This window comes from Arthrobacter sp. IK3, from assembly GCF_051337705.1.
Classification (GTDB): domain Bacteria; phylum Actinomycetota; class Actinomycetes; order Actinomycetales; family Micrococcaceae; genus Arthrobacter_B; species Arthrobacter_B koreensis.
In genome coordinates this window covers 1-55,888 of record NZ_JBPPSW010000004.1, presented here as the reverse complement: position 1 = coordinate 55,888, position 55,888 = coordinate 1, and the positions used below count along the sequence as shown (strand labels likewise).

General features: G+C 66.7%; 52 protein-coding genes, 1 tRNA gene and 1 rRNA gene (1 of these 54 cut by a window edge). 32 read left to right on the top strand and 22 right to left on the bottom strand.

Annotated elements, in window-relative coordinates:
- Positions 1–487, top strand: partial view of an APC family permease gene (locus tag ACSLGO_RS06695; protein ID WP_436400698.1) — the 3' end only. The gene continues 854 nt to the left of window position 1, outside the view; the window shows 487 of its 1,341 coding nt (coding positions 855–1,341); its start codon lies off the left edge, out of view; its stop codon occupies positions 485–487.
- A gap of 21 nt (positions 488–508) precedes the next feature.
- Here ACSLGO_RS06695 and poxB read toward each other — a convergent pair whose 3' ends face one another.
- Positions 509–2,227: a ubiquinone-dependent pyruvate dehydrogenase gene (poxB, locus tag ACSLGO_RS06690; RefSeq protein ID WP_436400834.1), complete on the bottom strand. Its 1,719-nt coding sequence runs from the start codon at positions 2,225–2,227 to the stop codon at positions 509–511.
- A 201-nt stretch (positions 2,228–2,428) separates the two neighbouring features.
- Here poxB and ACSLGO_RS06685 point away from each other — a divergent pair, with 201 nt between their 5' ends.
- The 5 genes from ACSLGO_RS06685 (at position 2,429) to ACSLGO_RS06665 (ending at position 5,217) form a co-directional block, all read left to right on the top strand.
- On the top strand, positions 2,429–2,632 hold the full coding sequence (locus ACSLGO_RS06685; RefSeq protein ID WP_325787364.1) for a hypothetical protein: 204 nt from the start codon (positions 2,429–2,431) through the stop codon (positions 2,630–2,632).
- Positions 2,633–2,671: 39 nt separating this feature from the next.
- Entirely contained in the window at positions 2,672–3,379 is a 708-nt protein-coding gene (locus ACSLGO_RS06680; RefSeq protein WP_400504951.1) for an MSMEG_4193 family putative phosphomutase, read from the top strand.
- Between the two features lie 9 nt (positions 3,380–3,388).
- Positions 3,389–3,943 (top strand): DUF3090 family protein, encoded by a 555-nt coding sequence (locus tag ACSLGO_RS06675; protein WP_152275106.1) that lies wholly within the window; start codon positions 3,389–3,391, stop codon positions 3,941–3,943.
- The gene (locus ACSLGO_RS06670; RefSeq protein WP_436400696.1) at positions 3,943–4,710 is read left to right on the top strand and encodes an SCO1664 family protein; all 768 of its coding nucleotides are present in this window, start codon (positions 3,943–3,945) and stop codon (positions 4,708–4,710) included. The genes ACSLGO_RS06675 and ACSLGO_RS06670 overlap by 1 nt, the downstream gene beginning before the upstream one ends.
- A gap of 192 nt (positions 4,711–4,902) precedes the next feature.
- Positions 4,903–5,217 carry a hypothetical protein gene (locus ACSLGO_RS06665; RefSeq protein WP_325787369.1) on the top strand — a complete coding sequence of 105 codons (315 nt, stop codon included), beginning with the start codon at positions 4,903–4,905 and terminating at the stop codon, positions 5,215–5,217.
- 57 nt (positions 5,218–5,274) lie between these two features.
- Here the strand turns inward: ACSLGO_RS06665 and ACSLGO_RS06660 are convergent, their stop codons facing one another.
- From ACSLGO_RS06660 to ACSLGO_RS06650, 3 genes are all read right to left on the bottom strand, one after another.
- Positions 5,275–5,736 carry an SRPBCC family protein gene (locus tag ACSLGO_RS06660; RefSeq protein ID WP_436400695.1) on the bottom strand — a complete coding sequence of 154 codons (462 nt, stop codon included), beginning with the start codon at positions 5,734–5,736 and terminating at the stop codon, positions 5,275–5,277.
- Between the two features lie 14 nt (positions 5,737–5,750).
- Complete coding sequence (locus ACSLGO_RS06655; RefSeq protein ID WP_091608522.1) at positions 5,751–5,960, bottom strand: DUF4177 domain-containing protein; 210 nt, start codon at positions 5,958–5,960, stop codon at positions 5,751–5,753.
- A gap of 130 nt (positions 5,961–6,090) precedes the next feature.
- Positions 6,091–7,620 (bottom strand): helix-turn-helix domain-containing protein, encoded by a 1,530-nt coding sequence (locus tag ACSLGO_RS06650; protein ID WP_433122699.1) that lies wholly within the window; start codon positions 7,618–7,620, stop codon positions 6,091–6,093.
- Positions 7,621–7,785: 165 nt separating this feature from the next.
- On the opposite strand from ACSLGO_RS06650, the gene ACSLGO_RS06645 reads away from it, so the two are divergent.
- Genes ACSLGO_RS06645 through ACSLGO_RS06630 form a run of 4 tightly spaced genes read left to right on the top strand, consistent with a single transcriptional unit; the run spans position 7,786 to position 11,499 of the window.
- Complete coding sequence (locus tag ACSLGO_RS06645) at positions 7,786–8,829, top strand: amidohydrolase family protein (protein ID WP_433122698.1); 1,044 nt, start codon at positions 7,786–7,788, stop codon at positions 8,827–8,829.
- Positions 8,829–9,641 carry an iron-sulfur cluster assembly protein gene (locus ACSLGO_RS06640; RefSeq protein WP_433122697.1) on the top strand — a complete coding sequence of 271 codons (813 nt, stop codon included), beginning with the start codon at positions 8,829–8,831 and terminating at the stop codon, positions 9,639–9,641. Before ACSLGO_RS06645 ends, ACSLGO_RS06640 begins: the two co-directional genes overlap by 1 nt.
- Before the next feature lie 5 nt (positions 9,642–9,646).
- A complete protein-coding gene (locus ACSLGO_RS06635; RefSeq protein ID WP_436400832.1) occupies positions 9,647–10,672 on the top strand; it encodes an NAD(P)-dependent alcohol dehydrogenase in 1,026 nt (341 codons plus the stop codon).
- 38 nt (positions 10,673–10,710) lie between these two features.
- The gene (locus tag ACSLGO_RS06630; RefSeq protein ID WP_436400693.1) at positions 10,711–11,499 is read left to right on the top strand and encodes an acetoin reductase; all 789 of its coding nucleotides are present in this window, start codon (positions 10,711–10,713) and stop codon (positions 11,497–11,499) included.
- An 88-nt stretch (positions 11,500–11,587) separates the two neighbouring features.
- Here the strand turns inward: ACSLGO_RS06630 and ACSLGO_RS06625 are convergent, their stop codons facing one another.
- Positions 11,588–12,694 (bottom strand): sensor histidine kinase, encoded by a 1,107-nt coding sequence (locus tag ACSLGO_RS06625; RefSeq protein WP_436400692.1) that lies wholly within the window; start codon positions 12,692–12,694, stop codon positions 11,588–11,590.
- Positions 12,687–13,379 (bottom strand): response regulator transcription factor, encoded by a 693-nt coding sequence (locus ACSLGO_RS06620; protein ID WP_386917980.1) that lies wholly within the window; start codon positions 13,377–13,379, stop codon positions 12,687–12,689. Before ACSLGO_RS06620 ends, ACSLGO_RS06625 begins: the two co-directional genes overlap by 8 nt.
- 88 nt (positions 13,380–13,467) lie before the next feature.
- On the opposite strand from ACSLGO_RS06620, the gene ACSLGO_RS06615 reads away from it, so the two are divergent.
- The 10 genes from ACSLGO_RS06615 to ACSLGO_RS06570 all read left to right on the top strand — a co-directional run bounded on the left by ACSLGO_RS06615 (position 13,468) and on the right by ACSLGO_RS06570 (position 24,187).
- Positions 13,468–14,112 (top strand): M15 family metallopeptidase, encoded by a 645-nt coding sequence (locus ACSLGO_RS06615; protein ID WP_419243292.1) that lies wholly within the window; start codon positions 13,468–13,470, stop codon positions 14,110–14,112.
- Between the two features lie 35 nt (positions 14,113–14,147).
- Positions 14,148–15,446 (top strand): glycosyltransferase 87 family protein, encoded by a 1,299-nt coding sequence (locus tag ACSLGO_RS06610; protein ID WP_436400691.1) that lies wholly within the window; start codon positions 14,148–14,150, stop codon positions 15,444–15,446.
- 67 nt (positions 15,447–15,513) lie between these two features.
- A complete protein-coding gene (locus tag ACSLGO_RS06605; RefSeq protein WP_436400690.1) occupies positions 15,514–16,452 on the top strand; it encodes a transporter substrate-binding domain-containing protein in 939 nt (312 codons plus the stop codon).
- Entirely contained in the window at positions 16,449–17,405 is a 957-nt protein-coding gene (locus ACSLGO_RS06600) for an amino acid ABC transporter permease (protein ID WP_325787382.1), read from the top strand. The genes ACSLGO_RS06605 and ACSLGO_RS06600 overlap by 4 nt, the downstream gene beginning before the upstream one ends.
- A complete protein-coding gene (locus ACSLGO_RS06595; RefSeq protein ID WP_436400688.1) occupies positions 17,405–18,232 on the top strand; it encodes an amino acid ABC transporter ATP-binding protein in 828 nt (275 codons plus the stop codon). Before ACSLGO_RS06600 ends, ACSLGO_RS06595 begins: the two co-directional genes overlap by 1 nt.
- A complete protein-coding gene (locus ACSLGO_RS06590; protein WP_436400687.1) occupies positions 18,229–19,374 on the top strand; it encodes a CapA family protein in 1,146 nt (381 codons plus the stop codon). The genes ACSLGO_RS06595 and ACSLGO_RS06590 overlap by 4 nt, the downstream gene beginning before the upstream one ends.
- The gene (locus ACSLGO_RS06585; RefSeq protein ID WP_436400686.1) at positions 19,364–20,605 is read left to right on the top strand and encodes a CaiB/BaiF CoA transferase family protein; all 1,242 of its coding nucleotides are present in this window, start codon (positions 19,364–19,366) and stop codon (positions 20,603–20,605) included. Before ACSLGO_RS06590 ends, ACSLGO_RS06585 begins: the two co-directional genes overlap by 11 nt.
- Positions 20,602–21,660: a 2-hydroxyacyl-CoA dehydratase gene (locus ACSLGO_RS06580; RefSeq protein ID WP_436400685.1), complete on the top strand. Its 1,059-nt coding sequence runs from the start codon at positions 20,602–20,604 to the stop codon at positions 21,658–21,660. Before ACSLGO_RS06585 ends, ACSLGO_RS06580 begins: the two co-directional genes overlap by 4 nt.
- Positions 21,657–22,895, top strand: a complete 1,239-nt coding sequence (locus tag ACSLGO_RS06575) for a 2-hydroxyacyl-CoA dehydratase (protein ID WP_436400684.1) — start codon at positions 21,657–21,659, stop codon at positions 22,893–22,895. Before ACSLGO_RS06580 ends, ACSLGO_RS06575 begins: the two co-directional genes overlap by 4 nt.
- Before the next feature lie 47 nt (positions 22,896–22,942).
- Complete coding sequence (locus ACSLGO_RS06570) at positions 22,943–24,187, top strand: MFS transporter (protein WP_436400683.1); 1,245 nt, start codon at positions 22,943–22,945, stop codon at positions 24,185–24,187.
- An 8-nt stretch (positions 24,188–24,195) separates the two neighbouring features.
- Here ACSLGO_RS06570 and ACSLGO_RS06565 read toward each other — a convergent pair whose 3' ends face one another.
- The 3 genes from ACSLGO_RS06565 to ACSLGO_RS06555 form a co-directional block, all read right to left on the bottom strand.
- Positions 24,196–24,789 (bottom strand): MarR family winged helix-turn-helix transcriptional regulator, encoded by a 594-nt coding sequence (locus ACSLGO_RS06565; protein ID WP_436400682.1) that lies wholly within the window; start codon positions 24,787–24,789, stop codon positions 24,196–24,198.
- Between the two features lie 82 nt (positions 24,790–24,871).
- Positions 24,872–25,723: a hypothetical protein gene (locus tag ACSLGO_RS06560; protein ID WP_436400681.1), complete on the bottom strand. Its 852-nt coding sequence runs from the start codon at positions 25,721–25,723 to the stop codon at positions 24,872–24,874.
- Positions 25,716–27,188 carry an AAA family ATPase gene (locus tag ACSLGO_RS06555; RefSeq protein WP_436400680.1) on the bottom strand — a complete coding sequence of 491 codons (1,473 nt, stop codon included), beginning with the start codon at positions 27,186–27,188 and terminating at the stop codon, positions 25,716–25,718. The genes ACSLGO_RS06560 and ACSLGO_RS06555 overlap by 8 nt, the downstream gene beginning before the upstream one ends.
- 299 nt (positions 27,189–27,487) lie before the next feature.
- On the opposite strand from ACSLGO_RS06555, the gene ACSLGO_RS06550 reads away from it, so the two are divergent.
- From ACSLGO_RS06550 to ACSLGO_RS06540, 3 genes are read left to right on the top strand one after another with little or no spacing between them, the layout of a single operon-like run.
- Complete coding sequence (locus ACSLGO_RS06550; RefSeq protein WP_436400679.1) at positions 27,488–28,957, top strand: DUF3375 domain-containing protein; 1,470 nt, start codon at positions 27,488–27,490, stop codon at positions 28,955–28,957.
- Positions 28,954–29,721: a DUF4194 domain-containing protein gene (locus tag ACSLGO_RS06545; protein ID WP_436400678.1), complete on the top strand. Its 768-nt coding sequence runs from the start codon at positions 28,954–28,956 to the stop codon at positions 29,719–29,721. Before ACSLGO_RS06550 ends, ACSLGO_RS06545 begins: the two co-directional genes overlap by 4 nt.
- Positions 29,718–33,044: an ATP-binding protein gene (locus ACSLGO_RS06540; RefSeq protein ID WP_436400677.1), complete on the top strand. Its 3,327-nt coding sequence runs from the start codon at positions 29,718–29,720 to the stop codon at positions 33,042–33,044. The genes ACSLGO_RS06545 and ACSLGO_RS06540 overlap by 4 nt, the downstream gene beginning before the upstream one ends.
- Before the next feature lie 18 nt (positions 33,045–33,062).
- Here ACSLGO_RS06540 and ACSLGO_RS06535 read toward each other — a convergent pair whose 3' ends face one another.
- From ACSLGO_RS06535 to arsB, 4 genes are all read right to left on the bottom strand, one after another.
- Positions 33,063–34,019 (bottom strand): DUF2332 domain-containing protein, encoded by a 957-nt coding sequence (locus ACSLGO_RS06535; protein ID WP_436400676.1) that lies wholly within the window; start codon positions 34,017–34,019, stop codon positions 33,063–33,065.
- Between the two features lie 147 nt (positions 34,020–34,166).
- Positions 34,167–35,639 carry an NAD(P)-binding domain-containing protein gene (locus ACSLGO_RS06530; RefSeq protein ID WP_436400675.1) on the bottom strand — a complete coding sequence of 491 codons (1,473 nt, stop codon included), beginning with the start codon at positions 35,637–35,639 and terminating at the stop codon, positions 34,167–34,169.
- A 24-nt stretch (positions 35,640–35,663) separates the two neighbouring features.
- Positions 35,664–36,071 (bottom strand): arsenate reductase ArsC, encoded by a 408-nt coding sequence (locus ACSLGO_RS06525; protein ID WP_436400674.1) that lies wholly within the window; start codon positions 36,069–36,071, stop codon positions 35,664–35,666.
- On the bottom strand, positions 36,068–37,171 hold the full coding sequence (gene arsB, locus ACSLGO_RS06520) for an ACR3 family arsenite efflux transporter (RefSeq protein ID WP_091608582.1): 1,104 nt from the start codon (positions 37,169–37,171) through the stop codon (positions 36,068–36,070). Before arsB ends, ACSLGO_RS06525 begins: the two co-directional genes overlap by 4 nt.
- A 110-nt stretch (positions 37,172–37,281) precedes the next feature.
- Here arsB and ACSLGO_RS06515 point away from each other — a divergent pair, with 110 nt between their 5' ends.
- The 4 genes from ACSLGO_RS06515 to ACSLGO_RS06500 all read left to right on the top strand — a co-directional run bounded on the left by ACSLGO_RS06515 (position 37,282) and on the right by ACSLGO_RS06500 (position 40,777).
- Positions 37,282–37,635, top strand: coding sequence for an ArsR/SmtB family transcription factor (locus ACSLGO_RS06515; RefSeq protein WP_325787401.1), 354 nt, complete (start codon positions 37,282–37,284; stop codon positions 37,633–37,635).
- 46 nt (positions 37,636–37,681) lie between these two features.
- Positions 37,682–38,608 carry an oxygenase MpaB family protein gene (locus ACSLGO_RS06510; protein ID WP_325787402.1) on the top strand — a complete coding sequence of 309 codons (927 nt, stop codon included), beginning with the start codon at positions 37,682–37,684 and terminating at the stop codon, positions 38,606–38,608.
- A 225-nt stretch (positions 38,609–38,833) separates the two neighbouring features.
- Complete coding sequence (locus ACSLGO_RS06505; RefSeq protein ID WP_436400672.1) at positions 38,834–39,505, top strand: thioredoxin domain-containing protein; 672 nt, start codon at positions 38,834–38,836, stop codon at positions 39,503–39,505.
- A 105-nt stretch (positions 39,506–39,610) separates the two neighbouring features.
- Entirely contained in the window at positions 39,611–40,777 is a 1,167-nt protein-coding gene (locus tag ACSLGO_RS06500; RefSeq protein ID WP_436400671.1) for an SLC13 family permease, read from the top strand.
- On the opposite strand, the gene ACSLGO_RS06495 is transcribed toward ACSLGO_RS06500, so the two are convergent.
- Genes ACSLGO_RS06495 through ACSLGO_RS06485 form a run of 3 tightly spaced genes read right to left on the bottom strand, consistent with a single transcriptional unit; the run spans position 40,778 to position 44,543 of the window.
- Positions 40,778–42,016, bottom strand: coding sequence for a beta-ketoacyl-[acyl-carrier-protein] synthase family protein (locus tag ACSLGO_RS06495; protein ID WP_436400670.1), 1,239 nt, complete (start codon positions 42,014–42,016; stop codon positions 40,778–40,780).
- 8 nt (positions 42,017–42,024) lie between these two features.
- Complete coding sequence (locus ACSLGO_RS06490; RefSeq protein WP_400504977.1) at positions 42,025–43,683, bottom strand: class I adenylate-forming enzyme family protein; 1,659 nt, start codon at positions 43,681–43,683, stop codon at positions 42,025–42,027.
- Between the two features lie 17 nt (positions 43,684–43,700).
- Positions 43,701–44,543 (bottom strand): SDR family oxidoreductase, encoded by an 843-nt coding sequence (locus ACSLGO_RS06485; RefSeq protein ID WP_277665358.1) that lies wholly within the window; start codon positions 44,541–44,543, stop codon positions 43,701–43,703.
- A gap of 268 nt (positions 44,544–44,811) precedes the next feature.
- On the opposite strand from ACSLGO_RS06485, the gene ACSLGO_RS06480 reads away from it, so the two are divergent.
- Both ACSLGO_RS06480 and ACSLGO_RS06475 read left to right on the top strand, forming a co-directional pair.
- Positions 44,812–45,171, top strand: coding sequence for a cupin domain-containing protein (locus ACSLGO_RS06480; RefSeq protein ID WP_091608604.1), 360 nt, complete (start codon positions 44,812–44,814; stop codon positions 45,169–45,171).
- 81 nt (positions 45,172–45,252) lie between these two features.
- Positions 45,253–45,846 carry a TetR/AcrR family transcriptional regulator gene (locus ACSLGO_RS06475; RefSeq protein ID WP_436400669.1) on the top strand — a complete coding sequence of 198 codons (594 nt, stop codon included), beginning with the start codon at positions 45,253–45,255 and terminating at the stop codon, positions 45,844–45,846.
- Positions 45,847–45,945: 99 nt separating this feature from the next.
- Here ACSLGO_RS06475 and ACSLGO_RS06470 read toward each other — a convergent pair whose 3' ends face one another.
- Entirely contained in the window at positions 45,946–47,097 is a 1,152-nt protein-coding gene (locus tag ACSLGO_RS06470) for a helix-turn-helix domain-containing protein (protein WP_325787409.1), read from the bottom strand.
- A 122-nt stretch (positions 47,098–47,219) separates the two neighbouring features.
- Between ACSLGO_RS06470 and ACSLGO_RS06465 the strand changes: the two genes are divergently transcribed.
- Positions 47,220–48,539 carry an ArgE/DapE family deacylase gene (locus ACSLGO_RS06465; RefSeq protein ID WP_436400831.1) on the top strand — a complete coding sequence of 440 codons (1,320 nt, stop codon included), beginning with the start codon at positions 47,220–47,222 and terminating at the stop codon, positions 48,537–48,539.
- 143 nt (positions 48,540–48,682) lie between these two features.
- Here the strand turns inward: ACSLGO_RS06465 and ACSLGO_RS06460 are convergent, their stop codons facing one another.
- Positions 48,683–49,327: a response regulator gene (locus ACSLGO_RS06460; RefSeq protein WP_386887653.1), complete on the bottom strand. Its 645-nt coding sequence runs from the start codon at positions 49,325–49,327 to the stop codon at positions 48,683–48,685.
- Entirely contained in the window at positions 49,315–50,742 is a 1,428-nt protein-coding gene (locus ACSLGO_RS06455) for a histidine kinase (protein ID WP_436400668.1), read from the bottom strand. Before ACSLGO_RS06455 ends, ACSLGO_RS06460 begins: the two co-directional genes overlap by 13 nt.
- A gap of 143 nt (positions 50,743–50,885) precedes the next feature.
- Here ACSLGO_RS06455 and ACSLGO_RS06450 point away from each other — a divergent pair, with 143 nt between their 5' ends.
- Positions 50,886–51,641, top strand: a complete 756-nt coding sequence (locus ACSLGO_RS06450) for an ABC transporter ATP-binding protein (protein WP_325787411.1) — start codon at positions 50,886–50,888, stop codon at positions 51,639–51,641.
- 1 nt (position 51,642) lies between these two features.
- Positions 51,643–54,102 carry an FtsX-like permease family protein gene (locus tag ACSLGO_RS06445; protein WP_436400667.1) on the top strand — a complete coding sequence of 820 codons (2,460 nt, stop codon included), beginning with the start codon at positions 51,643–51,645 and terminating at the stop codon, positions 54,100–54,102.
- Positions 54,103–54,174: 72 nt separating this feature from the next.
- Here the strand turns inward: ACSLGO_RS06445 and ACSLGO_RS06440 are convergent.
- The 3 genes from ACSLGO_RS06440 to rrf form a co-directional block, all read right to left on the bottom strand.
- Positions 54,175–54,262, bottom strand: a tRNA-Ser gene (locus tag ACSLGO_RS06440).
- Positions 54,263–54,328: 66 nt separating this feature from the next.
- Positions 54,329–54,976, bottom strand: coding sequence for a TMEM175 family protein (locus ACSLGO_RS06435; RefSeq protein WP_419243485.1), 648 nt, complete (start codon positions 54,974–54,976; stop codon positions 54,329–54,331).
- 114 nt (positions 54,977–55,090) lie between these two features.
- A 5S ribosomal RNA gene (gene rrf, locus ACSLGO_RS06430) occupies positions 55,091–55,207 on the bottom strand.
- Positions 55,208–55,888 lie beyond the last annotated feature (681 nt).

Below are 55,888 nucleotides of genomic sequence, written 5' to 3'. Positions count from 1 at the left end.
GCCCTGGCTGTTCAGCCTGATCGCCCTGATTGCCATCGCCAACGGGGCGCTGCTGTTCATGGTCATGGCCAGCCGCGTGGGCTACGGACTGGCTGAAGCTGAACTGCTCCCCCGCGCCTTTAGCCGCGTGCTGCCGGGCCGCCGCACCCCGTGGGTTTCGATTGTGGTCATCGCCGGCCTGACGATCATCCTCACCCTGACCGGGAACGTCGCCTCACTGGCGGAAACCACCGTGCTGCTCCTGCTGCTGGTGTTCCTGTCCGCCAATGTCAGCGTGCTCGTCCTGAAGAAGGACAAGGTGGACCACGATCATTTCTCGGCACCGAGGTTCGTGCCGGTGCTGGCGATCATCGCGAGCATCGTGCTGCTCACCCAGCAGACCGGACCTATCTGGCTTGGCTCGGCAGCCTACGTGGTGGTCGGTTCGCTGCTCTTCGTCGCGGCACGGGCCCGGCGCAGGCGCGAGGAACGGGTGGGCACGGGCTGAGGTACGACGCCGGAACCCGGGTCAGAGCAGCTGGCGTGCGTTCGCCTTGGCGAGGTCGATGAGCTCGCGCCCGTTTCCGGCAATCACGGTCCGCAGCGCGTAAAGCGCAAAGCCCGTGGCCTGCTTCGCGTCGATCTTCGGCGGCATGGACAGCTCTTGCCGGTCTACCGCAACCGAAACGAGCGCAGGCCCGTCGTGCGCGAAGGCGCGGCGCAGTGCTCCCTCCAGGTCCTCCGGGCGGCTCACGCTTTCCCCGTGCATCCCCACGGCCTGCGCCACCGCACCAAAGTCCGGGTTCTCGAGTCCGGTACCGAAGTTGACGATGCCCGCCGCTTTCATCTCCACCTCCACAAAACTGAGCGCAGCGTTGTTGAACACCACGATCTTGAGAGGCAGCTTGTGCTGGACTGCCGTCAGGAGCTCACCGAGCATCATGGCGAGGCCGCCGTCGCCGGCGAGGACCACCACCTGCCGCTTCCGGTCCACCGCCTGCGCGCCAAGGCCCAGCGGGGTGGCCGCGGCCATGGTGCCGTGCCAGAAGGAGCCGATCAGCCGCCGTCGGGGTCCAATCTGCAGGTGGCGGCTGGCCCAGATAACCGGAGTGCCGACGTCGGGCAGGAAGACCGCGTCCTCATCCGCCAGCTCGTCGATCAGGTGCGTGAGGTGCTGCGGGTGGATGGGGCCCGGCCCCTGCTTCTCCAGGTCATCGAGCTGGGCGCGGGTGCGCCGGTAGTGGTCCAGCGACTTCTCCAGGTGGGTGCGGTCCTGTTTCCGTTCGAGCAGCGGAAGCAGCGCCGCCGCCGTCTCCCGCACTCCGCCCACCATGCCCTGGGTCAGCGGTGCCCGGCGGCCAAGCTGCTCGCCGCGGATGTCGATCTGCAGGATCTTCGCTTTCTCCGGATAGAACTGCTGGTACGGGAAATCCGTGCCGAGCATGAGCAACGCGTCGCAGCTTTCCATCGCCCGGTATCCGGAGGCGAACCCGAGCAGGCCGGTCATGCCGACGTCGAACGGGTTGTCCCATTCGATAAATTCCTTGCCCCGCAGGGCGTGAACGATCGGCGCCCCGAGTGCGTCCGCGAGCGCGAGGACTTCCTCCCGGGCGCCCTCGACTCCGCCGCCGGCAAGGATCGTCACGTTTCCACAGGAGTTGAGCGTGTCCGCTGCTTCCTGGAGCTCGGCCGGCGAGGGAACGGTCACCGGGGTGGAGCGCCGGACCTCGGGCACCCGGTCGCTGACGGCGTCCTGCGACGCCGTGTCCCCGGTGAGCACGAGGACGGCGACGCCCTGTTTTTCGATGGCGGTACGCATGGCGATCTCCAGCAGCCGCGGCATCTGCTCCGGGCTCAGCACCATTTCGCAGAAGACGGCACAGTCGCGGAAGAGTTCCGTGGGCCGGGTCTCCTGGAAGTACTGGCTGCCAATCTCCTCGGTGGGAATGTGCGCAGCGATCGCGAGGACGGGGACGCGGCTCCGGTGCGCGTCGTAAAGGCCGTTGATCAGGTGCATGTTGCCGGGCCCGCAGCTGCCGGCGCAGACCGCAAGTTCCCCGGTCAGCGCGGCCTCCCCGGCGGCGGCGAACGCGGCTTCCTCCTCGTGCCGGGTGAGCATCCATTCGATGTCCTTCTGCCGGCGGACCGCATCGGTCACCGCGTTCAGGGAGTCCCCCGGGACACCCCAGATCCGCTGGATCCCGTTGGCTGCGAGGGTCTGGACGATGTTCTCGGCGATGGTGGCCATGATGCTCCTCCGGTCGGCTCGGTTCACGCGTGGCCAGTCTAGGACCCCGTGCTCCGTCAGTGCCATCGTGGTGCGGCCGGCAGTCGGCGTTCCCGGTATGGCACCCGGTGAGACGTGCCCGTGGGACCGTTTGGCCAGCGCTTGCCACTGTGGCTAATGTTGAAATGTAAGTCTACTTATAGTCGAATCAGAGGATGCATTGTGACCGACATGAATTCGAAGGGCTCCGAAGCCGAACCCAGGAATGCACTCGAGAACGCCGCCGCGAATCTCATGGAGAACCTCGGCGAGGACGTTCCGGACGGCAGCAGCAGCCAGGACCATTCCGATCCGCGCACCATGGGCTATTCGAACTTCGCGGAGGGCCTGAATGGGAGCAACGAGGGGTTCAAGGCCCAGCACTAGGGGGCGTAGCCGCCGAACAGGGCAACTAGGCTGGGGGGCATGGCGACAGTAATCCTCGTGCGGCACGGCCGCACCACAGCGAATGCCTCCGGTTTGCTGGCCGGCCGCACCCCCGGTGTCAGCCTCGACGAGGCCGGCCGGGCGCAGGCAGCAGCGGCGGGCGAGCGGCTCGCCGTCGTTCCCCTGGTGGGCGTGGTGTCCAGTCCGCTGGAGCGCTGCCGGGAAACCGCCCAGTTCATCCTGGACCGCCAAAAGGGCACGCCGCACGCGCCGGTCGACGCCGGCCTCACCGAATGCGACTACGGCCAGTGGCAGGGCCAAACCCTCGCCGACCTCGCCAAGGAGGACCTGTGGAAGGTGGTGCAGTCGCAGCCGTCAGCGGTCACATTTCCGGGCGGTGAGTCCATGGCCGCAATGCAGGCCCGCTCGGTTGCTGCCATCCGGCGCCACGACGCCGCGTTCGAAGCCGAGCACGGTCCGGGAGCAGTGTGGGCGGCGGTGAGCCACGGGGACATCATCAAGTCTGTCCTCGCGGACGCGCTTGGGATGCACCTGGACATGTTCCAGCGCATCGACGTCGGGCCGGCGTCCATTTCGATCGTGCGCTACGGCACCGGACGTCCCACCGTGCATGCGTCCAACACCGACGCAGGGGACCTTTCCTGGCTCGCCGCCGTCCAGGCCCACGGCGATGCTCCGGTGGGTGGTGGCGCGGGACACGCGGCACCACCGGCGCAAGAAGCCTAGAGTAGACCTATGCCTACAACCGTTCACGATTTCGACTGGCCTGACCGCGTAGTCGTCGGCACCGTCGGCGTCCCGGGGCAGCGCACGTTCTACCTCCAGGTGCGGACTGGAAAACAGATCCTCAGCATCGCCATGGAAAAACTGCAGGCGGCCCAGCTGGCGGAGAAGATCGACGAGATCCTCGACCAGCTCATGACCGTTGACGGCAACCCCTTCCACGTTCCCGCGAACACTCCGCTTGAACTGGTGGACAATGACGATCTCGACGCCGTGGAGGAACAGTTCCGCGCCGGCGTCATGAGCCTGGGCTGGGACCCGACCACCTCGCAGGTGGTCATCGAGGCGTACCCGATCGAGGAAGTTGATGAGGACGAGGACGGGCTGCTCGAAGACCCGGACGACGCCGATGCTTCCGAGGTGCTGCGCGTGCGGATGCCGGTGGGCACCGCCCGCGCCTTCGCCAAGCGCACCCGGGAAGTGGTGGGTGCCGGACGCCCCATCTGCGTGATCTGCGGCGAGCCGATCGACGCAGACGGACACACCTGCGCCCTGCCCGAAAACTAATGCCGGAGCCGGACCTGCTCACTGATGAGCTGACGCTCACCGGGCGGATTACGACGGCGTCCAACGCCACGTTCCTGGGCAGCATCGGCGACGCGGCGGTTGTGTATAAACCCATTGCGGGCGAGAAACCGCTGTGGGACTTCCCCGACGGGTGCCTGGCCTACCGCGAAGCCGCGGCCTACCTGGTCTCCGAAGCGCTGGGCTGGAACATCGTCCCCCGCACCTGGCTGCGGAACGGCCCCCTCGGCGAAGGCATGGTCCAGCTCTGGCGGGAAACCGACCCGGAGCAGGACGCGGTGGACCTGGTGCCCTTGGAAGCCGTCCCGGCGTCCGGGGTCAAGCTCGTGCTGGAGGGAGAGGACCAGGCCGGGCAGATCGTCGCCCTCATTCATGAAGACACCGCTGCGCTGCGGCGGATGGCGGTGTTCGACGTCGTCGTCAACAATGCCGATCGCAAAGGCAACCACGTCCTGGCCATGCCCGGCGGGCACCGGTACGGCGTGGACCACGGAGTCACCCTCCATGCCGAGCACAAGCTGCGGACCGTGCTTTGGGGCTGGACCGGCCAGAAGCTGACCGAGGAAGAGCTCGCCGGCATCGACCGGGTTCTCACTGCCCTGGATGGTGAGCTCGGCGGGAAGCTGGCGGAACTGCTGACTCCCGAGGAGATTGAGGCGCTTTCCGCGCGCTGTGCGCGGCTGCGAACGACCGCGGTGTTCCCCGGCCCGAGCGGCGGCATGCCCGCGGTTCCCTGGCCGCTGTTCTAGGCCCCGTCTCTCTGTTCCACCGCCGCATATTCGGGTTTAATCCACCCGCATGGATCCTAAAAATCATCCAACGGTGTGGCGTGGAACCAGCTGGTGGCGGCGCCAGTCCTGGACACTGGCGATTCTCCTCACTGGCTTTGGGATGCTGCTGTTGCGGGACCCCACCGGGTGGCACATCGCCGGCGCCGTCGCATGAAACTTCAGACCTCGACCGGCCACCCTTCACGGCGGGCCGTCAGCCGGTTCATCAGGGCCTCGCTCGTGGGCTGCGTCCTTCTCCTGGCTGCCGGGGTCATTGCCGTGGCCGCAGCCGGCATGCACCCTGCGCCCCTCGCAGCCTTGGCCGGTGGCGTGGCGTGCCTATGCGGTGTTTTGGTCATCGTCTTCCACGGAGTGGGAAGGTGGGGGAACAACCCTGAGTACTCGCTTGCAGGCCGAGGGCTTGCGGCTGTCATAGCGCTGACAGCTGCTGCCGGCGTCCTGGTTTTCTGGTCGACCTCCCTGTGACCAAACCCCTGCCATCCGCGGCGGGAAGATTACTGGTTCCCTGTCCGCGCCGGGGCCCTACGGATCCGGAGTTCGGTCGGAAGCGGCCAGGAACCTGTTCCGGGTTTCGATAAGGTTCCGGAGGTAGCGGGCCAGCACCAGCTTCTCAGCCAGCCGGCCAAGCGGGCCGAACGGTGCCTCGAATTCGATGCGGTCCACCATGACGGTTCCCGCTGCATCTTCGGTGAACTCGTGACGGTGCCGGAAGCGCCGGAACGGTCCTCTAACCTGCTCGTCGACGAAGAAGTCAGGGACTTCCATTGCGGTGATGCGGCTCGTCATCCTGAGCGGGACGCCAAAGTGCCAGGCCCGCCAGGTGACGTCCTCGCCCAGGGATATGAGGCCCGTCCTCACACCTGCAACCGCCTGTTCGCGGGAGCGCGCCATCGAGTCTTTGTGGGCGTCGATGCTCCGCGCACGGTCGAACAACTCACCCTTGGGCAGAGTGGTCCGGGTGATGCACTCGAAGGAAACGGCCATTCCCGGAGCCTGGATTAGCCCAGGCTCTCGAAAATCATGGTCGCCTGGATCCGGTCCCCGCCACCGAATCCCTTGCTGCCGCTGCTTGCGGTGGTCACGGTGTGCAGCCGGTACCCTTTCGCGGCCTGGTCGTTAATGGCCTGCTCCAGGGACGTCAGGTTCCCGGACCCGGTTCCCATGAACTTTTCCTTCAGAATGACCTGCAGAACTACGTAGTGCGGCATGACAGAGGTCCCCTTTATTCGTCTCTTAGGGCGCAATGGTACGGGACGGACATTTACCTGCACGCTGTTCCATTGACGCGTCGCGGCATCTCACCCTGCTCAGCCACGCCCGGCGCTCACTGCAGCGGATTCACGGCGTCGCTGCCTGATTCCGCGGATCAATCCCAAGCTTTGCGAGACGCCGGTAGATGGTGGCACGGCTGATGCCCAGCTCTGAGGCGGCATCGGCAACAGAGGTGCCCGGCCGTGCCAGGACCCTGCAGATCTCGTCACGTTCGAACGTTTCCATCCTGCTCAGTTTCCTGCCGGACCCTCCTAGCAGTTCCGGCGGCAGATGCCGGATGTCGATGGTTTCCGTCACCAGAGCGGCAGCGTGGACTACCTGGATCAGTTCATCCACGTTGCCCGGCCAGTCATGGCCGGTGAGCGCGCGTTCAGCCGCCGGGGTGAAGTCCAGCTCCCGCAGCCTCGTCTGGCGGGCCGCGAACCGCGCCAGCGGCATCACGTCCACGCTCCGGTCCCGGAGTGCCGGAACGGGTACAACGTGGGCGGCAAGGTGCGTGAGGTCCGACGGGATGTTCCCTAGGTCCACGGCGGTGAATGCCCAAAGCAGTGAAGGCGCTGCGCCGGAGGCAGACTGATGGTCCTGCTTCCGGGACCGCAGGATGTTGCGCACCTGTCCGGCGAGCTCACCCGCCGCCCACTCAGGGAGGAAGTCCGCGTTCTCCAGAATGATGGCGGTGTCCGGTTTCGAAAGCTCCGGTGTCCAGAGCGCCAGCCAGTCCTCGACCAGGTCTGGTGCAGGCACGGAAGCGCACAGGATACGGCTGGTCGGCCGGGCTTGGCGGAGCGCTTGTCCAAGCAGCGTGGCCCGGCCGCTTCCCGGCTCGCCCACGGCGGAGACAACGTTCCCTGCTGCGAGGGCGGACGTGGCCTCCTCGAGTGCGCTGAGCCAGGCGACGGACATCGCGCGCATTGTCCCTGAGGCGGGTTCCAGCCGGGGACGCTGCACACGGAACACCCCGCCCTGCTGCCGTAGCGGCTGCCCACCGTGGTGAGACCTGCTGGACATCAGATTGGAAGTGTTCACTGCCGCTGACTGGGCCAAGGCCACCAACAATCCGGGTGAGGCTTTGGACCATGTGGTGATGTTGACGCTGCCTTCGAGAGCGCCGGTGACAGGGTCCAGTACCGGCGCCGCCGCGCAGGTGTAGGTCCGCAGGCTGGCGCTGTAGTGCTCATCGGCACGGACCAAGGTGGGAACGCGGTCGGCCAGGGCCAGTCCCAGACCGTTTGTTCCGGCCTCCCGCTCGGAGAACGCAAAGCCGGGAGCCAGGTACACGCGGTCTAGGGCCCTCAGGAGGGAAGGATCGCCGCTGAACCGGTTGAGGACGAGTCCGTCCGCGTCCGTCAGCATGAGGCTCAGGGGCTCATCTGCCAGGGACTGGTGGAGCCCGGCCAGTACTTCCTGCCCACACTGATAGAACAGGGAGTCGTCCGGTATGTCACCGGCCCAGGCCGGATCCACGCTCTCGGCCGAGACACCGTATTCCTGGCTTCGTTTCCAGGACGCCAGCAACCGCCGCGCACCGGAGGAGTCCTGCCTGCCCCCGCTTCCGCCCGGGGGTGGAACAAGAGTGTTGCCGTGGTCCGGCCTCATTGCCGCCCTCCTTGAACATCGTCTCCCGAGACTAACCCGCAGGACTGACCCGTGGGAGGCAGCGCCGTCTCAAATTGAGACTCCCGTCACATCTAGGCAGGGCAAAAAGCCCGTACGGTCATCCGCATCGCGACTATGGCAGACGCGAGGAGACGGAGATCTGACATGTATTCAAAAGACGGCGAAAACTATTTCATCGTTGACGCTCATATCGCCCTCTGGGACGCGCGGCCGGAGAACCAGCTGAATATCCACGGAAAGCAGTTCATTGACTGCTTCTACGACTATCACCGCAACCTCTCCCCCGCCGAAGAACTGTGGCCGTATGAGGATTACCTGTACCAGGGCAGCGAGCGCCTGATGAAGGACCTCTTCCAGGACGGCTACGTAGACCACGCCATTTTCCAGCCGGCTTATCTGGGCGAGTTCTACCGGAACGGGTTCGGGCAGACCCGGGAGGCTTACAGCCTCGCTGCCGCCAATCCCGAACGCCTCACCTACAACCACTGCTTTGATCCGCGCAACGGCGAGGCCGGGCTGGACCAGCTGCGGGCGGACCATGAGCGCATGGGCTTTAAGGGCGTAAAGCTCTACACGGCCGAGTGGCACGGGGATTCCCGCGGCTACAAGCTGAACGATCCGTGGACCTACAGGTACTTCGAGGAGTGCCGGAAACTGGGCATCAAGAACGTCCATGTCCACAAGGGACCAACCATTCGCCCGCTGGACCGGGACGCCTTCGACGTCTCCGACGTGGACCACGCCGCTACGGACTTCACGGACCTGAACTTCGTCGTGGAGCACGTGGGACTGCCCCGGTTGGAAGACTTCTGCTGGATCGCCACACAGGAACCGAACGTCCACGGCGGACTCGCCGTTGCCATGCCGTTTATGCACACCCGCCCCAGGTACTTCGCGCAGATCATCGGCGAACTCATTTACTGGATTGGCGAGGACCGGATCCAGTTCTCCAGCGACTACGCGCTCTGGACACCGCGCTGGCTGATCGAGGCGTTCGTCGACTTCCAGATTCCAGAGGACATGACCGAATACGCGCCGCTGACCATCGAGCAGAAAAAGAAAATCCTGGGCCTTAATGCGGCGAAGATGTATGACATTCCGGTTCCCGAAGAGCTTCGGATTCCGGACGCACCGGAGACCGCAACCGGGCCCCGGCAGCCGGAACGCGCAGACCTGGGGGCCGTGTGATGACGCAGGTGCAAACCAGGCCCGCGCCGCAGGCCGGTCTCCCGGGGAGGGACGACATCCGCCGGGCACTCGGTGCCGTTCAGGACCCGGAGCTGGACGAACCCATCACGGACCTGGGCTTCGTCCGGTCCATTGATGTGGCCCCCGCGGCCCGCGGCGCGGCGGTCAGCGTGCACCTGCGCCTGCCGACGTCGTTCTGCTCTCCCAATTTCGCCTACCTGATGGCGTCGGACAGCAAAGACGCCATATCCGTCCTGCCCGGGGTGGACACGGTGACCGTGGAACTCGATGACCACCACGATTCGGACCTCATCAACGCCGGCCTGGCCGCCGACGCCGGCTACCGGGGCACCTTCGGCCATGAAGCGGAGGAGAGCCTGGAGGAGCTGCGCTGGACCTTCCGCCGCAAAGCCCACACAGCCGCGATGGAACGCTGCCTCACCGAACTGCTCCGGGCGGACCGCGGCCTGGCGGAATCCGACGTCGGGCAGGTCCGGCTCGCGGACCTGCCGGCCGGGCGCACCAAGGATGCACTCCTGCGGCGGCGCGAAGCCCTTGGGCTGCCACTGGATTCCGCGGCTGCGGTGCTGGTTGACCATCTGGGGAACTCATACCCGGCGGATGCCGTGCCCATGGCGCTGCGCCGCGCACGGTCCACCCGCATCTCCATTGACGGCAACGCCCATTTCTGCCGCGGCCTTCTGCGCACGCGCTACGAAGGGTCCGGCGCGGACCAGACCGCCCGCCCCGAAGGCGCCGAACCGGGCGAGAGCCACACCCTGCTTCCCATCACTGTTAAGGAGAACGCGTGAACACCATGCGAGCTGTCCAGGTTGTCGGCTACGGCCAGGGCCTGAAAATGGCCGAAGTCCCCCGGCCGGAAGTCACCGGCCCGTTCGACGTCCTCGTCCGGATTGGCGGAGCAGGCGTGTGCCGCACCGATTTGCACATCCTCGAGGGCCAATGGGCAGAGAAATCCCAGGTTCAGCTGCCGTACACGATCGGCCATGAGAACGCCGGCTGGGTGGAGGCCGTCGGCAGCGCCGTGACCAATGTGGGCGAAGGGGACAAGGTGATCCTTCATCCACTGGTGACCTGCGGCCTCTGCCGCGCCTGCCGGTCCGGGGATGACGTGCACTGTGAGAACAACAAGTTCCCGGGAATCGACACCAACGGCGGCTATGCCGAATATCTGCTGACCACCGCCCGTTCGGTGGTGAAGATCGACGATTCGCTGGAACCGGCCGACGTCGCTGCCCTCGCCGACGCCGGCCTCACCGCCTACCACGCGGCGGCGAAGGCAGCCCGGCTGCTCACCCCTCGGGACACCTGCGTGGCCATCGGCGCCGGTGGTCTCGGGCACATCGGCATCCAGGTGCTGAAGGCCCTGACGCCCGCACGGATCGTCGTCGTCGACCGCAACCCGGCCGCCCTGGACCTGGCCACCAACATCGGCGCTGATGAAACCGTCACCGCGGACGGCACCCAGGTTCAGCAGGTCCTTGACCTCACCGGAGGCAACGGCGCCGAAGTGGTGATCGACTTCGTCGGCGAGGGCGGGGCGACGTCGGAGGGCATCGCGATGACCCGGCAGGGCGGGGACTATCTGGTGGTGGGCTACGGCGAGAACGTCAACGTCCCCACCATTGACCTCGTGTCCGCGGAGATCAACATCATCGGCAACCTGGTGGGCAGCTATAACGACCTGCAGGATCTCATGGCGCTCACCGCCCGCGGCGCCGTCACGCTGCACACCCAGAAGTACCCGCTGGATGACTTCCAGCAGGCCATCAGCGACCTCGAAGCCGGAAAAGTCCGCGGCCGCGCCATCCTCATCCCCTGACCAGTTCCGTGAATCGCACGCCACCAAAGGAGAATCACATGTCAGAAAATGAAACCCGCGTTGCCCTGATCACCGGAGCCGGCCGCGGAATCGGCCGGGCAATCGCTGAACGGCTCGCAGACGACGGCCTGGACATCATTGTCGCGGACATACCGGAGGCGCAGGCGAACATCGACGACGTCGTTGGTGCCGTCGACTCCCGCGGACGCCGAGCCGTAGGGGTCACCGGAGACGTGTCCAATCCCGAAGACGTGACCCGGATGGTCGCGGAGGGCACCAACGCCCTGGGGAACCTCAGCGTCCTGATAGCCAATGCGGGGATCGCGCAGGTGGACGAGATCCTGGACGTGAAGCCTGAAGCCCTGGACCGCATGCTGGACGTGAACATCAAGGGTGTCTACTACTCCTACCAGGCAGCTGCCCGGCAGTTCATCTCTCAGGGCACGGGCGGGAAGATCATTGGAGCGGCGTCGATCGTGGCCTTCCGCCCCTTCCCGGTGCTTGCGTCCTACTCGGCTACCAAGTGGGCGGTGCGCGGCCTGACCCAAGCCGCGGCCATGGAGTTCGCCAAGTACAACATCACGGTCAATGCCTACGCCCCCGGCGTGGTGGGAACTGCCATGTGGGACCTCATCGATGAGCGGCTCACGGAGCGGGACGGCACCCCTCGCGGCAGCGCCCTGCAGGCACAGGTGGACAGCATCCTCGCCGGCCGGGTCTCGGAGCCGGAGGACGTAGCCAAGCTGGTGTCCTTCCTCTCCGGACCCGATTCTGACCACATGACCGGACAGACGGTGCTGATCGACGGCGGAATCAACTTCTCCTAACGGTTCCCTCTGCTGACGGACGGCGGCGGTGCGCTTCCCAAAGGGCGTGCCGCCGCCGTCCGTTGTTCTGCCAGCACCAAGCACATTCCTAACCCGCTGCCCCACTAGGCAAAACCGCAGAAACCCGGAGGCCGCCGTCGGGCCGTGCCGTGACAGTCAGGGTTCCGCTGTGGGCCTGCACGATGCTCTTGACGATCGCCAGTCCCAGGCCGGCGCCTGCGTGGTCCGAGCGCACGCGGTCCGTGCCGCGCTGGAACGGCTCGGTGAGCGTGGAGACCAGTTCCGGAGCCAGTGTCTCGCCGGTGTTCTCCACGATGAGTTCAACATTCCCCGAGGTAGATTCGGTCCTCGCCCAGACCAAGCCGTTCTCGGGCAGGTTATGGATAACCGCGTTGTGCAGCAGGTTGGTGGTCAACTGCAGCATCAGGGCACGGGAACCGACGGCGCTGGCCACCCCGCCGTAGGTGCGGACGCTAACGCCCCGCTTTTCCGCGAGCGGCAGCAGGGTTTCGGCGGCTTCATCCAGGAGCAGGGACAGGTCAACCGGCTCGCTGGTGAAGGACTTCTGCTCGGCACGGCTGAGCATAAGCAGGGCTTCGGTGAGGTCGATGGCGCGGACGTTGACGGTGTGGAGCCGGTCAAGGAGATCATCCACGTTCCGGTCCGGATCATTCCGGCCCACTTCCAGCAGGGTCTGCGAAATCGCCAGCGGGGTGCGCAGCTCGTGGGAGGCATTCGCGGCGAAGCGCCGCTGTTCGGCCACGTGGGCTTCCAGCCGTTCGAGCATCTCGTCGAAGCTGTCGGCCAGGTCGCGGAACTCGTCCCGCCGGCCCTTCAGCGCAACGCGGTGTGACAGGGTGCCGTCCATGGCTGTGTGGGTGGCGGCTTGGATCTGCCGGAGCGGGGCCAGCATCCGGCCGGCAAGCAGCCAGCCGCCCGCCAGGCCAAGGATCAGCAGGAAAACCAGGGCACCGCTCGCCCGGGGCGCGAATGCATCCCAGAGATCGTCCCGGCCGGGAATGAAGAGGTTGTTCACGGAAGGATCCCCGCTCGGGATGATCGCTGCCCGCATCGGCACGTAACGCAGCAGGAAGTACCAAACGACCGCCAAGAGCAGCGCCCCGGCCACCAGGACCAGGCCGGCATAGCTGAGTGCCAGCTTCGTCCGGACGCTCAGCCCCCACTTCCTACGCATGCCCGCCCGCCTCCGCGGCGTCCTGCGGTACGGCAATCCGGTAACCGACGCCGGGAACGGTCTCGATGAGTCCCGGCTCGCCGAGGCGTTTGCGCAGCGCGGAAATCGTGATGCGCACGGCGTTAGTGAAGGGGTCGGCGTTCTCGTCCCACGCCTTGGCCAGCAGTTCCTCGGCGCTGATCACTCCCCCGTTCGCCGCCACCAGGATTTCCAGCACGGCGAACTGCTTCCGGGTCAGCGCCACGTAGTGCCCGTCGCGGAAGACTTCCCGGCGGAACGGGTCCAGCCGGAGTCCGGCGATCTCACTGACCGGAGGGCGGACCTGGGCCCGGCGGCGGTACAGGGCCCGGATCCGGAGCACCAGTTCGCGGAATTCGAAGGGTTTGGTGAGGTAGTCGTCGGCACCGAGTTCGAAGCCGGCGGCTTTGTCGTCTATCCGGTCCGCAGCGGTGAGCATCAGGATCGGCAGGCCGCTGCCGGAGCTGACAATCCGGTGCGCGATCTCGTCCCCGTTGGGACCGGGAATATCCCGGTCCAGGATCGCCAGGTCATACGCGTTGAGGCTGAGCAGCTCCAGGGCGGTGTTCCCGTCGCCGGCAATGTCCGCGGCGATGGCCTCCAGGCGCAGCCCGTTCCGGACCGCTTCCGCCAGCAGGGGTTCGTCCTCGACAATCAGCACACGCATAGGCCCGATCCTACGAGACGCCATCTATCGTCCGCGTATCAAAAACCTCATACGCCCCGGCAGCATCCACTCATCTTGAGTGGACACCATGGCTCTCACACTCGAACTCGCCACCCGGAAACGCCGCAGCCAGCGCATTCGGAATGCTGCTGTCCTCGCGCTGTTCGCGGCGCTCATCAGCGCGTACCTGCTCACCTTCGGCGCTCCCCAGGGACTCACGGCACGGCTGGGTGCGCTGCCGCCCGGGCAGCACGTCACCCTCGGCCCGCTGGGCGCCCCGGCGGACGACGGCGACGTGGGAGACGGCGTCTCGGCGTTCGACGAGGGGCACGCCGCAGTCACCAACCTGGACCCCGCACTTCTCGGCGCGCTCCGCACGGCGGCTGCGGACGCCTCGGCTGCCGGCGTCGGCATCGTGGTGACCAGCGGATGGCGGTCACCGGAGTACCAGCAGCGGCTGCTGCAGGACGCCGTCACCCAGTACGGCTCGGAGGCGGAGGCGGCACGGTGGGTCGCCACCGCCGAAACGTCCGCCCATGTGCGGGGGGACGCCGTCGACGTCGGGCCCTATGCCGCCATTGACTGGCTGACCATCAACGGTGCCGGGTACGGGCTCTGCCAGGTGTACGCCAACGAACCCTGGCATTTTGAATACCTGCCCGACGCCGCGGCCTCCGGCTGTCCCGCGATGTACCCGGATCCCACCTGGGACCCGCGGCTGAACCCGGCCTGACCAGTTCTGTCCCTCGCGTGGAAGATACACCACCCGTGACGCACCCGGCCCCCTCGACCACGCCCGCCCGGGCCAGGTTCCACTCAGCGGCGATAACGCTCGGCGCAGCCGCCGCCGCGGCAGCAATGACCGCCGTCGCTTTGCTTGTTTCCCCGCTGGACGGACTGGATTTTCGCGTTTACCTCAGCGGCGGGCAGAGCGTCCTGGACGCCCGCGGGGAGCTATACACCAAGGAACTCGTTTACCGTGAAGGCAGCAGCCTGCTCTTCACCTATCCGCCGTTCGCCGCGCTGGTTTTTGCCGTACTTGCCCCGTTGGGGGTGACCTGGGGACTGTATGTCTTGACCTCCCTGTCTCTGGGAATTGCCGGGGTCACGTCGCTGCTGGCGGTGGCCCACATCTACCGGCAGCCCTCGGTTGCGGCGGTGCTGAAGCATCCGTGGCTGCGGGCACTGGCGGTGGCCGGCGTCGGCTTTGTGGTGCTGCTGGGCCCGTGGCGGGAAACGATAGGCTTCGGGCAGATCAACATCCTGCTGTTCGGCCTGATCATGGCCGACGTCCTGATCAAGCGGCACACCTGGCCCACCGGATTCCCGACCGGGATCGCGGCGGGAATCAAACTCACGCCGCTGGTCTTTGGCCTCTACTTCCTGGTCCGCGGCGACTGGCGCGGACTGCGGAACATGGCGGCGGGCTTCCTTGCCAGCTTCGGGCTTGGCTTCCTGATCCTTCCGGCCGAGTCGCGGACCTACTGGCTGGAGCTGCTGCCGGACACCTCACGGATCGGCGGCGGCGGGTACGTGGACAACCTGAGCTTCAAAGGCGCGGTCCTGCACTTCGCCGGACCGGACTTTGCCGTGGACCTGCCCTGGTTCGTGCTTTCTCTTGCGGCGGTTGGGGTGACGGCACTCCTGATCCGGCGGGCGGCCGGGCGCGGCGAGGAGCTGACCGCGGTCGCGGCGACGGCGCTGTTGATGCTGCTGATCTCGCCGGTGTCCTGGTCTCATCACTGGGTGTGGGTGCCGCTGTTCCTTGCTGTGCTGGTCCGCAATCTGAGGGACTTCACCCGACCGGGGACGGTGCGGCGGGGCTGGGGCGTAGGTTTGCTGGTTTCGGGTGTTGTTGTCTTCCTGCTGTCTCCCAAATCCATTGGGTTCCTGATGGGGTCACCCAATCTTGACTCGCAGATTCCTGCTCCCTGGCTGATGGCCTCGAGTGTGGGTGTGTTCTGGGCGGCGGGGCTGATGGGGTGGTGGCTTGCCGTGATGCGGACAGGAACCAGGGGCAACCTCCCGCCGGTGCCGCCGTCACGGAACAAATTACTTCGTGATTAATATCAAGCAGCATGATATTCTCCTCGAAAGTTTGATTCGTGATGCAGCTCACACTCAGGAGATCGCCATGAAGCTCAACCGTTTCAGCACCGTCGCCGTTGCCGGCGCTGTCCTCCTCGCACTGACGTCCTGTTCGGCGTCGGACAGCGAGGCGGAACCCGCGGGCAGCCAGGGAAGCCAGGCCGCGTCCGGCGGGGTCAACACCGAAGCGCCGGTGTATGACCAGCTGCCGGAGGCCATCAAGTCCGCCGGGGTCATCAACATTGCCGGGGACACCCATCCGCCGTACCGCACGCTGGAGCAGAATGGGGACATCACCGGCATTGACCCGGACATCCAGGCAGCTCTGTCCGAACAGCTGGGCGTCCCGTTCGCCATCCAGACGGCCTCCGGCCTGGACGCCATGCTCACCGGAATGCTCTCCGGCCGCTATGACGCGTTCAACGGCCCGGTACGCACCACGGCTGAACGGGAAGCGGACTTCGACGCCGTCGTCTGGATGACCACCCGCACTTCCTACCTTTACCTCGCGGAGCGGAAGGATGATCTCGGTGCCCCCGAGGATCTCTGCGGCGCCCGCGTAGCCGGCGTCACCGGATCAGTCACCGAGTCCCAGCTGGAGCGCTACACCGAATGGTGCGCTGAAAAGGGCCTTGAGGCGCCGGAGTTCGTCGGCCTCAAGGACACCAACTCCACTATCCTCGCCGTGCAGTCGGACCGCGCGGACTATGCCGGCACCACGCAGACCGCGGCACTCGACATCCAGGCGCAAGACGAGGGCACCTTCGAGTTCCTGGTGCAGAGCGACGAGCAGGGCGCCGGCGTGGACCAGCTGGCCATGTTCCTGCCGAAGAGCAACGAACTCGCTCCCGCCATGCTGGCCGCCTTCGAGGGCATCTTCGAGAACGGCGAATATGACCGGATCATGTCCGAGTGGAAGCTGGATGACGTCACGGTGGAGAGCCCCACACTGAACCCCATGACAGCTGGTGAATCAGGCAAATGAGCATAACGGACACCCCCATGTCCTCCGGACCCGCAGTACGCGCCAACGCCGTGGACGTGGCCCAGGCCCGTCCCCGGATTAGGCCGCTGCGGATTCTGGGCACCGCATTGCTGCTGCTGATAGCCGGCGGCATCCTCTACTTCCTCATCTCCAACAAGCGCTTCGAATGGCCCGTCGTCGCCGAGTACCTCTTCGCACCCAGCGTGCTCCTCGGCCTCATGACCAGCGTCCTGCTCATGGTGGTCACCATGGTGCTCGGCACCATCCTGGGAACCGTGCTCGCCGCCGGCCAGCTCAGCGACTACTGGCCCGTGCGCGTGGCATGCATGGCCTTTGTGGGCTTCTTCCGGGGAGTCCCGCCGCTGGTCCAGCTGATCTTCTGGTTCAACCTCGCCTACCTGGTCCCCCGCATCGCCGTCGGCGTGCCGTTCGGCCCGGAGTTCTTCAGCTGGTCCACCAATGACCTCATCACCCCGCTGACCGCCGCCATCATCGGTCTCTCACTGCACGAGGCCGCCTACATGGCGGAGATCATCCGGGCCGGCATCCTCTCCGTGGACCAGGGACAGCACGACGCCGCGTCCGCCATGGGGTTCAGCCGCTGGCACTCCTTCACCCGGATTGTGATGCCGCAGGCCATGCGCGTGATCATTCCGCCCACCGGCTCCCAGATCATTGCCACATTGAAGGGCACATCGCTGGTGAGCGTGATTGCCATGGGAGACCTGCTGCACGCCGTCCAGGTCATCTACAACCGCACCTATGACGTGGTGCCCATGTTGATCGTTGCGGTGATCTGGTACCTCGTGGCCGTCACCATCCTGACCTTCTTCCAGCGCCGCGTCGAGGAATACTACGGGCGCGGTGCCACCCGCTCCGCGCCCAAGGCAACCACCAGTTCCAAGCCCGACGCCGGTACCACCGCCGCGGTCCGGACCCAGGAGAACCAATAATGAACACCGCACAGATCCCGGCCGGGGCCGCGGGCACCGCCACGGCAACCCGTCCCGTCCTGGAGGTAGTGGGCCTGCGCAAGCGCTTCGGGGACCACACCGCCCTGGACGGCATTGACCTGACCGTTCACGAGGGCGAAGTTGTCGCCATCCTCGGCCCCTCTGGTTCTGGCAAGTCGACCCTGGTCCGGTGCCTGGACCAGCTTGAAAACATCGACGGCGGCGCAATGTACCTGGACGGGGAACTGCTCGGCTTCGAACAGGGCAAGGTGCTGCGCCCGCTGACCGACGCGGGTGTTCGGGCCCAGCGCCGCCGGATGAGCATGGTGTTCCAGCAGTTCAACCTGTTCCCGCACTGGACCGTGCTGCGCAACGTCACCGAGGCGCCCGTCGCCGTCCACGGCGTCGCTCCGGCCGAGGCCAAGGCGAAAGCCCTGAACCTGCTGGAGAAGGTGGGCCTCTCGGACAAGGCGTCGGCGTACCCGCGGCAGCTTTCCGGCGGCCAGCAGCAGCGCGTCGCCATTGCCCGGGCGGTCGCCGTCGAACCCCGTGTGCTGCTCTTCGATGAACCCACCAGCGCCCTGGACCCCGAACTGATCGACGAAGTACTGCAGACCATGCAGGCCCTCGCCGCCTCGGGACGCACCATGGTGGTGGTCACGCATGAAATGGAGTTCGCCCGCGAAGTCGCGGACCGCTGCGTGTTCATGGCGGACGGCAAGGTGGTCGAAGACCAGCCGGCCGAGGCGTTCTTCCGCAACCCGCAGACCGACCGGCTGCGCTCCTTCCTCGCCCGCTCGATGCGCCGGAACGACGAGCAGCAGTGACAGCTACTACCCTGATGGCCACCGGGGATCTGGTCCTGGAGCGCGACGACGCCACGTCCCTCTTCAGCGCCGCCGCCCCCGTGCTGGCCGAAGCGGACCTTGTCATCGGCCACCTCGAAGTCCCGCACACCACGTCCACTGCCACGGCCTCCTCGGACGTTCCCGCACTGCCGGCCCCGCCGTCGGCCCTCGACGCCGTAGCGGCTGCCGGGTTCGACGTCCTCACCCTGGCCGGGAACCACGTGTACGACTTCGGCGCGGAAGGAATCGAGGACACCCGGCGGCACTGCCGCGAGCGCGGCCTGGCCACCACCGGCGCGGGACGCAACCTCGCAGAGGCCTGGGAACCGGCGGTTGTTGAACACGGCGGCCGGCAGGTCATCGTGCTCAGCGTCAACTGCGTGGGACCCAAGGAGTCCTGGGCCGGCAGCGCGAAGGCTGGTTGCGCCTGGGTTGAGGTCGTCACGCACTACGAGCCGCGGGGCGCCAATCCCGGCGGTCCGCCGCGCATCTACACGTTCGCCGAACCGCGGTCCCTGGCCGCTTTCACCGACCGGGTGGCGAGCCATGCCCGCCAGGGTGCCGCCGTCGTCGTCGCCCTGCACCAGGGGCTGGTGCACCAGCCGGTAGAGATCGCGCAGTACCAGTACCAGATTGCCCATGCGGCCATCGACGCCGGAGCTGTGGCGGTGCTCGCCCACCACGCCCACATCCTCAAGGGTGTGGAGGCCTACCGCGGCCGCCCGATCTTCCACGGACTCGGCAACTTCGCCACCGTGACGCGGGCACTGGGCGGCGCACCGGATGATTCGCCCGAGCGCCGGGCCTGGGCCCGCGCAAGGACCCGGCTGTTCGGCTTCCAGCCGGACCCCGCCATGCCCGAGTACCCGTTCCATCCGGAGAGCCGGAACACCCTGATCGCCGTGCTCACCCTCGGCCCGGACGGCAGCGTTGCGGCGGAGATTCTTCCCTGCTGGATCGACGACGACGCCCGGCCGGTCCCGCTGACCCGCGCCAACGGCGGGGAACAGGTGGGCGACTACTTACAGCGCATTACCCGGGAAGCCGGCCTGGACACTGTCCTTGACTGGGCAGGAGACCGGCTGACCGTTCACTTGAAGGAGACACCCCATGAGCATTGAGACCAAGCCCCTGGCGGGCAAGACAGTCATCGACCTGACGACGGCGCTGGCCGGCCCGTACGCGACCCTGCTGCTGGCGGGACTGGGGGCTCGTGTCATCAAGGTGGAGAACCCCACCCGCGGCGGGGACTCCTCGCGCAACAACTCCCCCTACGTCACCTCGCAGGGCCTGAATGTGCGCCGGACGTCGGAGGATGACATGTCCGTCTCGATGATGCTCCGGGGCCGCGGCAAGGAATCCGTGACGCTGAACCTGAAGCACCCGGAGAGCAAGCAGGTGCTGTTCGATCTCATTGCCGAAGCGGACATTGTGGTGGAGAACTACAGCGCCGGCGTAACCAAGCGCCTCGGCATCGACTACGCAAGCGTGAAGCACCTCAACGACAAGCTCGTCTACACCTCCATCAGCGGTTTCGGCGCCGGCACGGAGAACGGGGACCGGAAGGCGATGGACACCATCGTCCAGGCGCTCAGCGGCGTCATGATGACCGCCGGGGAACCCGGCCAGCCGCCGGTGCGTTTCGGCCTGCCGATTGGCGACCTGTCCGCTCCGCTCTTCGCGGTCATCGGCACGCTGAGCGCCCTGCTGCAGGCCGAGCACACCGGCCACGGGCAGCACGTGGACGTGTCGATGCTCGGGGCACTGACCTCGATGGTGGCCTGCGAGCCCTTCGATGCCCTGGAATCCGTGGGTTTCCCGCTGCGCACCGGCGCCTACGTTCCCCGCCTGGCGCCGTTCGGCACGTTCCGCGCGGCCGACGGGTACTTTGCCATCTGCGCCCCGACGGACCAGTTCGCGGCGGGCGTCCTTCGCGCCATCGAGCGTCCCGACCTGTTGGACTCCGAGGACTTCGGTACCCGCGACGCCCGCGTCTTCAATGCCGACCGCCTCCACGGACTGATCGCCGGGTGGGCCGCCGAGAAGCCCTTGGATGAGGTGCTGGAAGCCCTCACTTCCCACGGTGCCCCCGCGGCACCGGTCCGGACCACGGCCGAAGCAGTGCGGGATCCGCTGGTGCTGTCCCGCGGCGAAGTGGTGCCGCTGTCCCACCCCAAGTTCGGGCACTTTGACGGTCTCTTCGGATCGGGGCTGCCCATGGTCCTCTCCGGCAGCCGCACCACGCTGGACGCGCCGGCCCCGTACCTGGGCGAGCACACGGACGTGGTCCTGAAGGCCCTGGGCTATGACTCCGACCGGATCGAGAACCTGCGCACCGCGGGTGTGTTGTGACTGATCCCGCACCTCAGATCGGGATCATCGGGGCGGATGCGCCCCGGCAGATTATCCTGGCCGCGGGCGCGACGCCGGTGCGGCTGTTCGGCGCCTGGTCCGGGGACGTCTCGCGGGAAGCGGCTGAACTGCTGGGCGCGGCCGACGCCGTTGCCGCCCGGGTGCTCGACGACGTTCTGTCCGGTATGCATGACGGCCTCGCCGGGCTAGTGGTCTGCAATGACTCCGCCGCGAACCTGCGGGTGTACTACGTGCTGCGGCTGCTGGCCGAACGCGGGCGCATCCCGTACCCGGTCCAGTTGCTCGATACGCCCCGCGGCGGAGGCCCGCATGTGAACCTCTTTGTTGCGCGGCAGTATGAGCGGCTGGCCGGGTTCGTGTCAGCGTGCACCGGGCAAGTGCTCGACGCCGATACCTTGGCTGCCGCCGCTGGCCGGGAGAACTCGCTGGGTGAGGCCCTCGAGCGGGTGCGGGAGCGACGGGTGGCAGGAACCCTTTCCGGGAGCGCCGCCCTGCGGTGTTACGCGGGTGCGGCGCAGCTGGCGCCGGAGCAGGCACTGGCTGCCATCGAGGCGATCCAGCAGAATGACGCGCCGGAACCCGTGCTGCGGGTGTTTATGACCGGCAGTTCACACCCGGACACCACCGTTTATGAGGCGCTCGAACAGTCCGGCATCGGAATGGTGGGCGAAGACCATGACGCCGGGGATGCCGCCTGGATCGGACAGACCGTGGATGCTGCTTCGCCCGGCGAGGCCTTCCGCGCCCTGGCCGAGCTGCACGCGCAGCGTCCGCCGTCGGCGTCGCGGTCCCTGGCCTCCGAACGGACCGAACACCTGCTCGCTGAAGTCCGTCGGACCGGTGCCGCCGGGGTGGTGGCCCTGGTCCGGGACCTTGACGACGGCCCGGTCTGGGACCTGCCGAGCCAGCGCGAGGCGCTGGCTGCCGGCGGAACCTGGCTCGCCGGCGTCGTCCGCGTTCCCGCCGACGGAGCCGCAGCGGCCGCCGCCGAACTGATTGCCAGCGTCCAGTTGTCCGGGGAGATTGCCTCATGACCGACCATCGACTCCGCTCAGCCGTCGCGGCTACCCGCTACCAGAAGGAATGGTTCCAGTCGGTGCGCCAGCGGGCCGCGGCGGGCGAACCCATCGCTTTGTTGAACGCCGATGCCCCGCACGAAGTGTTCCGTGCCCTGGACATCCCGTACGTGGTGACGCAGTGGTGGTCTTCCATCATTGCGGCCAAGCGCGCCGGGCCAGCGTCCATGGAACGGCTGGCCGCCCGCGGCCTGCCGGACTTCAGCCAGCAGTACGATGCGATGCCGCTGGGCGAGCAGCTGCTCGACGCCGAGGACCGCCCGTGGGGCGGTTTGCCGGCGCCGCGGTTCGCTGTGGCCGAGCGCAGCGGCGACGTTACCGCCAAGATCTTCGAGCAGTGGGGCAGGCTTCCCGGCACGGAAACGTTCCTCCTCTCCCGCACGGGCGCTGACCCGCTGCCGGACCGGTGGTGGGAGCTGGTGCCGCACGACTGGGAGAAGGCCTTCGGGTCGGACCGGCTGGACCTGCTGCAGGGTGAAATCGAGGAGCTGATCGGCTGGCTGGAGGACCGTACCGCCCGGACGCTGGACCGTGACCGGCTGGCGGAGATCATGGACCTGGGCAACCAGCAGGCCGAATGGAACCGCAAGACCCGGGACCTCATTGCCGCCGCGCCATTCGCGCCCGTGCTGGTGAATGACACGATGCCCGCCGTTATGGCACCGCAGTGGCAGCGCGGCACGACGTGGGCGGTCGACGCCGCTCGGTCCCTGTATGAGGAAACGGCACAGCGGGTGGCCGACGGCGTTGCGGTGTGCCCGGGCGAGAAGCGGCGGCTGATGTGGGTTGGACGCGGGCTGTGGTCCGATCTGGGCCTGTACACCCGTTTCCAGGAGGAATTCGGCGCCGTGTTCGTCTGGTCGATGTACCTGGCGATCGCCGCTGACGGGTACCTGCGTTACGGCGAGGATCCGGTCCGGGCGCTGGCTGCCCGCTTCGTCGGGATCACGGACCAGCTCTATGTGCCGCCGTGGTCTGCCCAGTGGTACGTGAAGGAGGCGCTGAGCCATCGGGTGGACGGGGTGGTGCATCTGATGGCGGACGATACCCCGGGCAGCGGCTTCATTACCGAGGCCCTGGAGGCTGAGGGGATTCCCGTGCTGGAGATCCGGGCCAACAATGCCGACCAGCGGTCCAGCGACGCCGCCCGCATCCCCGAGCGGATGGCCGAGTTTATCCGCGACCGTGTCTGATTCCAGCTGCCGGTTCCGCGGCCTTTGCTGGTCGCGCTGGGCCTGCCGTGGGTAGCGTTGCGGGGCCGGCGGGCCCGTTCCGGACTCCGAACTTCTCCTGGTATTTCACCGGGCAGGTGGTCTCCAATACGGGTGTCTGGTTCCAGAACCTCGCCCTGCAGCTGGTGGTCCTGGGGGCGACCGGCAGTGCCCAGGCCCTGAGCGGCATCACTATCGCCCAGTTCCTGCCGATCTTCCTGCTCGGTATACCCGCGGGGCGGCTGCTGGACCGGGTGGCACCCCGCACTGTGCTGCTGGTGACGTCGTTGGCGTCCGCGGTTGTCACCGCCAGCCTGGTCTTTGTGGTGACGCGGGATCCGGACCTGTGGCTGCTCTACGGAATGGTGGGGGTGCTGGGCTCGGTCCAAGCGTTTGAACGGGTGGCCGCGCAGACCATCATCTTCGAGCTGGTGGGGCCGGACGGACTGTCCCGGGCTGCGTCCATCAGCACCATTTCACTGGCCGCTGCGCGATCGGTGGGTCCGGCGCTGGCCGGGCTCGCTTTCCAGGGACTCGGGCCCAGCGCGTGCATCCTGATTAACGCTGCCGCCTACCTGCTGGTGTTCGCTTCACGGTTGCGGATCCGTCCGGACGAGCTGCACCGGCGGTCGTCCCTGGACCGGCAGCGGGAAAGGGATGACAGCAGGACCCCGGGCGGGCCCGGGGCTAAGGCCCTGGACGGCTCGGCGTCGGGCGCCTTCCGGCGAAGCCGGGATGTAAACACCCTGCTGATCGTGAACGTGGTGATCGCCCTTCTGGCCATGAACTTCGGGCTGGTGCTCACTTCTACCGTGAATCTTTCCTACGGCGGTGACGCCAGCGCAGTGGGCGCTGTCCACACCCTCAATGCAGTGGGCGCGGTACTCGGAGGCATCCTGGCTGCCCGGCGGCCACGGGTGTCGGTGCGGTCCATGATTGCGGCAACGAGTGTTTTCGGAGCGGCGCTGGCACTGAATGCCGCGGCTCCCACGCTCCTGCTCTTCCTGGCGGCTGCTCCGGCCTTGGGCATCGCGGTGGGTTACTACCAGGGGATTGTGAACGCTGCTGCGCAGGAATCGGTACGGCCGCAGTTCATTGGGCGCATGATGTCCCTGATGACGATGGGAAGTTACGGCATGGTGCCATTTGGGGCGCTGCTCATGGGCTGGGTGATCGATGCCAGCTCCGGCCGGGTGGCCCTGGCCGTTTCAGCGGTGAGCGCCTTTGTCTGCCTGGTGGTGGTGTTGATCCGGACGAGGCCCGCGGCGAAATAGGGCGCTAGTCAGCTACCCGGCGTGGCGCCGTCGGCTTCGCGGTTGAGGCCTTTCAGGCGGCTGGCCGCCAGCCGGGACGGCACGTGCCGCGGGCGGCTGGTGATCTGGCGGCGGCTCACTGCCTCTGCCTCCGCTTCGTCGTCCCCGAAGTAGCCGCCGGCAAGGACCTGGGCTGCGTGGTCCAAGACGCCGACGATTGAGTTGCCGAGGTCTTCTCCGATATGGCTGGTTAGGCGCTGTTCGTGGTCGCGCAGTTCCTGGGTGCAGGCCTGCACAACGTCCCATCCGGCTTCGGTGAGCTGGACGAGGCGGATCCGCCGGTTGGTCGGGTGGCTTCCGCGTTCCACCAGTCCAAGTTCGAGGAGTTCGTTCGCCACGAGGTGCGCGGCCTGGGAGCTGACGAACGTCCTTCGTCCCAGCTGGGCGTTGGAGAGCGGCAGGCCTTCCCCCAGGACCTGGAGCACGAGGAACTGGGACAGCGTCACGCCGTGGGCCAGAGCCAGGTTCTCGGTAAACCGGTCGAGTGCCCTTCCGAGACGGTAGGCCGTGTAGTTTAGGCGGTTTGTTGCCGGCTCGCCGCGTTCGTCTCGTTCAAGCTCCATCAGGGGAGAATATCAAGTTATTTGCGATGTTCTGACGGTCCGACCGTGGCCTGCAGGGACTGTTCCTTGATCTGGATCTCCGTCACGCGGCAAAACACTCGAACAGCTCAGCGCCGGAGTGGGCCCGGGCGATAGCTGCCAGATTCTGGATAGAAGGTAGCGACGCTAGCACCTCGCATGTCGCCGTTGCGATAATCGTCCCTGAGATAGTCTTCACTGAAACCTGCGATCCGGCTCGGCGAAGAAGAGCAGCGGATGCGCTAACAATGTCGTGCCCGCCGGAGCTGTGCCTACTGTGGCCCACCTTACCGAATGCATGATTAGCAGCACCGACGACCGCCTCATCCACCTGAAAACTGGGGGTGCGGCTTGCAGCATGGTGAACGAATTCTTCAAGGCTTGCAGGGCGATACGACGCGTCGACCACGGGGAAGAAATCGTAGCGTTTAAAGGTGAGTGGGTATTTATGCATCAAGGCAGCTAGGCGTGCTGCAGCAAGTCTCGAAGTCAACGCATATACGGCGTCCTCAATCCTGGAGCCCCGGACAGTCTCCACAGTGGCAACAGCTGGCGCAGCGTGTGCGCTCAGTGTTCTCCGGAGAACATCCGGAGACGACATAACGATGTCAGCCAACAAGTCGTAAGCAGTTGTAGCTACAACATGAGCTGGATACATCCACCCTCGACCGGAGATACGATCAAAGTCGCTATCGACGAGACCGTAAACGTCCAAATACCCGTTCTCCTCCGCAAGCTGAGCAGCCCCTAAGAGACACCTCTTGCCTCCACATACAATCATCACGACTTCTTCGGACACGTGCCCGAAGAAGACCGAATCTTCGTCAGTCCCCTCAACAAGTAAAAACGCCTTAGGAGAAGACTCATCCATCATGATCTCCGCGAAAACACTTTCAGCAGTCACGCTTTCAAGCATCGTCTTCCGACTCCTCCTCACCGAGGAAATCAGCAGCAGTAGGGCCTAGTTTTGTCGCATTCTTCCACCACCTACCAATTATCTGGGGCGAATGTGTTGCGACTACAAATTGGAAACCCACCAGGTCGGAAATGCGATGGACATCGGAGATAAACTTTTTTTGCCAACCAATGTGCAGGGAAATCTCGGGCTCATCGATCATGACTATCGATCCAGGTTGTACGTTGAATAGGAGATCAAACATGAGAATTATTTCGTGTTGCTCACCCGACGAAAGGGCAGTCAAGGGAACGCTTGAATCATCCAGTTGGCGAGTGACCACTAGTCCGTCATTTGCATTTATACTCAACGACTTACGCAGGAGGCGAGCGTTCACAATTTCTTCAAGCAAATCGATTCGCTTAAGTACATGGGAAAAAGAGTCGAGCTTTGCATCGGCATCGGCAAGATACAATTCGAGCATCCCTAGCTGCCAAGTGTTTAGCTGGCCCTCAGGGAGGGATAGCGCCGGGTCAACATTGAGGTCGGCGATCTCTGTTAGACGTGCTCGACGTGTGGTCTGCTCCGCCCATTTGGCCCTCAGCTCCTGCTCAGTCAGGAGGGACTGGTCCCCCCGTTCAAGCATCCGCCGAGGAAACGTGCTATCCAGGCTTTGGGTCAAACGTGAGTTTGCGGATAGATTATTGTCAAGTGACTGTTTGATTTGCTCTGAGTACTGGGTAATGGTGGGCTTAGATTGCTGTGATGATTCTCCGCCAAAACGGTATCGGATTTCGTGCCGCGTATCCACCTGAGGACTTAATCCCATTAGGCGCTGCGTCTCGATCAAACGAACGTCAAGTGATTCAGCGAACTCCTGAATGACGGGATCTATGGTCAACAGTTCCTTAGCCTTGGCTTTGACGTTTCCCACACGATATCGCGGAAGGTATCGCCGTTGAAGTATGTCGAAGGAGATTCGCTCACCGTCATTGGGGTCTTCCCAGATTCCGATATCATCAGTAGGCTGGTATGGACTGTTCTTCTGAACGAATCTTTGGAATTCATTCAGTCCACTGACGCGAGATGTTGCTACAAGCGAACCGCTCTTCCAAAGTTCAAACTTTACACCTTTGGCATCGTCGATCAGATCCGCCTCGACGCCTGTTTCGGCTTCATCCTGATTCTCATCGGGAGCATCTACCATCACGCGTGATACTCGCAGCCGACTTCCGTCGGAGAAATCCAATTCAGCAGATTTAAATGGTAACGATATTAAGCTCATAGAACTCAGCTTGCAAAGCGCATTAATGATTTCCAGCACACGAGTTTTTCCCACCCCGTTTGGCCCGTAGACAATGGCGAAGTGACCGGGCTCTTCAAAAGCGAATTTATGATCAAACTCGCCGAGCACTCCGTCCGCCTTCGCGGAGACCAGCCGCCTCGTTTCGATGCGCTCAACCACGTCCATTGTTGATTTATCCACCTCTCAAGATTACGTGTCCTACCCGAGAATCTGCTCCACATTTATGCGTGTCACAATTCTATGTGTCGCTGCCCTCTGCGAAGAGGTGATTCTTAATGTGCTCATACTGGCCCACGGACCAGCCGAACGGCATGTGCACGTGAACTGTCAGAATGAGGTTCCGACTGAGGGAGAATCTCTGAATCACCGGGTTCTGATCGGACGAGCTCGTGCCTCAGAGCCCCAGCGCGTACTCTTCCACACTCAGCTAAAATCAGACAGGCCCGTTTTACCCCTTCGTTCCGGGCGGAAAGCGCAGCATGTCCTTCACAGAAAACGCCGTAGCCCGCTGGGCGGAGCTGCAGCGGTTACAGGCCTCGCCCGGCTGGAAACTCACAAACGCGAACCCCTGGGTCCTTGCCCTGTTCCGCGAGGCCTTCACGCGCACCCGCCCGCGCATCCCCCTGGACGAATTCCACTCACTCACCGACTCGTTCCTGCAGCAGCTCAGGCTCAACGGGCAGAGCCTGCGCGAAGACTGGACCGGCAAGAACTACGCCGATGACTGGGTGGCGCGCCGCTTCCTGGCCCGGCCCCGCGCCGACGGACGCTTCGTCTACGAACTCACCGAACCCGCCGTCCGCTTCCTCTCCTACCTGGACGGCTTCACCGGGGACACCACCAGCCTGAACTCCTCCCGCCTGAACACCCTGCTCTCCAGCGTGGAAACCCTGGCGCACGAATCCAACCCGGACCCCGAAGCACGCATCGCCGTCCTCGAAGAAGAGATCGCCCGCCGCGAAGACCTCATCCGGTCCCTCCGCGCCCGAGACGCTCCCCCGCCGCTGGACGATGACACCGCTGTCGAAGCCGCCCGGGACATCCTGGACCTCGCCGCCGCTCTGCCCGCCGATTTCAAGCGCATGCGCGACGGCCTCGAAAAGATGCTGCACACCCTGCGCCAGGAAATGGTCGAATCGCAAGCCTCCAAGGGCCTGACCATGGGCGAAATCCTCGAAGCAGACAAGCGCCTGCGCAGCACCAGCGAAGGCCGCACCTACGAAGGCTTCACCGCCTTCCTGAACGACGCCGATCAGCAGGGACGCTTCCGGCACGCCATCGCGCAGGTCCTGGAACGCGACTTCGCCGACGCCATGACCCCCGGCGACCGGCAGGCCCTGTACCGGATGATCAGCGACATGCGCGAACAGGCCGCCGAAATCCAGCGGATCTACGGCCGGCTCTCCGAATCCCTGCACACCTACGTCCAGAGCGACGAGTACCGGGAGTCGGTCCAGCTGCGCAAACTCATCCGCGCCGCCGAAACCGCCATCCACAAGGCACCGCGCGGCCGCCGCCGCGCCGCCGTCGTGCCCGCACCGAAGCTCTACGCGTCCGCGTTCGAATCGCTCAGCATGGTCCGCACCTACGACCCGGCCGAGCACGCCGCACCGCGGAAGCTGCCCGAACCGCCGTCGTTCACCGAAGCGGACATCCACCGCGCCGCCCGCACCCCCAAGGCCGACCGCCGCGTCCTGCGCGACGCGATCACACGGGCCGGCAGCCGCCGCGGCCGCGCCACCGTCGCGGAAATCTTCGCCGAACTGCCCGCCGAGCACCGCCACCTCAACAGCATCCGCGCGCTCCTCGCCTCCGCCGCCCCCACCGGGGACAGCAACAGCACGACGACGGCGGCAGCCAGCGAAACTATCCCCTTCCTCCAGATTGACGGCAGTTCCCGCACCGCAGTGCTGCCCGTCCTCACCGTCGCCGAAAGCCCCCAGCCATGATCGAAAACCCCACCGCCGAAACCGAAGAGTACGACGAGCTGGACGAGGACGCTCAGTTTGACGACTACCCCCAGCCCGCCCGCGACGTCCTCATCGACGGCCCGGAACTCTTTCCCGGCGATACCGGCACCCTGCCGCTGAAGCTGCGCCAGGCCCTCATCCGGCTGCTGCGCGGCCCGTACCTGGACGCCAACTCCTCCGACAACGTGTACAACACCGTGGTGGATAACCAGGAGCAGCTGCGTGTGCGGCTGAGCGAACTGTTCCTGGAACTGGTCGTGGACGAGGACCACAAGGTCGCCCTGCTGCGCCCGGTGGAAATGGCCGAACCGCACACCACCGCCCTGCAGCGCCAGCGCGAAATGACCCGCGAGGAAACCCTGCTGCTGCTGCGCATGCGCCTGGTCCTGGACCGCCACTCGGGCACCGGCAACGACGCCACGATCGCCCGGCAGGACATTATCGATGTCCTGGAGCAGTACGTGGACCCGCAGGCGCACGATGCCAAGGGCGTGGAAGACCTGGCCGACGCCGCCATCCGCAAGCTCGTCACCGAACGCCGCCTGCTGCTGCCCACCGAGCTGGACGACGTCTGGGTCATCTCCAACGCGCTGCCGCTGGCCCTGCCGTATGAGCACATCGGGGACATCATCACCTTCATGAACTCGCTGACCGAGGCCCCGGCGGAACCGGACACGGCAAATGAAGCGCCCGCCGAAGACGCGGTTCCTGAAACACAGCACGACGGCGAGGAGCCGGCATGAGCATCGAAACCACCCTTCCCATGGGGGACCTGATCAACCCCGGCCAGAACCGGCTTTCCCGGATCCAGATCGTGAACTGGGGAACGTTCGACGGCGCGCACACCATCCACGTGGACCGCGCCGGCACGCTGCTCACCGGTGACTCCGGCGTCGGCAAGTCCACCATCTTCGACGCGATCCTGCAGGTCATGGACGCCCGCCCCAAGATGAACGAGGCAGCGCAGAACAACGGCGGCACCGCCGCAGAGGAAAAACGCACCGCGTTCTCCTACATGCGCGGCCGGCTCGGCACCCAGGGCATGGAAGCCGGCGACGGCACCGCCTACCAGCGCCCCGGCGCCACCTGGTCCGCTGTCTGCCTCACCTTCGACAACGGTCTGGGCCAAATCACCAGCCTCTCCGTACTCATGGACCTGCCCGCGACCGGCACCGAACACCACGTCGGCCGGTTCTACGCCGTGCACAACCGTCCACTGGACATTCCCTCCCTCGAAACCGGCATGCGCGGCCGGTTCACCAAGGGTGCTCTGGAATCCCTGCTCCCGGGCGCGCAAATCTTCGATTCGCACAAACTCTTCGCCGAGCGGTACCGCACCGCCCTGGGTGTGGAGGACGAGAAGGCCTTCGGACTGCTGCGCATCCTGCAGACCGGCAAGGGCCTGGGCGGAACGGTCAACGACTTCTTCCGCAACCACGTCCTGGACACCCCCAAAACCCTCACCGCCGCCGACGAGGCTGTGGAGGACTTCAGCCACCTGCGCAGCATCCGCCGCCAGCTCGAACGCGCCCGCCAGCAGCGCGATCACCTGGCCAACGTCCCGGACCAGCATCGGCTGTTCCTCACCACGAAGGCCGAACTGGACCGCGTCCGCACCCTCACCGCCGACGGGCTGCCCGCCTACCGCCGTCGTCTGGCGCTGGCCAGCCACGAACGCGACGTCGACCGCCTCACCTCCGCCGCATCCACCGGCCGCGAAGCACTGAAGGCCGCAGAGAAGCAGCGCACCAAGCTCAAGAAGCAGGTCGCCGAGCTGACCGCCCGCTACACGCAGGAGGGCGGCGGCGCGATCGCCACCCTGGAACGCGAAGTCGCGGCCGCGCAGGCGCAGCTGGTTTCCCGTGAAACCGTGGAGAACGCGTTCCGCGCCGACCTGCGTGCCGCCGGCATCGACACGGATCTCTCCCCCGCCGGGCTGGTCACCGCCCGCAGCCGCGCCAATGAGCTGATCAAGACCCTGAACGCCGACGTCGACGCCGCCCGGGAGCGCAGCTCCGACGCGCACGGCGAAGCGTGGGCCCTGAAGGGTTCGATCGCGAAGCTTGAAACCGAGATCGCGTCCTTCCGCCGCCGGCGCAGCAATATCCGCCCGGAAAGCTTGGAACAGCGCGCCCGGATCTGCGAAGCCACCGGCATCGACGAAGCAGAGATGCCCTTCGCCGGCGAACTGATCGACGTTCCGGCCGAACACGCGCAGTGGCGCGCCGCCGCCGAACGGGTGCTCCGCCCGCTCTCCACCGCCCTGCTGGTCCCCGGCGAGCACATGCCCGCCGTCACCCGCTACCTCAGCGAAACCAACCTCCGCGGTTTCCTGCGCTGCATCGACGTCAGCATCCCCGTGGACGGCCCGGCCGAGCCCGGACCTCGGGACCTCATCACCAAGCTCAGCACCTACGACTCCGCCATGGGCGACTGGGTAGCCCGGAAGATCACCGCGCACTACGACTTCGAGTGCGTCGAAAACCCGGACGAACTCGCCCGAGTCTCCCGCGGCGTCGGCCTGGGCGGTGCCGTGAAGCGGAACTCCTCCACCACGGAGAAGGACGACCGGCACACCAAGGCCTCGGACAACGTGCTGGGCTTCGACAACAAGGACAAGATCGCCGCCCTCGCCGGTGAGCTGCTGGCCCTGCGCGCCAGTTTCGAAGAGGCCGACGTCGTCTCCCGCAAGCACGCCTCGGAGCAGGACGACCTGATCCGCCGGCTCGCCGCAGTCCGCAAGGTCGCCGCCGACACCCGCGAATTCGAGGAGATCAGCGCCGAGGAGCACCGCGCCGCGGTGGCTGCCGCCGTCGAACGCCTTGAATCCGCACGCGACGCCAACGCGGACCTGGAGCAGATCCGCTTCGAGCTGGACACCGCGGAGCTGGACCTCACCGCTGCGACCGAGAAGATCGGTGTGCTCAAGGGCGACCTGGCCCGGCTCGAGGCCGAGCTCACCGCCGCCACCGAACGCCGGGACACGCTGGCCGGCCGCGGACCGGATGCCCTGGCCGAGGACCTGCGCGCCCAGCTTGATGAGCTGTTCGCCCCCTTCGGTGAGATCACCGACGTCGTGCACCTGAACGACGCCGCCGGGCAGGTGGAGCGGAACCTGCTCACCGAGGCCGCGCGGCTGGATAAAACCCTGCTGGAGACCCGCACCCGGCTGGAGCGCACCTTCGAGACGTACAGCGAGAAGTGGGGTTCGGACTTCGGCACGGGCGTGGACTCGGCCGAGGAGTACGTGCACCGGTACGAGGACATTGTCACCGAGGGCCTGCCGCAGCACGAGTCGGAGTTCCGCGAGTACTTCAACAACCGCACCTACGAGCGGTTCAGCGACCTGCTGCAGCTGCTCGACGAGGAACGCCGCAGCATCTCCGCGCGCCTGCTGCCGCTGAACTCCGTGCTGCGCCGCGTGCCGTACCACGTGGACAGCCACCTGGAGATCGAGGTCAAGACCACCGTTCCGGACGACGCGCACAAGTTCCGCATGGAGCTGAAGAACGCGCTGCCGATGATGGGCGTGCGGCAGGACAAGGCGGACATGGACGCCCGCTACGCCGCGCTCGAGGGCCTGGTGGAGAAGCTGAAGGACCCGCAGGAGCGCCGCTGGCGGGCCGAGGTCCTGGATGTCCGCGCGCACGTGACCATCACCTGCGCCAACAAACTCGCGAACGGGCAGTCGTTCACCAACCTGCAGGCCTCGCTGATGTCCGGCGGTGAGGGGCAGCGGTTCACGGCGTTCATCATGGCGTCGGCGCTGGCGTACCAGCTGGGCATCGTGTCCCAGGGTTTCAGCACCTACGGCACGGTGATGATGGATGAGGCGTTCGTGAAGTCCTCACTGTCCTTTGCCGAGGCGTCGATCAACGCCCTGCACGAGTTCGGCTTCCAGCTGCTGCTCGCCGCCCCGGAGGACAAGGTGGACCTGTCCCGGTTCCTGGGGTCGGTCACGGAGATCCTGCGCGACGACGCCGCCAACCGGTCCGGCACGCTCGAGCGGGTTCCGGTGGGGTCTTCTTCTGGGGGCTCACGGGCTGTGGATATTCTGCTGCGGTAGCTGGTTCTTCGGTTACGGTCAGAGTGCTTCGTAGCTCTGGCCGTGTGGGCCGGTGAAGGCCTGGGGAACGCCGTTTAGGGACAGTACCAGGTTGCCTTCCGCGCTCCGGGTCAGCTGGTCCTTGATCTCGGGGAGGGCCGCTTCACCCTCGTTGCTGATCCAGATGAGGTCCAGTCCCTTCACCAGAGCAACGAACCGCCGACGGTGGTCCGGGTCGAGGTACGGAAGCACCGCGCTGTGGAAGACGACGACGGTCGCGTCCTTCGGTGCCTCGTTCACCAGCTGCGGCAGTGCCTCCACAATGTCGCCCCGGACCAGGAGCGGCGGGTCTTCGGCAGCAACCTTTGCGACGGCGCTCAGACGGTCGCGGCGTTCGCTGTGTTCCGGCCAGACCAAGGCTTCCAGCCAGGCCATGTCCTCGAAGTCCTGGACATCCAAAGGGTTCAGGTCGATACCGGCCCGCCATACGACGTCGGGCCGGCGGGTGGGAGGCTCCATGCCGGCAAGCGCGCAAGTCAGCTGAACTGGGCTGGGACCGGACGCGGGATCCAGAACGGTCTCACCGCCGTCGTGCTGGTAGCGGTAGCTGTACAGGTCGGGATAGAGGCAGAAGCCGGCCGAGGCCCCGGCTTCGATCAACGCCACGGACCCTTCGATCCGGCTCAGCAGCGGCAGCAGGACTGCGCACCGGCCCGCCTCGTTGGTCTGCGTCATCCGCGCCTGGATGACAGGTTCGACGGCGGACCAGTTTTCCAGCAGCCAGTCCTGGAACTCTGGATACCGGGTCAGGGGAGCACCGGCCAGGCGTGCTGCGGCGAACACCAGGTTCGGTTGCCGCTTCGACCGCGGCAGTCCGTCGATCAACGCCAGCACCTCTGGATCCTCCGCTATGGCAGCCGCCCATTCCTCATACAGGGGTGACACTCCGCGGGCCTCGAGTGCTGCGAACCGTTCATAGCCTGCTGCTGTCGTCATGGGCCCACCCTAAGCGCCGCCAGCGAGCCCGCCCTCAGACCCGTCCACGGTTACGCTCCGTTTTGTGCAGATTGCTCCGGTACGGAGCGGCCGAATTCTCCCAAAGTGGAGCGAATCGAATTGCCGCGCCTGGTGTGTCCCCGGCTTTTAGGCCCCCGGCTGCGCCGAGCGGCCGTGGGCCAGTCCGGTGGGAATGCCCAGGAGCTTCGGTTCGGGTGCACCGCAGCACGCCGCCGCAGGCGCCGGCTCGGCGGCCGGTTCGGGTGCACCGCAGCACGACGCCGCCGCTAGCTCCGGATCAGGCTCAGCCGCACAGCACGAATCCACAGGACCGCCATCAGCGGGAGCGTCGCAGCTGCTGCCCAGGTCCGTGGAGCATACGCCGGTCTCTGGCAGTACCAGCTGCACGTCGTCGGCGGCCCGCTGGTCCCCTGCCAGGGCAGCGGCGATGGAGCGGACCTGCTCGTACCCGGTGGCCATCAGGAAGGTGGGTGCCCGGCCGTAGGACTTCATGCCGACGATGTAGAAGTCCTTCTCCGGGTGCGAGAGCAGCTTGGCGCCATGCGGTTCCACGGTGCCGCAGCTGTGAAACTCCGGGTCGATCAGCGGACCGAGTTCCCGCGGCGCCTCAACAGCCGGATCGAGATCCAGCCGGATTTCCCGCAGCATATCCAGATCCGGGCGGAAGCCGGTCGCCGGAACCAGCAGGTCAACATCCAGCTGCTTCTCACCGGACGGGGTAGTGCCAAGAACAGCCAGAGTGTCGGAGACCTTGAACCCGGTGATGGTGAACGAGGTGTGCAGCTGAATCTGCCCTCCCTCGACCAGCGCACTGAGCCTGCTGCCCAGGGCGCCTCGGGCAGGCAGCCCGTCCAGGTCCCCGCCACCGTAAACTCCGGCAGCGGAGGTACTTCGGATAGCCCAGCTGATCCGGGTCCCGGGCTCCTGCTCGGCCAGCGTGCCGAGTTCCAGCAGGGTGTTCGCGGCGGAGTGCCCGGCGCCCACCACCAGGACGTGCTTGCCAGCGAACCGTGCACGGTCCCGGCCGGCGACGTCGGGCAGCGAGCCGGTGATGAGCCCCGCGGAGATGGCCTCCGCTTCCCCGATGGCGGGCAGGCCGGCTTGGCCGAGGGGATTCGGGGTGTGCCAGGTTCCTGAGGCGTCGATGACGGCGCGCGCCCGGTAGTCAGTGACCGTTCCGTCCCCGTCGCGGGTCCGGATCAGGAAGGGCGTGCCTTCCCGTCCGGCACTGCAGGTCTTATCCAGGCCCTCGCGGCTGACCGCGAGGACGCGGGTCGAGGTATGCAGAGCGGCCGCAATCGCAGGAACCGCGGCCAGCGGCTGCAGGTACTGTTCCCGGAGTTCGGCTCCGGTCGGCAGGGTCTCGGCGTCCGGTTCCTGCCACCCGGTACCGGCGAGCAGGCGGCGGGCGGCGGTGTCGACGTCGTACTGCCAGGGCGAGAAGAGCCGGATGTGCCCCCACGACGCGACGGCGGCGGCAGCCGTTTCGCCGGTTTCGAAGATGATCGGGGTCAGGCCGCGTTCCAGCAGTTCCGCCGCGGCAGCCAGGCCCACAGGTCCGGCGCCGATTACGGCGACGGGCAGTGCCTTCTCAGTCATGGTGTTGTCCTCTGGTAAACGACGTCAGTGTGCGGGGAGCAGGTCCGCGATCAGGTCCTGAATCCGGGCCTTGATTTCGTCCCGGATGGGCCGGACGGCTGCCACGCCCTGCCCTGCGGGATCATCCAGATTCCAGTCCTCGTACCGTCTGCCCGGGAAGATTGGGCAGGCGTCGCCGCAGCCCATGGTGATCACGACGTCGGATTCCCGCACGGCCGCCGTGGTGAGGACCTTGGGCAGCTCCGCGGACATATCGATGCCGTCTTCCTCCATCGCTTCCACGGCAGCCGGGTTGACGGCATCCGCCGGTGCGGACCCGGCAGAACGGACCTCGATCCGGCCCTGCCCGAGGGCTCGCAGGTAGGCGGCGGCCATCTGGGACCGGCCGGCGTTGTGCACGCAGACGAACAGGACGGAGGGCTTGGAACTCATCGGGATGTCTTTTCTGTGGGAAGGGTTTCGGCTGCGGGCCAGTACTTCTTCTGCGCCCAGAGCGCGGCGTAGACCAGGGCGACTAGAACAGGAACCTCGATCAGGGGACCGACGACGCCGGCCAGCGCCTGTCCGGAGGTCACGCCGTAGGTGCCAATCGCTACCGCGATGGCCAGCTCGAAGTTGTTGCCGGCGGCAGTGAAGGCGAGGGTGGTGGTGCGGGGGTAGCCAAGGCCCACCAGCTTGCCCAGCACCATGCCGGCTCCGAATACCACCACGAAGTAGATCAGCAGCGGAACGGCGATGCGGGCGACGTCGAGCGGGTTGGACGTGATTTCATCTCCCTGCAGGGCGAACAGCAGCACGATAGTCAACAGCAGGCCGTAGAGTGCCCAGGGGCCCAGCTTGGGGAGAAAGGTGCCCTCGTACCAGTCCCTGCCCCGGGCCCTCTCGCCGAACGTTCGGGTGAGGAAGCCGGCGAGCAGCGGGATGCCCAGGAAGATGAGCACGCTGAGGGTGATGGCCCCAAAGGAGAACTCCACGCTCGTCGTCGCCAGGCCCAGCCAGCCGGGCAGGACCTGCAGGTAGAACCATCCCAGCGCCCCGAACGCCAGAACCTGGAAAACGGAGTTGATGGCCACCAGCACGGCGGCGGCCTCGCGGTCTCCGCAGGCGAGGTCATTCCAGACCATGACCATGGCGATGCAGCGGGCCAGGCCCACGATGATCAGCCCGGTGCGGTATTCGGGCAGGTCAGGCAGGAAGATCCAGGCAAGCGCGAACATGAACGCCGGGGCAGCCACCCAGTTGAGGATCAGGGAGGTGACCATCAGCTTCCGGTCGCCCACCACGGTGCGGGTTTCGTTGTAGCGGACCTTGGCCAGCACCGGATACATCATGACCAGCAGGCCGACGGCGATGGGCAGGGAAACGTTGGCGACCTTCAGCGAGTCCAGGACCAGACCAATGCCGGGAACCAGCCGGCCCAGCAGAAGTCCAGCCACCATGGCAGCGACGATCCAAACGGGCAGGAAACGGTCCAGCGTCGACAGCCGGGCGGTGACCTGGCCTGTGTCCACGGATGGGGCGGTAGTGCTCACTGGACTCCTGTATTGGAAGGGCGGGATGGCATCGAAAGATATCGATATTCTTCGATGATGAGTATTCTCCGAGACATCGACGACTGTCAATCTCAGTGCATAATGGGTGAGTGACTACCGTCCCGACCGCCCGCGATGCCGCGCCCGAAGCCTGCTGCACATCACTGACGTCCGAAGCGCTCAGCGTCGAAGACGCCCAGCGGTTTGCGCAACTCCTCAAGGCCGTGGCGGAACCAACCCGGCTCCGCCTGGTCTCCCTGATCGCGGCACAGGACAACAAGGAAGCCTGCGTCTGCGACCTCACGGAGCCGGTTGGTCTGGGCCAGCCCACCGTGTCCCACCACCTGAAAATCCTGGTGGACGCCGGAATCCTGCACCGAGAAAAGCGCGGCGTGTGGGCGTACTACTCGATCGTGCCCGGTGCTTTGGAACGCGCCGCGGCTGTTCTGTCCCCGGGCAGGTAGGCGGCCCGCCCTGACGCTTCCCAGCCTGCAGGACCATACTGGGACGATGGGCAAGCTCCTCGAATCCTGGCGTCGGCAGCTGGTCGGCACGTTCAGCAACAACGCAGAGACCATTCCGGAATGGGAGCTCGAGCTCGCCAACGGCACCGACCGCGGTTTCTACGGACCGGGCTCGGCAGTCTGGGCGGTCCACGGGTCCATGACCACGATCATCGCCGGCATCCGCGCCCTGCTGCTCCAGGCGCTGCACCCCGGCGCGATGGCCGGCGTGCGCGACTATTCCAACTACAAGGAAGATCCGCTCGGCCGCCTCGCGGGAACCATCCGCTGGATCTTCACGGTCACCTACGGGGATACGACGGCGGCACGCAGCGCGTCGAACTGGGTGCTGCGGCTTCATGAACGGGTGAAAGGCACCTACGAGGACGCTGCCGGCGTCGAACGTCCCTACTCGGCGAACGATCCCGAGCTGGCCCGCTGGGTCCACCTCGCTTTCACCGACGCGTTCCTGACCTCTCACATTGAGTTCGGCGAACCTATCCCGGGCGGACCGGACCAGTACGTCGCCGAGTGGGCGGCCGCAGGTGAACTGATGCGAATCGACAACCCACCGCGGGACCTCGCCGGACTGCGGAAACAGATGGCCGCCTTCGACCCGGAACTGCGCTCCAGCCCGACCGTCGAAGAAGTGGTCCGCTTCCTGCGCCGCCCTCCCCTGCCCCGCAACCAGATGATCGGCTACCGCGTCCTGTTCGCCGGCGCCGTCGCCTCCCTGGAACCGCGGCACCGCGAACTGCTCGGCCTCCGCGAACCGCATCTTGGCCCGGTCAAGCTGCCGGTTCACGGCCCGGTGAAACTCGTACTGCGGGTGATCCGGTTCGGGCTCGGGGACATGGGCCCGTCCGAACGCTCCGCCCGCGAGCGCATCGCCCGCCTGGACGCGGAAGCCGCCGAGGAACGCCGTCCCGCCTAATTTCCCGGACTTGAATGGCCTTCTCCCCGAAGGTTGACGGGCAGCCATTACCCGCGGAACCCGGACTACACACCAGGTAAGCCCCGCCACACCCCCGGTCGACCAACATCACCCCTCCTCCCCCTTCAGCCACGCCGCGTCGGGTGGAAACATTAAAAGTGCAGTGAAATCCCAACCCGTATGTGCGCGCACCGGCGCGTGCTGATTTCATACCGGAAAGGAATCATGCGCAAGGCTGTACCTTCAGTACTCATCGCCGGCGTGCTGGTAAGCGGCGGCGTAGTGTCCTGCGGGACCTCAAGCGAACCCGCGGCACCGGAGACCAGCGCCGCCGTCGAAGCCGCCGTCCCGGCAGACCAGCAGGACACACTCGTCCCCGCCGACGCCCGGACCATCACCAACCCGGCAGATCCGCAGGCCACCCTGGTGCTTTTCACCGACTACCAGTGCCCGTACTGCGCCATGATGGACACCCTGATCGAGCAGGCCAAGGCCGACTACGGCAGCCAGGTGAAAATCGTGGTGCGGAACTACCCGCTGCCCAAGCACCAAAATGCCGAGCTGTCCGCCCGCGCCGTGGAAGCCGCGGCGGAACAGGGTGCCCTGGAGCAGATGGCCGCCAAGGTCTTCGAGCACCAGCAGGACTGGAAGAACGCCGACGACGCAGCCGGCATCTTCGCAGGCTACGCGGAAGAGCTCGGCCTGGACATGGACCAGTTCACGGCCGACTATAACTCGGACGCCGTCAAGGACCGCGTGGCCCGGGACCTGCAGGATGCACAGGATCTCCAGGTCAAGGGCACCCCCACGCTCTACCTGAACGGTGAGGCACTGCAGCTCGAATCCGGTGACTACAGCGAGATCCAGGACCCCCTCGACGCCGCCCTGGGCAACTAACCAGAGCAACCCTTCCCCCTCCCAGCCCAGGGCGGCACGCCCGCCACGCACGCACGACGACGCCTGGTACAGTCCGCGGCCAGCCGCGGGGTCTAGAATCCGCTCATGCGTCTGGCCGTGATCGGAGTTCTCCTGCTGGTGGCTGGTGGTATCGCAGCCGCCACCGGTGCGCTCCCGGAAGCGGAGCTGTTCGCCCTTGCGGACCGGGTGGTGCCGATCCTGGTGTTCGTCGCGGCTATCACCGTGGTGACGGAACTTGCCAGTGAAGCCGGGGTTTTCCTGTGGGCCGGGCGACGGCTGCGCCGCTGGGGCCTGGGGACCGGATTAGTTCTCTGGCTGCTCCTGGCACTGCTGGCCGCGCTGAGCACCATCTTCCTGTCCCTGGACACGACGGCCGTGCTCCTCACCCCGGTCGTGGTGACCGTGGTGCGGCAGGCCGGCCTGCCTCCGCTTCCCTTTGTGCTGACAACAATCTGGCTGGCCAACACCGCCAGCCTGCTCCTGCCGGTCTCCAACCTGACTAACCTGCTGGCCCAGCACAGCCTCGGCGGCCTAAGCCCGGCAGGGTTTGCGGCCCTGATGTGGGCCCCCGCCGTCGCCGGCATCATTGTGCCGATGGCCCTGATCGGCCTCCTCTTCCGCCGTGACCTGCGGCTGCGCTACGAACGCACCCCGCCGTCCGAAACAGCATCTCCGGCACCGGACCGTTTCCTGCTGGCCGCGTCCGGCGTCGTGCTGGTGCTCCTGCTCCCGCTGCTGGTCTCCGGCATTCCGGTCTGGATTCCCTCCACCGCCGCCGCCGCGGTATTGGTCCTGGTGTTCGCACTCCGGCGGCCCGGCGTCCTGACGGTCAAGCTGGTCCCCTGGCCCCTGCTGCTGTTCGCCTCCGGGCTGTTCCTGGCCATGGAAGCCTTCCTGGCCCTCGGCGGCTCGGCCCTGCTGGGCACACTCGCCGGGCAGGGTGAAAACTTCGCGGAGCTGCTTCGGCTCGCGGCCACCGGCGCGGCCGGAGCCAACGCGATGAACAACCTCCCGGCCTACCTGCTGGCCGAACCCCTGGCGGAAACCCCGGCACGGATGGCCGCCCTGCTGATCGGCGTCAATGCCGGCCCGCTCATCACGCCGTGGGCCTCGCTGGCCACCCTGCTCTGGCACGACCGGTTGATGCGCATGCAGGTAGTCATCAGCTGGAAAGGCTACGCACTCGCCGGCCTGATCGCGGCGCCGCTCACCGTGACGGCCGCCGTCGCCGCCCTCGCCGCGGCCTCCTAGCTACACCCGCCCGAACGCCACCACGCAGTTCTGCCCGCCGAACCCAAACGCATTCGTCACCGCATACTGCACGTCCCGCTCCCGCGCCACGTTGGGCACATAGTCCAGGTCGCACTCCGGATCCAGGGTCGAATAGTTGATCGTCGGCGGAATGACGCCTTCGACGATCGACATGGCGCACAGCAGCGATGCCAGCGTTCCGGCCGCGCCAATCAGGTGCCCGGTCATCGACTTCGGCGCCGTCACGGCCAGGGACCCGGCCTGCTCGCCGAACACCGCATGCAGCGCCGCTGTTTCCGTCCGGTCATTGGCCTTCGTGGACGTCCCGTGGGCGCAGACCAGATCCACGTCCGCCGGGTCCAGCCGGGCCTGTGCCAGCGTCCGCGAAATCGCCTCCGCCGCATACTTCCCACTCGGTTCCGGCGCCACAATATGAAAAGCATCCGAGGTCATCGCCCCGCCCAGCACCTCCGCATACACCCGGGCGCCGCGGGCGCGGGCGTGCTCCAGCGTCTCCATCACGCACACCACCGCACCCTCACCAAACACAAACCCGTCCCGGTCCGCGTCGAAGGGGCGGGACGCCTCCTGCGGCACGTCATTGCTGCGCGAGAGTCCGCGCATAGTGGTCAGCCCGGCGAACATCACCGCAGTGATCGCGGCATCCGTCCCGCCGGCCAGTACGACGTCGGCGTCCCCCGCCAGCAGCGTGCGGCGCGCCTCCAGCAGGGCGTGCGTTCCGCTGGCGCAGGCGAGCGCACTGGCGTTCACCGGCCCGTGCACGGCGAGGTCTATCGCCACCTCGCAGGCCGGCATGTTGGTGAGCGAGGACGCCACGAAGCTCGGGCTGACCGGCCGGATCCCCTCGGCGTCGAAGAGCCGGGTGGCGTCCTGCACCTCCGGATAGCCGGACACCGCACTGTTGATGAGAACCGCCGCGTCGGTTCCCTCCAGCGTGGGGCCCAGTCCGGCGTCGGCCGCTGCTTCCCGAGCCGCGGCGACGGCGAGCTGCGAGGCGCGGGAGGACCGGTTGATCCGTTTCACGGGGAGCCAGGCCGCGGGGTCAAAACCCTTAACTTCGGCGGCGATCCGGGTGGGGAACTCGGAAGCATCGAACGCGGTGATCCGGTCCACGCCGGACTTGCCCTCCTTGAGCGCCTCCCAGGTCAGCGGCCAGGAACCGCCGAGCGGGGTCTGCGCCCCCATCCCGGTGATGACCACCCTCCGCTCGGCGCCCATGCCGTTCCTCATTCCGTCGCCACCGAGGATCCGGGAGCAATGAGCCGCCCGGCGCTGTGGTCCTCCACAGCTGTTTCGGCCAGTTTGAAGTGCATCTTCTTGCCGGTGGCGGTCAGCGGCACCGAGTCAACGAACCGGTAGGCGCGGGGGCGTTTATAGTCGGCCAGGCCGGGATGGGCCAGGCAGAATTCCTCCAGGGCGTCCGCCGTCGCGGCCCCGCTGCGCGGCACCACATAGGCCACCACGCGCTGGCCCCACTGCGGATCCGGGACGCCCACCACCACCGAATCCAGCACCTCGGGATGCTCCGCCAGCACTCCCTCGACCTGCACGGGGTGGATGTTCTCGCCGCCGGAAATAATCATGTCGTCCTTGCGGCCGAGGATGGTCACGAACCCGTCCTCGTCCCAGGTGGCCATGTCCCCGGGATAGAGCCAGCCCTCGAAGAACTTCTCCTCCTCCACACCGGGCAGGTTCACGTAGCTGTACCCGGCCTTCGGCGAGCGCATGATCACTTCTCCGGCCTCGGTGCCGTCCTGCGCCGCGAGTTCATCCGGCCGTCCGCGCCGGTCCGGAAAGACCCGAACGACGGCGACGTCGTCATCCGTGCAGGACCGCCCCGCGGTGCCGGCCCGGGCGGGCAGATCCTCCGGGCGCAGGAACGTGTTCCAGAACGCCTCGGTGGTGCCGTAGCCGTTGAAGATCCGCGGCGTGAGCAGCTCCTGGTACCGCAGGGCAGCGGCCCGGTCCAGCGGTGCGCCCATGGTCACAATGCCCTTGAGCGTGGAAATGTCCCTCGGCTGTTTCTCCTGTTCCGCGGCGATCATTTCCAGCGTGGTGGGCGCGCCGATGAGGAACGTCAGCCCGTATTTCCCTACCCAGTCCAGCACGGTGGCAGGGTGAAAGCTGCGCAGCGGCACTACTCCTGCACCGATGTAGAAGGACGGATTCGGCCCGCCGGAGTGCAGGCCGCCGCGGTGGAACCACGGGGTCATGTTCAGCGTCCTGTCCTGCGGGGTGAGCGGGAAGTGCATGATCACGTCATGCGCGCTCATCAGTTCCGCCAGCGACGGCAGGGACACCCCCTTGGGCATCCCGGTGGTCCCCGAGGTGTAGAGCCGGGTGGACTCGTCGTAGGCGGAGTAGCCTGCCGGCAGGTCCGGAACCGGCCCGGATGCGCCCTGCAGCGCGGCGTCGAAATCTTCCCAGCCCGGCGGCAGGTTGGCCTCCCCCACCACCAGGACCTGCGGGGAGATCCCCGCCAGCTCCAGTGCCTGTGCCGCGGAGGCCGCGCACTCGGCGTCGACAATCAACACCGACGGTTCACTGTCCCGCAGGATGTGCGCGGTCTCCCCCGGGGCGAGGCGGTAGTTGACCGGCACGCTGATTGCCCCCAGCCGGTGCGCGGCCAGGTACAGCAGCGCGAATTCGACGCCGTTGAAGAGCTGGTACATCACCCGGTCCCCGGCACGCACGCCGCGTTCGGCGAGCATCGCGGCGCAGCGTTCGACGTCGGCGCCCAGCTGCGCGTAGGTCCACTCGCGTCCGGTGGGCGGATCGATCAGGGCGACGGCGCTGCCGTAGCGGGAGACGTTCCGCCGGAACCCGGCACCGTAGGTCATCTGGGATTCGAAGTAGTCCTTGAACCGGCCTGCGTCGTACGGCATGGGTTCCTGTCCTTTCCTCAGTTCTCCGCCTGCGGCCGCCGCGGGCGCTCGGGAAGTGCAACGGGTTCGGTGGTGTCGCTGAAGAACGGCGGGGCGATCACGGACAGGCCGCCGTCCACGGCCAGGGACTGCCCGGTGATGTACTCCGCGCCTGGAGAGAGCAGGAAGTCCACGGTGGCGGCCATTTCATCCACGGTTCCGGGCCTACCCTTGGGGATCCGGGAGACCACGCTGTCCATGGGCGCCATGCCGTCCATGGTGTAGAAGTACTCGAGCGAATCGGAGTCGATCAGCCCGCCGTTCACCGCGTTCACGTTGATCCCGTAGCCGGCGAACTCCACCGCCATGAACCGCACGAAGGACTCGACGGCGGCCTTGTAGGATCCCAGCGCCGCGTAGGTGGGGAAGGCCCGCACGCTGCCGTAGCTGGTCAGCGCAACGATCCTGCCGCCGTCGTCCATCAGTTTCACCGCCTCCTGCGCGCCGAGCACGAAGGGCCGCACGTTCACGGCGTAGGCACGGTCCAGGTGGTGGGTCTTGAGGTCAACCACCTTCTTGAAGGCGGCCGCGGCGGCGTTGTTCACGAAGAAGTCTAGGCGCCCGTACCCGGCCGCGGCGGCGTCGAACAGCCGGACAATGTCCTCGGGGTTCTCAATGTCCGCCTGCACCGCCAGCCCGCCGCCGCCCAGCCGCTGCAGTTCGGCAACAGTTTCCTTGGCCAGGTCAGCGTTCTTCCGGTAGCCGACCACCACCTGCGCGCCCTGCGCCGCGAGGCGCTCGGCGACCCGCCGGCCTATGCCGCGGGACGCGCCGGTGACCAGGGCTACCTTGCCTTCGTAGACGGGCTGGCTGGCTTCCACGGGCAACCTTCCGCACCGTGAACCCGGCGCCGGCGTCTCGATTTCGGGCTGGGCTCCCGGACGGGTGTTCGGGAACCGGGTGGGAACGCGCGACGCCGGTGCTCCCGGCAGGCTGGCAGGTCCCCTTGGTCCGTAAATCGTTATCCCGTGCCCGTGCTGCGTCAAGGGTGGGCAGTGCGTAATGAAGTTGGCGGCGGTGCAACGGATCAGTACCTTGAGAAAACCAATATCGAAATATTGGTTTTAGCAGACTACTCAAGGAGCCCGCATGGCAATCGTCCGCACTATCGCGCAGGTTGAAGAGTCGGAGAAGGACGTGGAACCGCTCGCGCTGCCACTGGCCGATCCGCTGGGCGCGGACATCGAAACCAAGACCTACAACCTGTTCTCCACGGATGAGGAGAACATCCATGCAGGGACCTGGGAAACCGCAACGGGCCTGTCCCGCTGGGACTTTGCCGACGGCGGCGAGGTCATCTACGTGCTCGGCGGCCGCATGACCGTCCAGCGCGACGGCGAAGAGCCGCAGGAAGTTGGCCCGGGAGACCTGGCGGTCTTCCCCCAGGGCTGGACCGGCACCTGGAACGTGACCGAGGCGCTGTCCAAGGTCTACGTCATGTACAGCTAGGCCGCTTGCGGGCCGGAGCGGGCGCGGGTCCGTAAAGTTGGGGAGGGCGGCTGCACCCGAGCCGCCCGGGATGGAGACGGAATGGCCCGCGGCAAAGAGCTGAAGAAGCGCGCGATCCTCACGGCTGCCCTCGAATGCATCTCGAAGAGCGGTTATGAGGCAACCCGGCTGCGGGACGTCAGTGACGCTGCGGGGGTGTCCATCGGCATCATCCAGCACTACTTTGGGACCCGCGAACAGCTTCTGGGTGAAGCCCTCGGGCACGCCAGCGGCGAGCTGGTGGAGCACTTCGCCGCCCTCGATGGTGCACTGGGCCCGTGGGACCGGCTGCGCGCGATGATCGGCGTCGTCTGCGGGATGCCCAGCCTGCACGGCCGCGGGCTGCTGTGGCTGGAAATGTCCAGCCTGGCCCGCCGCCATCCCGAGCTGCGCGAACGCCTGGACAGCGTCTACGAACTGTGGGACGCGCACATCCGCGCCGCCGTACAGCGCGGCGCGGACGACGGCTCACTCGGCGTTAGCCCCGGTTCGGTGGACGACCTCACCGCCATCTTCCTGGCTTTCTTCGACGGCTACGAATACGAAATCGCGTCCGCACTGGTTCCCGATGATCCGGCCGTGCTGGAACGCCGCGCCCTGCTGCTGGCCGAGCGGTTGTTCCGGCCGGTCAGCTGAGGCGCCGGGCCAGCTGAGGCGGCTCGGCTAGCTGAGCCGGCTCGGTTAGTTGAGCCGGCCCGGTCAGCTGAGCCGGCCCGGTTAGCTGAGCCGGCCCGGTTAGCTGAGCCGTCCGTGTGCTGCCAGCAGCAGCCTCAGGAGGCCGGCGTCGTCGGGCAGCGTGGGGTTGAGCCCCGTCAGGGCGGTGAACCTGCGCAGCCGGTTGAGGATCGTATTGCGGTGGCAAAACAGCGCCGACGCCGTCCGGGAGATGCTGCCGCTGGACATGAGGTGGAAGGCGGTCTGCAGCAGATACTCGACGTCCTGCTCCGGCTGGCTGAAGAGTCCCTCGAGCTGCGAGCCGGCCACGATGCGGAGCTCCTCGGCGAACTGGCCGTCGGGAAGGGCTGGCCACTGGCCCGCGAAGGTGGCTGCGGTGCCGTCATCCGGAACCAGCTTGGCCAGTCGCGTCGCCAGTTTCCACATCACCGAGAGCTGCTCCATCCCCACCGCAAAGGGCGCGACGCCAACCGGTGCTGCCGCGAGGAGGTTCCGGTGGGCGGTGGTCAGGGCCGCGTCGTCGAGCAGGGCAAACTCTCCGCCGTCGAGGCTGTGCAGCCGGGTCCGGGGATCGATGGCACGGACCGCGTTCCGAAACTCGTGCCCGTACCCGGGACGCGCCGCGACCACCAGGTACTTGCCGGTAAGCCGGAGCCCCAGCTGTGCGGCGGCGTGGCTGTGCAGCCCGGGGTCATCCACTGCCGCAACGAGCAGGCGGCGCAGCACATACGTTTGCTCAATTTCGAGCTCCCGGTTCATGTCCGCCAGTTCGGCAATGTACCCGGCCTGGACGTTGCTGACATGGGTCTCGATGGTGTCCCAGACCGAGACGACTTCCTCGGCAAAGGCCGCCTGCGCGGCGGCGGGCACCTGGACGCGCATGGCCCGCCACAGGAACGGAAAGTCAAGCCGGACCGCCCGGAGCAGCGAATCCAGGGGAACGCCCTGGCGGGCCCGGCGCCGGCCGATGTTCTCGCTCACCGCCTGCAGTCCGCCGGTGTCCGCGGACCCGGCAAGCACTCCCAGCATGTTCTTCAGGGCCGTGGCGGCTGTCCGGTGCAGGTCCTCACGCGGGATGTTGGACTCGGAGTACCCGGTGAGTGAACTGAGTTCCTCCACATAGGAATCCGCCAGGCCCGGCAGGCCGGCCAGGCACCCTTCGGCTGCCCGGCGGATGACAAGACTCGGTTCGGCACTGCCCTCGGTATGCATGAGCACAGTCTAGGCCCCATTTTGGGGCACAATTTCCCGTGGTCGGCTGGGCAGTTGGCGAAATGATGGCTACAGGTGCCTAACACGTGGCACACCCGCATGATTCGATTCGGAGCAACAACATGGACTCATCCGCGAACGGAACCCCGGCCGGCACGGCACTGCCCCAGGATGCCCGGGACAGGATCATCGCGGCGGTGGACGCCGCCTTCGACAGCCAGCTCAGCTTCACGCAGGAACTGGTCCGCCACCCCTCGCTGCGCACACAGGAGAGCGGCGCCCAGCAACTTCTCTTTGACGCCATGCAGCAGCGGGGCCTGGAGATGGACCGCTGGGAACTGGATACCGAAGAGCTCTCCGCGCACCCCGGCGCCGGTGCCGTCACCGTTTCCTACGACGGCGTGGACAACGTGGTGGGCACGTGGCAGCCGGGCGTTGAGAAGGGGCGGTCCCTGATCCTCAACGGGCATGTGGACGTGGTTCCGGAAGGGCCGAAGTCCCAGTGGACAGCGGATCCGTGGGACTCCTACGTGAAGGACGGCTGGCTTTACGGGCGTGGAAGCGGCGACATGAAGGCCGGACTCGCGGCGAACCTCTTCGCTTTCGACGCCGTCCGGGCGGCCGGCTATGAACCCGCCGGACGGATCCATTTCCAGTCCGTGGTGGAAGAGGAATGCACCGGCAACGGTTCCCTCGCGGCCCTGCTGCGCGGCTACACGGCCGACGCCGTCATCATCCCGGAACCGGAAGAGGACATGCTCGTCCGCGCCAACGTCGGCGTCATCTGGTTCCGGCTGGAGGTGGCCGGTGAACCCACGCACCCCCGCGAGATGCAGACCGGCTTCAACGCCATCGACGCCGCCTATCACGTGGTGGAGCGCCTCCGGTCCCTGGAAGCCGAGTGGAACGCCCAGCGCGGATCGCACCGCTACTTCGAGGACCTCCCCCACCCGATCAACCTCAACATGGGCGGAATCCGCGGCGGGGACTGGCCCTCCAGCGTTCCGGCCTGGTGCCACGTAGACCTTCGGGTTGCCCTGTACCCCGGCACGTCCGCGGAGAGCGTCTGGCAGCAGATCACCGGCCTCCTCGACGGCATCGAGACAGACGGGCAGGGCAACGGCATCCGCGCCACGGCGGTGCGGACGGGATTCTTCTCCGAGGGGTACGTCCTGGAGGAAGGCAGCGACGCCGAGAACGTCCTCGCGGATGCGCACCGGAACGTGTTCGGCAGCGACCTGCAGTCCTTCACCACCCCGGGCTACCTGGACGGCCGGGTCTTCACGCTCTACGGCAACACGCCAACGCTGGTCTACGGGCCGGTCTCCGAGGCCATCCACGGCTATGACGAGAGGGTGGACATCGAATCCGTCCGCCGCATTACCAAGTCGATTGCGCTGTTCATCGCCGAATGGTGCGGCCTCGAGGACGCCGCGCACTAACCCCCCTCCCGTTTCCCCAGCCCCATCCCCGCCCCCCGATCCCTCCATCCGCCGAGAGGGCAGTTACGGCTCTTTTGCGGGCCGAAACGAGCCGTAACTGGCCTCTCGATGGTGGGATGGATGGGGATCGGGGGTGGCTGGAATCAGGAGCGCAGGTACGCCAGCGTGGCCAGGACCCGGCGGTGCCCGGTGTCCGACGGCGCCAGTCCCAGTTTCGCGAAAATGTTGCCAATGTGCTTGCTCACCGCGGTCTCCGAGACCGAGATAGCCTGCGCAATGGCGGTGTTGCCCAGACCTTCCGCAACCAGTCCCAGCACCTCGAACTCCCGGGGTGTCAGGGAGCGGATGGGGTCCTGGTTCGAACGCCGGCTGAACAGCTGGGCAATAACTTCCGGGTCCATCACCGTGCCGCCGCCGGCAACCCGGCGCAGCGCGTCGACAAAATCCCCCACCTTCCCCACCCGCTCCTTGAGCAGGTACCCCACACCCTGGGCGCCGGAACCAAGCAGCCTGGAGGCATACCTGTCCTCCACATAGGCGGAGAGGACCAGCACGGGGAAATCCGGCACCCTGGACCTCAGCTCCAGCGCAGCTTTCAGCCCCTCGTTGGTAAACGTGGGAGGCATCCGGACATCCAGCACCGCGGCGTCGGCGGTGCCTGGCTCGAACACTGCCAGCAGATCTTCTGCGTTGTCCCAGGACCCTGCAACCTCGAATCCTTCCCCCTTCAGCAGCAGCTCCAGACCGGCGCGCAGCAGGGCATCATCTTCGGCTATCAGAACGCGCACGGCAGTTCCACTCTCACTTTCGTTGGTCCTCCCTCAGGGCTGCTGAGCACCAGCCTGCCCCCGAACGCGGCTGCTCGCCGCGCGATTCCGGCCAGTCCGGTGCCCGACCCGGCGTCCACCGTCCCCACGCCGACGGCGGCATCCGCTGTTCCGGCACCGGCATCCGGAGCGCCCGGGGCACCGGCTCCCGCGCCCGGAGCACCGGCACCGGCACCCCGCACGCTGGTCCGGGCCACAGCGGAAACCGCGGCCGCCGCCGAATCCGGAGGTGGAACGGCAGCTCCGCCGCGGCCGTCGTCGGTAACTTCCACCACCAGCACGTCCTCCCTCGACGTCGACTCGGTGCGCAGCACCACCTCGATCCGTGAGGCACCGGAATGCTTGGCGGCGTTGGTCAGCGCCTCGGCGAGGACAAAATACGCTGCGGACTCCACCGCGGCAGGCACCCGCAGCAGGCCCTCTACGTCCAGGCTGCACGGGATGGGAGACCGGCTCGTTAGCGCCGAAGCCGCCCCGCCAAGGCCCAGCTCATCCAATACGGGCGGATAGATGTCGTGCACCGCAGCGCGCAGTCCGGCGAGCGCCTCCGAAGCGGCGTCCTGTGCCCGGGCCAGGAATGGCACGGCGGCGGCTGGATCCGTTTCCGCGGCCCGCTGCGCCAGCCCCAGCATCATGACCACACCCACCAGCCGGTTCTGCGCGCCGTCGTGCAGTTCCCGCTCAATCCGGCGGAGCTCTGCGGCGTGGGCGGCGAGCGCGCTGGCCCGGGCCGCAGAGAGGTCCTGGATCCGGCGGGAGAGTTCTTCGTAGCGCCGCGGCGAGAGGATGGCGAGTGTTCCCTCACTCATCCGGCGCGCCATCCACGGCAGCAGCAGCCAGGCCAGCACGCCGTAGACGGCACCGATCAGCATGCCCAGGAACGCCGCCGGCCAGCTGGTGATGGCAATGGTCATTTCCAGCGGGGCATCCGCCGGGAAGAGCATCCAAAACGGTGAAACCAGCAGGTTCAGCAGCGCCCCGGCGGGCAGGGCAATCGCCAGCGCTCCGGCCAGCAGCGCGAACGCGGCGTGGAACAGCAGCCAGGACACATCCCGCTTGGTTTCCGGCGCCGTCGCCAGCGTGGCGAGTTCCCCGAAGGAATACCGTCCGCCCAGGCGCCGGCGGTTGAAGGGGATCACGGCGCCGGCAAATCCGGCGGCGCGTTCCTGTGCCCGGGCCGCCAGCAGGTCCAGGATCCGCAGGACCCCGGGCAGCAGATACAGCCCAATGCCCAGCAGGCCCAGGGAGAGGAACGGCAGCAGCACCAGGGCGACCATCAGGGTTCCCAGTGACGCAAACCAGTACACGGCCTCACGCAGCAGGAACACCGCGTCTGCGGCGCGGGCCCGCAGGCCGGCTTGGGTTGGCCATCTCATCTGCTCGATTATGCCGGAGCGCTCCGGCCCTGTCGGTATAGCCAGCTACACCATGAACCGGGCTGCTGGCTGTATCGGAACGGATTCCTGCGCTGCGTAGCGTCGAAACCAGTTATCCAGCCACCGTTCAAAGGACAGCCGCCATGCACACCAGCTCATCCCAGTCCACCCGTCCGGCAGCCCTCGAGCTGACCGGCGTCTCGAAAAGCTACCGCTCGGAAAGCACCACTGTCGCGGCCCTCCGCGACATCTCGCTGGCGGTTCCGGCAGGCACCTTCACCGCGGTGATGGGCCCCTCCGGGTCCGGCAAGAGCACCCTGCTGCAGTCCGCAGCCGGGCTGGACTCCCCGGACGCCGGCTGCGTGCTGCTGGGCGGCACGGAGATATCCCGCATGCGGGGCAAGGCGCTCACCCGGTTCCGCCGGGACCATGTGGGCTTCGTTTTCCAGTCCTACAACCTGCTGCCGCAGCTCACCGTGACGGACAACGTGACGCTGCCGCTGCTGCTGGCCGGCCGCGGAACAGACCGTGCCTGGCTGGCCTACCTGCTCGACGCCGTCGGGCTGGATGGGCTGGGCGGGCGGAAACCGCAGGAACTCTCCGGCGGACAGCAGCAGCGGGCCGCGATTGCCCGGGCACTGATCACCCGCCCGGACGTGGTCTTCGCCGATGAACCGACCGGCGCGCTGGATTCAGGCACGGCCCGTCAGGTCCTGGAACTGCTGCGGCACACCGTCTCCTCCCTCAACCAGACCGTGGTGATGGTGACCCATGACCCGGTGGCAGCCAGCTACGCGGACACCGTGGTGTTCCTCGCCGACGGACGCATTGACGGCAGCATGGACGGCGCCTCCGCCCGGGACGTCAGCGACCGCCTCGCCTACCTCGGAAGGAACTGACATGTTCGCCCTTGCCAAAGCATCCATCCGTCACCACCGCGGAGGGTTCGCCGGTGTCTTCATCGCCGTCTTCCTCGCTGCTGCGCTCATCACCGCCATGGGCGTGCTCATCGAATCCGGGCTGCGCGGTGGCACCGCAGTGCAGCGCCTGCAGGCGGCCGACGTCGTGGTGGGAGCGCCGCAGTCGATTCCGGTTCCCGAAGACCTTCCGGCAGTCTTTCCCGAACGCGTCCTGCTGGCCGGTGAAACGGTCCAAGACATCGAGGCCGTGCCCGGCGTTCGGACCGCCGTCGGGACCGTGGAGATTCCTCTGGCAACAGCAGACGGCCAGCCTGTCCTTGCCGCTGCCTGGGACTCCGCTGCCCTCGCACCGTACACCCTGACCGCTGGAGAGGCTCCGCAGGCTTCCCGTGAGGTGGCGGTTGACCCGTCCTTCGGCGCGGAACCGAGAAGCCGCATAACCCTCAGCCACGGAGGCGTCCGCACCGAGTACACCGTTACCGGCATCGTGGCCCCGCCGGCAGGACATACTGCTCCGGCAGCCTTCCTCAGCACGGCCGGTGCAGCGGCACTGTGGCCGCACGGGGACGCGGTTGCGGCCGTGGGGGTCTTCACCGAGCCCGCAGCCAACCCGAAGCAGGTGGCCGCGGACATCGAGGCGGCAGTTTCCGGCGTCGTCACCTACACGGGGAACGCGCGCGGAGACGTAGAGAACCTGGGCGGAGCCGGCGCCCGGTCCATGCTGCTGCTGCTCAGCAGTTCACTGGCCGGTGTGGCGGTCATGACGGCGGTGTTCGTGACTGCCGGAACGCTGTCCCTTTCCATCTTTTCCCGGCGGCGCGAGTTCGCCATGCTGCGGGCCATCGGCGCCGGGACGGACCAGACCCTGGGCCTGGTGGTGCGCGAAGTCCTCCTGGTCTCCACGGCCGCGGCTGTGATGGGAGCGGTTCCCGGATTCTGGCTGGCGGGGTTCCTCGGCCGGCAGTTCACGGGTGCGGGAGTGATTCCGGAAGGCTTCGAGCTCTCCTACAGCCCGCTTCCCGTAGTGGGTGCCGTCCTGGTCAGCGTTGCGGCCGCCGTCGGCGCGTCCCTGGTCTCCGCCCGCGGCACGGTCCGGGCAGCACCGGTCACCGCGCTGCGTGAAGCGGTCACCGAGTCCGGCCGTCTGAGCCGCGGACGCGTTCTCACCGGGCTTTCCCTGCTCGGTTTCGGTCTGCTGGCAGCCCTGCTGCCCGCCGCCGTCCCCGGAAGCGCGGGCCTGACCGCAGCGGCGTCGAGCATTCTGCTGCTGGTGATCGGTGCGGGCGTGCTGGGACCCTGCATTGTGGCCGGAGCCCTGAGGCTGGCGTCCCCGCTGCTGCGGCACAGCAGATCAGCTCCCCTGGTCCTGGCCGGAGCAGGAGCGGAGGCGTTTCCGCGCCGGCTCGCGGCCGGAATCGTGCCGCTTGCCCTGGCCCTGGCCCTTGGGTCCGTGCAGTTCTTCCTGCCGGCGACAGTTGAATCCGAAGCACAGCACCAGGCCCGCGACGGCATCGTGGCCGGATACGCGGTCAGCGCGCCCGCGGGCATCTCCCCCGAGCTGGCGGACGCGGTCGCCGAACTGCCCGGTGTGGAAAGCGCGACGCCGATGGCCCAGTCTGCGCTCCTGCTCCAGACGCGTTTCCTGGGCCTGGACGACGGCGTGCAGCCCGTCGGCGTGCAGGGTATCGCGCCCGAGAACCTGGACAACGTGCTGGACCTGGGCGTTCGCGAGGGATCACTGCACCGGCTCTCGGAACCCGGAACGGTGGCGGTTAGCACCGATCTGGCGCGGGAAAACGGTCTGGCCCCCGGGGACTCGTTCGGGTTCCACTTCGGCGACGGAGCTGCGGCGGACGCCGTCGTCGTCGCGACGTACGAACGCGGGCTCGGCTTCGGCGACGTGACCATGGACAACGCCGCACTGCTCCCGCACACCACCACCGGGCTCAACACGCAGTTGCTGCTGGCAGCTCCGGAAGCCGACGCCGGCAGCCTGCAAACTGCGGTCGAAGCCCTGGGCCTGTCCCTCCTGGACCGTGCTGAACTCGGAGCGGCGGGAGCTGCGGAACGCGGTGCGGAATCGTGGGCGAACGTGCTGGCGATGCTGATCCTGCTGGGCTATCTGGCCGTGTCCGTGGGCAACTCGCTAATCATGTCCACGGCGCGGCGTCGCCCGGAGCTGATGCTGCTGCGCAGGCTCGGCGCGACCGACGCGCAGCTGCGGCGCATGACCGGCGCGGAATCCGCGCTGATGGTGGCTGCCGCCGTCGTCGTTGGGACTGTCCTGGCCCTGCCGCCGCTGATGGGAATCGCCCTGAACGTTTCCGGAGAGCCGCTGCCCACGATCCAGCCGCTGGTGTACCTGGCGTTGGCGGGCGGGGCGGCGCTGCTCGGCATGGGCGCGGTGTCCGTGGCGACCCGCTTCGCCTTGCGGCCCTAGCAGCGGATCTACCCGGACAAACAGAAACGCCCCGGTCTTGGACCGGGGCGTTTCTGGTGATGATTTCTCATCTGGCGGAGGATGGGGGATTTGAACCCCCGAGGGCGTTAACCCAACACGCGTTCCAGGCGTGCGCCATAGGCCGCTAGGCGAATCCTCCAGGCTTTGCTCGTCAAGAGCAGATATAAGACTACCGGACATTGAAGCAATTACCGAATCGGCGGTGTCATGCCCCGCCGGCCGCATTGCGCCGTCGGCTCCCAACCAGCCGGAGACCCAGGTTGATCACCAGGATGGACAACCAGGAGTACTCCGCCGCAGAGGGACTCACGAACGCGATGGGAATCGAGAGGATGAAGACGGCGGGGGTGATCGGTGCACGGACGCGGGCGTATTGGAGCAGGCCCGGGTTCACGTCGTCCCGGAACAGCCCGTGCCTGCGGCAGTAGGACCACATCAGCGTGTTGACCGACCCGATCAGCCCAAGCGCTGCGGCATAAATAACGACGCCGAGGCTCGTGTCATCGTGCAGCGCCAGCATGTCCGTGGCATAGGCCAGCAGTGCCACAAAGAACAGGAGCAGCAGGTTCAGCCGCTGCAGGCCGCCGGTGAATCCTTTGAGGAGGCGGAACAACCGGTGGTGGCTCAGCCAGTAGGCGCCGGCGACCGCGAAAGAGAGGGCGTAGGCGAAGAATTCGGGGCGCTGCTCCAGGATGGCATGGCCCAGTTGGTCCGGTGGAACGTCCGGGGCCTTGATGTCCACGGCCAGGAGCGTCATGGCGATGGCGAATACGGCGTCGCTGAAGAACATGGTGCGTTCGGTGTCCGGCCCGGAGTCGAGCCCACGCTTGAAGGAGCTGCTGTTCTCCGTCATTTACCCAGTCTGTTCCCCTTGTCCGGGGCGGGGTAGGCCTGGTCCTGCGTACAGGCAGGGGAGAAACAGAAAAGGACCCGTACGACTTTGTACGGATCCTTTTCCTTACGGTATGTCCGGCGGTGACCTACTCTCCCACACCCTCCCGAGTGCAGTACCATCGGCGCTGTGGGCCTTAGCTTCCGGGTTCGGAATGGGACCGGGCGTTTCCCCCACGCAATGACCGCCGTAACCCTTTGTCCTCGCTTTCGCGGGAAAACCTGGGTCACGCGCCGCTTCGCTTTCCGTTTCCGGATCCCTCTGCGGCGGTGATGCTCTACTATCTTACCCTGTTTTTTGCGGTGCTTTGACCACGGGTTGTGGGGGCCGGTCGCGGATGGGGGGCGCGGATGGGGGGCGGGGATGGGGTGGTCGGTCGGGGATGGGGTGTGGGTCAGGCGGGGGCCGGGGGTTTGGTGGTGTGCTGGGGGTTTTGGCCGCGCCGGCCGGGGTCTGGTCCGGCCGGGGTTTGGTCCGACCGGGGTTGCGGTGTTTCTTTAAGCTGCGGCGATGCTGCGGGCCGATATTCGGTGGCGCCCCGGCCAGGATGCACGAAGGCTGAGCGTGAGTGCAACGCACCCTCGTCCAACAACAGCCTGGCTCCACTTGTTTTCCCACCCGTCGTGACAGGTGGGGCCTAGGTTTCTGCGGGGGCGGTGGTTCCCACCCTTCGTGACCGGTGGGGCTCCTGGGGTCATGTTCCGGCGGTGGTTCCCAGTCGTCGTGGCCGGTGAGGCTCCTGGGACTCCGCACTGCGGTGGTTCCCAGCCCTCGTGGCTGGTGATGCCTGGTGTGGTCCCGGGAAGGGCCAAGAGCCACAGGGACTGGGAAACCCCGGCCACGCCAGATGTTCCGGCCCAAAGAGTGACCGGT

Coding starts and splice junctions, on each gene's coding strand:
- poxB (WP_436400834.1), bottom strand. CDS start 2,227: ATGGCCACCATCGCCGAGAACATCGTCCAGACCCTCGCAGCCAACGGG.
- ACSLGO_RS06680 (WP_400504951.1), top strand. CDS start 2,672: ATGGCGACAGTAATCCTCGTGCGGCACGGCCGCACCACAGCGAATGCC.
- ACSLGO_RS06675 (WP_152275106.1), top strand. CDS start 3,389: ATGCCTACAACCGTTCACGATTTCGACTGGCCTGACCGCGTAGTCGTC.
- ACSLGO_RS06670 (WP_436400696.1), top strand. CDS start 3,943: ATGCCGGAGCCGGACCTGCTCACTGATGAGCTGACGCTCACCGGGCGG.
- ACSLGO_RS06665 (WP_325787369.1), top strand. CDS start 4,903: ATGAAACTTCAGACCTCGACCGGCCACCCTTCACGGCGGGCCGTCAGC.
- ACSLGO_RS06660 (WP_436400695.1), bottom strand. CDS start 5,736: ATGGCCGTTTCCTTCGAGTGCATCACCCGGACCACTCTGCCCAAGGGT.
- ACSLGO_RS06655 (WP_091608522.1), bottom strand. CDS start 5,960: ATGCCGCACTACGTAGTTCTGCAGGTCATTCTGAAGGAAAAGTTCATG.
- ACSLGO_RS06650 (WP_433122699.1), bottom strand. CDS start 7,620: ATGAGGCCGGACCACGGCAACACTCTTGTTCCACCCCCGGGCGGAAGC.
- ACSLGO_RS06645 (WP_433122698.1), top strand. CDS start 7,786: ATGTATTCAAAAGACGGCGAAAACTATTTCATCGTTGACGCTCATATC.
- ACSLGO_RS06640 (WP_433122697.1), top strand. CDS start 8,829: ATGACGCAGGTGCAAACCAGGCCCGCGCCGCAGGCCGGTCTCCCGGGG.
- ACSLGO_RS06635 (WP_436400832.1), top strand. CDS start 9,647: ATGCGAGCTGTCCAGGTTGTCGGCTACGGCCAGGGCCTGAAAATGGCC.
- ACSLGO_RS06630 (WP_436400693.1), top strand. CDS start 10,711: ATGTCAGAAAATGAAACCCGCGTTGCCCTGATCACCGGAGCCGGCCGC.
- ACSLGO_RS06625 (WP_436400692.1), bottom strand. CDS start 12,694: ATGCGTAGGAAGTGGGGGCTGAGCGTCCGGACGAAGCTGGCACTCAGC.
- ACSLGO_RS06620 (WP_386917980.1), bottom strand. CDS start 13,379: ATGCGTGTGCTGATTGTCGAGGACGAACCCCTGCTGGCGGAAGCGGTC.
- ACSLGO_RS06615 (WP_419243292.1), top strand. CDS start 13,468: ATGGCTCTCACACTCGAACTCGCCACCCGGAAACGCCGCAGCCAGCGC.
- ACSLGO_RS06605 (WP_436400690.1), top strand. CDS start 15,514: ATGAAGCTCAACCGTTTCAGCACCGTCGCCGTTGCCGGCGCTGTCCTC.
- ACSLGO_RS06600 (WP_325787382.1), top strand. CDS start 16,449: ATGAGCATAACGGACACCCCCATGTCCTCCGGACCCGCAGTACGCGCC.
- ACSLGO_RS06595 (WP_436400688.1), top strand. CDS start 17,405: ATGAACACCGCACAGATCCCGGCCGGGGCCGCGGGCACCGCCACGGCA.
- ACSLGO_RS06585 (WP_436400686.1), top strand. CDS start 19,364: ATGAGCATTGAGACCAAGCCCCTGGCGGGCAAGACAGTCATCGACCTG.
- ACSLGO_RS06575 (WP_436400684.1), top strand. CDS start 21,657: ATGACCGACCATCGACTCCGCTCAGCCGTCGCGGCTACCCGCTACCAG.
- ACSLGO_RS06565 (WP_436400682.1), bottom strand. CDS start 24,789: ATGGAGCTTGAACGAGACGAACGCGGCGAGCCGGCAACAAACCGCCTA.
- ACSLGO_RS06560 (WP_436400681.1), bottom strand. CDS start 25,723: ATGCTTGAAAGCGTGACTGCTGAAAGTGTTTTCGCGGAGATCATGATG.
- ACSLGO_RS06550 (WP_436400679.1), top strand. CDS start 27,488: ATGTCCTTCACAGAAAACGCCGTAGCCCGCTGGGCGGAGCTGCAGCGG.
- ACSLGO_RS06545 (WP_436400678.1), top strand. CDS start 28,954: ATGATCGAAAACCCCACCGCCGAAACCGAAGAGTACGACGAGCTGGAC.
- ACSLGO_RS06540 (WP_436400677.1), top strand. CDS start 29,718: ATGAGCATCGAAACCACCCTTCCCATGGGGGACCTGATCAACCCCGGC.
- ACSLGO_RS06535 (WP_436400676.1), bottom strand. CDS start 34,019: ATGACGACAGCAGCAGGCTATGAACGGTTCGCAGCACTCGAGGCCCGC.
- ACSLGO_RS06530 (WP_436400675.1), bottom strand. CDS start 35,639: ATGACTGAGAAGGCACTGCCCGTCGCCGTAATCGGCGCCGGACCTGTG.
- ACSLGO_RS06525 (WP_436400674.1), bottom strand. CDS start 36,071: ATGAGTTCCAAGCCCTCCGTCCTGTTCGTCTGCGTGCACAACGCCGGC.
- ACSLGO_RS06510 (WP_325787402.1), top strand. CDS start 37,682: ATGGGCAAGCTCCTCGAATCCTGGCGTCGGCAGCTGGTCGGCACGTTC.
- ACSLGO_RS06505 (WP_436400672.1), top strand. CDS start 38,834: ATGCGCAAGGCTGTACCTTCAGTACTCATCGCCGGCGTGCTGGTAAGC.
- ACSLGO_RS06500 (WP_436400671.1), top strand. CDS start 39,611: ATGCGTCTGGCCGTGATCGGAGTTCTCCTGCTGGTGGCTGGTGGTATC.
- ACSLGO_RS06495 (WP_436400670.1), bottom strand. CDS start 42,016: ATGGGCGCCGAGCGGAGGGTGGTCATCACCGGGATGGGGGCGCAGACC.
- ACSLGO_RS06490 (WP_400504977.1), bottom strand. CDS start 43,683: ATGCCGTACGACGCAGGCCGGTTCAAGGACTACTTCGAATCCCAGATG.
- ACSLGO_RS06480 (WP_091608604.1), top strand. CDS start 44,812: ATGGCAATCGTCCGCACTATCGCGCAGGTTGAAGAGTCGGAGAAGGAC.
- ACSLGO_RS06475 (WP_436400669.1), top strand. CDS start 45,253: ATGGCCCGCGGCAAAGAGCTGAAGAAGCGCGCGATCCTCACGGCTGCC.
- ACSLGO_RS06470 (WP_325787409.1), bottom strand. CDS start 47,097: ATGCATACCGAGGGCAGTGCCGAACCGAGTCTTGTCATCCGCCGGGCA.
- ACSLGO_RS06465 (WP_436400831.1), top strand. CDS start 47,220: ATGGACTCATCCGCGAACGGAACCCCGGCCGGCACGGCACTGCCCCAG.
- ACSLGO_RS06455 (WP_436400668.1), bottom strand. CDS start 50,742: ATGAGATGGCCAACCCAAGCCGGCCTGCGGGCCCGCGCCGCAGACGCG.
- ACSLGO_RS06450 (WP_325787411.1), top strand. CDS start 50,886: ATGCACACCAGCTCATCCCAGTCCACCCGTCCGGCAGCCCTCGAGCTG.
- ACSLGO_RS06445 (WP_436400667.1), top strand. CDS start 51,643: ATGTTCGCCCTTGCCAAAGCATCCATCCGTCACCACCGCGGAGGGTTC.
- ACSLGO_RS06435 (WP_419243485.1), bottom strand. CDS start 54,976: ATGACGGAGAACAGCAGCTCCTTCAAGCGTGGGCTCGACTCCGGGCCG.